Annotated in this window: 58 protein-coding genes (1 of these 58 cut by a window edge); 32 read left to right on the forward strand and 26 right to left on the reverse strand. The window is 61.7% G+C overall.

Annotated features, from left to right (window positions below; all coding sequences use genetic code 11):
• Positions 1–50: 50 nt before the first annotated feature.
• Positions 51–899 (reverse strand): PAS domain-containing protein, encoded by an 849-nt coding sequence (locus WG78_RS19710; RefSeq protein WP_053939550.1) that lies wholly within the window; start codon positions 897–899, stop codon positions 51–53.
• A gap of 118 nt (positions 900–1,017) precedes the next feature.
• A complete protein-coding gene (locus tag WG78_RS19715; RefSeq protein WP_053939551.1) occupies positions 1,018–1,848 on the reverse strand; it encodes an inositol monophosphatase family protein in 831 nt (276 codons plus the stop codon).
• Between the two features lie 148 nt (positions 1,849–1,996).
• Between WG78_RS19715 and WG78_RS19720 the strand changes: the two genes are divergently transcribed.
• Entirely contained in the window at positions 1,997–2,533 is a 537-nt protein-coding gene (locus WG78_RS19720; protein WP_161805164.1) for a TetR/AcrR family transcriptional regulator, read from the forward strand.
• On the opposite strand, the gene WG78_RS19725 is transcribed toward WG78_RS19720, so the two are convergent.
• Positions 2,530–2,904 carry a VOC family protein gene (locus WG78_RS19725; RefSeq protein ID WP_053939553.1) on the reverse strand — a complete coding sequence of 125 codons (375 nt, stop codon included), beginning with the start codon at positions 2,902–2,904 and terminating at the stop codon, positions 2,530–2,532. The two genes, WG78_RS19720 and WG78_RS19725, sit on opposite strands and share 4 nt — an antisense overlap.
• Before the next feature lie 235 nt (positions 2,905–3,139).
• A complete protein-coding gene (locus WG78_RS19730; RefSeq protein ID WP_053939554.1) occupies positions 3,140–3,937 on the reverse strand; it encodes a MipA/OmpV family protein in 798 nt (265 codons plus the stop codon).
• A 234-nt stretch (positions 3,938–4,171) separates the two neighbouring features.
• Here WG78_RS19730 and WG78_RS19735 point away from each other — a divergent pair, with 234 nt between their 5' ends.
• Positions 4,172–4,933: a response regulator gene (locus WG78_RS19735; protein ID WP_201782499.1), complete on the forward strand. Its 762-nt coding sequence runs from the start codon at positions 4,172–4,174 to the stop codon at positions 4,931–4,933.
• Positions 4,934–4,935: 2 nt separating this feature from the next.
• Complete coding sequence (locus WG78_RS19740; protein ID WP_201782500.1) at positions 4,936–6,237, forward strand: HAMP domain-containing sensor histidine kinase; 1,302 nt, start codon at positions 4,936–4,938, stop codon at positions 6,235–6,237.
• A gap of 12 nt (positions 6,238–6,249) precedes the next feature.
• On the opposite strand, the gene WG78_RS19745 is transcribed toward WG78_RS19740, so the two are convergent.
• A complete protein-coding gene (locus WG78_RS19745) occupies positions 6,250–7,467 on the reverse strand; it encodes a serine hydrolase domain-containing protein (protein WP_161805165.1) in 1,218 nt (405 codons plus the stop codon).
• Between the two features lie 401 nt (positions 7,468–7,868).
• On the opposite strand from WG78_RS19745, the gene WG78_RS19750 reads away from it, so the two are divergent.
• The gene (locus tag WG78_RS19750) at positions 7,869–8,072 is read left to right on the forward strand and encodes a hypothetical protein (RefSeq protein ID WP_053939557.1); all 204 of its coding nucleotides are present in this window, start codon (positions 7,869–7,871) and stop codon (positions 8,070–8,072) included.
• Between the two features lie 898 nt (positions 8,073–8,970).
• Here WG78_RS19750 and WG78_RS19755 read toward each other — a convergent pair.
• The 3 genes from WG78_RS19755 to WG78_RS19765 all read right to left on the reverse strand — a co-directional run bounded on the left by WG78_RS19755 (position 8,971) and on the right by WG78_RS19765 (position 10,832).
• Positions 8,971–9,519, reverse strand: a complete 549-nt coding sequence (locus WG78_RS19755) for a hypothetical protein (protein WP_152969319.1) — start codon at positions 9,517–9,519, stop codon at positions 8,971–8,973.
• Between the two features lie 141 nt (positions 9,520–9,660).
• Positions 9,661–10,170 carry a hypothetical protein gene (locus tag WG78_RS19760; RefSeq protein WP_053939559.1) on the reverse strand — a complete coding sequence of 170 codons (510 nt, stop codon included), beginning with the start codon at positions 10,168–10,170 and terminating at the stop codon, positions 9,661–9,663.
• 200 nt (positions 10,171–10,370) lie between these two features.
• Positions 10,371–10,832 (reverse strand): MarR family winged helix-turn-helix transcriptional regulator, encoded by a 462-nt coding sequence (locus WG78_RS19765; RefSeq protein WP_053939560.1) that lies wholly within the window; start codon positions 10,830–10,832, stop codon positions 10,371–10,373.
• A gap of 62 nt (positions 10,833–10,894) precedes the next feature.
• On the opposite strand from WG78_RS19765, the gene WG78_RS19770 reads away from it, so the two are divergent.
• Positions 10,895–11,971, forward strand: coding sequence for an FAD-dependent oxidoreductase (locus WG78_RS19770; protein ID WP_053939561.1), 1,077 nt, complete (start codon positions 10,895–10,897; stop codon positions 11,969–11,971).
• Here WG78_RS19770 and WG78_RS19775 read toward each other — a convergent pair.
• The gene (locus tag WG78_RS19775; RefSeq protein ID WP_053939562.1) at positions 11,946–12,665 is read right to left on the reverse strand and encodes a helix-turn-helix transcriptional regulator; all 720 of its coding nucleotides are present in this window, start codon (positions 12,663–12,665) and stop codon (positions 11,946–11,948) included. The genes WG78_RS19770 and WG78_RS19775 overlap by 26 nt on opposite strands.
• 116 nt (positions 12,666–12,781) lie before the next feature.
• Here WG78_RS19775 and WG78_RS19780 point away from each other — a divergent pair, with 116 nt between their 5' ends.
• Positions 12,782–13,198 carry a DUF1761 domain-containing protein gene (locus WG78_RS19780; protein WP_053939563.1) on the forward strand — a complete coding sequence of 139 codons (417 nt, stop codon included), beginning with the start codon at positions 12,782–12,784 and terminating at the stop codon, positions 13,196–13,198.
• A gap of 24 nt (positions 13,199–13,222) precedes the next feature.
• Here the strand turns inward: WG78_RS19780 and WG78_RS19785 are convergent, their stop codons facing one another.
• The 3 genes from WG78_RS19785 to WG78_RS19795 all read right to left on the reverse strand — a co-directional run bounded on the left by WG78_RS19785 (position 13,223) and on the right by WG78_RS19795 (position 18,660).
• Positions 13,223–16,696: a response regulator gene (locus WG78_RS19785; protein ID WP_053939564.1), complete on the reverse strand. Its 3,474-nt coding sequence runs from the start codon at positions 16,694–16,696 to the stop codon at positions 13,223–13,225.
• Between the two features lie 165 nt (positions 16,697–16,861).
• Positions 16,862–17,602, reverse strand: coding sequence for a fumarate/nitrate reduction transcriptional regulator Fnr (gene fnr, locus WG78_RS19790; protein ID WP_053939565.1), 741 nt, complete (start codon positions 17,600–17,602; stop codon positions 16,862–16,864).
• A 182-nt stretch (positions 17,603–17,784) separates the two neighbouring features.
• A complete protein-coding gene (locus WG78_RS19795) occupies positions 17,785–18,660 on the reverse strand; it encodes a manganese catalase family protein (RefSeq protein WP_053939566.1) in 876 nt (291 codons plus the stop codon).
• A 377-nt stretch (positions 18,661–19,037) separates the two neighbouring features.
• Here WG78_RS19795 and WG78_RS22770 point away from each other — a divergent pair, with 377 nt between their 5' ends.
• The 6 genes from WG78_RS22770 to WG78_RS19820 all read left to right on the forward strand — a co-directional run bounded on the left by WG78_RS22770 (position 19,038) and on the right by WG78_RS19820 (position 25,196).
• Positions 19,038–19,214, forward strand: a complete 177-nt coding sequence (locus WG78_RS22770) for a hypothetical protein (RefSeq protein ID WP_161805166.1) — start codon at positions 19,038–19,040, stop codon at positions 19,212–19,214.
• A gap of 916 nt (positions 19,215–20,130) precedes the next feature.
• On the forward strand, positions 20,131–20,643 hold the full coding sequence (locus WG78_RS19800) for a ferritin-like domain-containing protein (RefSeq protein WP_053939567.1): 513 nt from the start codon (positions 20,131–20,133) through the stop codon (positions 20,641–20,643).
• 117 nt (positions 20,644–20,760) lie between these two features.
• The gene (locus WG78_RS19805) at positions 20,761–21,339 is read left to right on the forward strand and encodes a (2Fe-2S)-binding protein (protein WP_152969321.1); all 579 of its coding nucleotides are present in this window, start codon (positions 20,761–20,763) and stop codon (positions 21,337–21,339) included.
• Complete coding sequence (locus tag WG78_RS19810; protein ID WP_053939568.1) at positions 21,336–22,391, forward strand: FAD binding domain-containing protein; 1,056 nt, start codon at positions 21,336–21,338, stop codon at positions 22,389–22,391. Before WG78_RS19805 ends, WG78_RS19810 begins: the two co-directional genes overlap by 4 nt.
• The gene (locus tag WG78_RS19815; RefSeq protein WP_053939569.1) at positions 22,388–24,670 is read left to right on the forward strand and encodes a xanthine dehydrogenase family protein molybdopterin-binding subunit; all 2,283 of its coding nucleotides are present in this window, start codon (positions 22,388–22,390) and stop codon (positions 24,668–24,670) included. The genes WG78_RS19810 and WG78_RS19815 overlap by 4 nt, the downstream gene beginning before the upstream one ends.
• A gap of 157 nt (positions 24,671–24,827) precedes the next feature.
• Positions 24,828–25,196: a VOC family protein gene (locus WG78_RS19820; protein ID WP_053939570.1), complete on the forward strand. Its 369-nt coding sequence runs from the start codon at positions 24,828–24,830 to the stop codon at positions 25,194–25,196.
• 39 nt (positions 25,197–25,235) lie between these two features.
• On the opposite strand, the gene WG78_RS19825 is transcribed toward WG78_RS19820, so the two are convergent.
• Positions 25,236–25,868 carry a LysE family translocator gene (locus tag WG78_RS19825; RefSeq protein ID WP_053939571.1) on the reverse strand — a complete coding sequence of 211 codons (633 nt, stop codon included), beginning with the start codon at positions 25,866–25,868 and terminating at the stop codon, positions 25,236–25,238.
• A 179-nt stretch (positions 25,869–26,047) separates the two neighbouring features.
• Between WG78_RS19825 and WG78_RS19830 the strand changes: the two genes are divergently transcribed.
• On the forward strand, positions 26,048–26,962 hold the full coding sequence (locus WG78_RS19830) for a pyridoxal-phosphate dependent enzyme (protein WP_053939572.1): 915 nt from the start codon (positions 26,048–26,050) through the stop codon (positions 26,960–26,962).
• Between the two features lie 26 nt (positions 26,963–26,988).
• Here WG78_RS19830 and WG78_RS19835 read toward each other — a convergent pair whose 3' ends face one another.
• Positions 26,989–27,705, reverse strand: coding sequence for an SDR family oxidoreductase (locus tag WG78_RS19835; RefSeq protein ID WP_053939573.1), 717 nt, complete (start codon positions 27,703–27,705; stop codon positions 26,989–26,991).
• A gap of 122 nt (positions 27,706–27,827) precedes the next feature.
• Here WG78_RS19835 and WG78_RS19840 point away from each other — a divergent pair, with 122 nt between their 5' ends.
• Both WG78_RS19840 and WG78_RS19845 read left to right on the forward strand, forming a co-directional pair.
• Complete coding sequence (locus WG78_RS19840) at positions 27,828–28,769, forward strand: LysR family transcriptional regulator (RefSeq protein WP_053939574.1); 942 nt, start codon at positions 27,828–27,830, stop codon at positions 28,767–28,769.
• A 21-nt stretch (positions 28,770–28,790) separates the two neighbouring features.
• Entirely contained in the window at positions 28,791–29,270 is a 480-nt protein-coding gene (locus WG78_RS19845) for an OsmC family protein (RefSeq protein WP_053939575.1), read from the forward strand.
• A gap of 219 nt (positions 29,271–29,489) precedes the next feature.
• On the opposite strand, the gene WG78_RS19850 is transcribed toward WG78_RS19845, so the two are convergent.
• The 4 genes from WG78_RS19850 to WG78_RS19865 form a co-directional block, all read right to left on the reverse strand.
• Positions 29,490–29,996 carry a PAAR domain-containing protein gene (locus WG78_RS19850; protein WP_053939576.1) on the reverse strand — a complete coding sequence of 169 codons (507 nt, stop codon included), beginning with the start codon at positions 29,994–29,996 and terminating at the stop codon, positions 29,490–29,492.
• A 31-nt stretch (positions 29,997–30,027) separates the two neighbouring features.
• Positions 30,028–30,444 (reverse strand): hypothetical protein, encoded by a 417-nt coding sequence (locus tag WG78_RS19855; RefSeq protein ID WP_053939577.1) that lies wholly within the window; start codon positions 30,442–30,444, stop codon positions 30,028–30,030.
• A complete protein-coding gene (locus WG78_RS19860) occupies positions 30,441–31,229 on the reverse strand; it encodes a polymorphic toxin type 44 domain-containing protein (RefSeq protein ID WP_152969322.1) in 789 nt (262 codons plus the stop codon). The genes WG78_RS19855 and WG78_RS19860 overlap by 4 nt, the downstream gene beginning before the upstream one ends.
• A 326-nt stretch (positions 31,230–31,555) precedes the next feature.
• A complete protein-coding gene (locus WG78_RS19865) occupies positions 31,556–32,719 on the reverse strand; it encodes an MFS transporter (protein ID WP_053939579.1) in 1,164 nt (387 codons plus the stop codon).
• A gap of 96 nt (positions 32,720–32,815) precedes the next feature.
• Here WG78_RS19865 and WG78_RS19870 point away from each other — a divergent pair, with 96 nt between their 5' ends.
• A complete protein-coding gene (locus tag WG78_RS19870) occupies positions 32,816–33,721 on the forward strand; it encodes a LysR family transcriptional regulator (RefSeq protein WP_083459434.1) in 906 nt (301 codons plus the stop codon).
• Between the two features lie 34 nt (positions 33,722–33,755).
• On the opposite strand, the gene WG78_RS19875 is transcribed toward WG78_RS19870, so the two are convergent.
• Complete coding sequence (locus WG78_RS19875) at positions 33,756–34,868, reverse strand: nickel/cobalt efflux transporter (RefSeq protein WP_053939581.1); 1,113 nt, start codon at positions 34,866–34,868, stop codon at positions 33,756–33,758.
• A gap of 119 nt (positions 34,869–34,987) precedes the next feature.
• Here WG78_RS19875 and WG78_RS19880 point away from each other — a divergent pair, with 119 nt between their 5' ends.
• From WG78_RS19880 to WG78_RS19900, 5 genes are all read left to right on the forward strand, one after another.
• Complete coding sequence (locus WG78_RS19880; protein WP_053939582.1) at positions 34,988–35,260, forward strand: metal/formaldehyde-sensitive transcriptional repressor; 273 nt, start codon at positions 34,988–34,990, stop codon at positions 35,258–35,260.
• 155 nt (positions 35,261–35,415) lie between these two features.
• Positions 35,416–36,117: a RibD family protein gene (locus WG78_RS19885; RefSeq protein WP_053939583.1), complete on the forward strand. Its 702-nt coding sequence runs from the start codon at positions 35,416–35,418 to the stop codon at positions 36,115–36,117.
• Positions 36,118–36,234: 117 nt separating this feature from the next.
• Positions 36,235–36,537 (forward strand): type II toxin-antitoxin system HigB family toxin, encoded by a 303-nt coding sequence (locus WG78_RS19890; RefSeq protein ID WP_053939584.1) that lies wholly within the window; start codon positions 36,235–36,237, stop codon positions 36,535–36,537.
• Between the two features lie 6 nt (positions 36,538–36,543).
• Entirely contained in the window at positions 36,544–36,987 is a 444-nt protein-coding gene (locus WG78_RS19895) for a helix-turn-helix domain-containing protein (RefSeq protein ID WP_201782501.1), read from the forward strand.
• A gap of 91 nt (positions 36,988–37,078) precedes the next feature.
• Entirely contained in the window at positions 37,079–39,007 is a 1,929-nt protein-coding gene (locus tag WG78_RS19900; RefSeq protein ID WP_053939585.1) for a hybrid sensor histidine kinase/response regulator, read from the forward strand.
• Here WG78_RS19900 and WG78_RS19905 read toward each other — a convergent pair.
• Both WG78_RS19905 and WG78_RS19910 read right to left on the reverse strand, forming a co-directional pair.
• Positions 38,950–39,573 (reverse strand): PEP-CTERM sorting domain-containing protein, encoded by a 624-nt coding sequence (locus tag WG78_RS19905; protein ID WP_053939586.1) that lies wholly within the window; start codon positions 39,571–39,573, stop codon positions 38,950–38,952. The genes WG78_RS19900 and WG78_RS19905 overlap by 58 nt on opposite strands.
• A 15-nt stretch (positions 39,574–39,588) precedes the next feature.
• Positions 39,589–40,179 (reverse strand): PEP-CTERM sorting domain-containing protein, encoded by a 591-nt coding sequence (locus tag WG78_RS19910; protein WP_053939587.1) that lies wholly within the window; start codon positions 40,177–40,179, stop codon positions 39,589–39,591.
• Positions 40,180–40,434: 255 nt separating this feature from the next.
• Here WG78_RS19910 and WG78_RS19915 point away from each other — a divergent pair, with 255 nt between their 5' ends.
• The 8 genes from WG78_RS19915 (at position 40,435) to WG78_RS19950 (ending at position 48,550) form a co-directional block, all read left to right on the forward strand.
• Positions 40,435–40,791, forward strand: coding sequence for a hypothetical protein (locus tag WG78_RS19915; protein ID WP_053939588.1), 357 nt, complete (start codon positions 40,435–40,437; stop codon positions 40,789–40,791).
• Between the two features lie 512 nt (positions 40,792–41,303).
• The gene (locus tag WG78_RS19920) at positions 41,304–42,206 is read left to right on the forward strand and encodes a ribokinase (protein ID WP_053939589.1); all 903 of its coding nucleotides are present in this window, start codon (positions 41,304–41,306) and stop codon (positions 42,204–42,206) included.
• Positions 42,206–42,604, forward strand: coding sequence for a D-ribose pyranase (rbsD, locus tag WG78_RS19925; RefSeq protein WP_053939590.1), 399 nt, complete (start codon positions 42,206–42,208; stop codon positions 42,602–42,604). The genes WG78_RS19920 and rbsD overlap by 1 nt, the downstream gene beginning before the upstream one ends.
• A gap of 10 nt (positions 42,605–42,614) precedes the next feature.
• Positions 42,615–44,144 (forward strand): sugar ABC transporter ATP-binding protein, encoded by a 1,530-nt coding sequence (locus WG78_RS19930; protein WP_053939591.1) that lies wholly within the window; start codon positions 42,615–42,617, stop codon positions 44,142–44,144.
• A 58-nt stretch (positions 44,145–44,202) separates the two neighbouring features.
• Positions 44,203–45,141 carry an ABC transporter permease gene (locus tag WG78_RS19935; protein ID WP_053939592.1) on the forward strand — a complete coding sequence of 313 codons (939 nt, stop codon included), beginning with the start codon at positions 44,203–44,205 and terminating at the stop codon, positions 45,139–45,141.
• A gap of 92 nt (positions 45,142–45,233) precedes the next feature.
• Positions 45,234–46,181: a ribose ABC transporter substrate-binding protein RbsB gene (gene rbsB, locus WG78_RS19940; RefSeq protein ID WP_053939639.1), complete on the forward strand. Its 948-nt coding sequence runs from the start codon at positions 45,234–45,236 to the stop codon at positions 46,179–46,181.
• A gap of 315 nt (positions 46,182–46,496) precedes the next feature.
• Positions 46,497–47,498, forward strand: coding sequence for a substrate-binding domain-containing protein (locus tag WG78_RS19945; protein WP_053939593.1), 1,002 nt, complete (start codon positions 46,497–46,499; stop codon positions 47,496–47,498).
• Between the two features lie 80 nt (positions 47,499–47,578).
• Positions 47,579–48,550: a gluconeogenesis factor YvcK family protein gene (locus WG78_RS19950; RefSeq protein WP_083459436.1), complete on the forward strand. Its 972-nt coding sequence runs from the start codon at positions 47,579–47,581 to the stop codon at positions 48,548–48,550.
• Between the two features lie 132 nt (positions 48,551–48,682).
• On the opposite strand, the gene WG78_RS19955 is transcribed toward WG78_RS19950, so the two are convergent.
• The gene (locus WG78_RS19955) at positions 48,683–49,219 is read right to left on the reverse strand and encodes a hypothetical protein (RefSeq protein WP_053939594.1); all 537 of its coding nucleotides are present in this window, start codon (positions 49,217–49,219) and stop codon (positions 48,683–48,685) included.
• Positions 49,220–49,426: 207 nt separating this feature from the next.
• Positions 49,427–50,944 (reverse strand): fumarate hydratase, encoded by a 1,518-nt coding sequence (locus tag WG78_RS19960; protein ID WP_053939595.1) that lies wholly within the window; start codon positions 50,942–50,944, stop codon positions 49,427–49,429.
• 263 nt (positions 50,945–51,207) lie between these two features.
• Here WG78_RS19960 and phnF point away from each other — a divergent pair, with 263 nt between their 5' ends.
• Together phnF and WG78_RS19970 are read left to right on the forward strand one after the other, a co-directional pair.
• Positions 51,208–51,939, forward strand: coding sequence for a phosphonate metabolism transcriptional regulator PhnF (gene phnF / locus WG78_RS19965; protein ID WP_053939596.1), 732 nt, complete (start codon positions 51,208–51,210; stop codon positions 51,937–51,939).
• Entirely contained in the window at positions 51,939–52,775 is an 837-nt protein-coding gene (locus WG78_RS19970; RefSeq protein ID WP_053939597.1) for an NUDIX hydrolase, read from the forward strand. Before phnF ends, WG78_RS19970 begins: the two co-directional genes overlap by 1 nt.
• Before the next feature lie 44 nt (positions 52,776–52,819).
• On the opposite strand, the gene WG78_RS19975 is transcribed toward WG78_RS19970, so the two are convergent.
• The gene (locus WG78_RS19975; protein WP_053939598.1) at positions 52,820–53,098 is read right to left on the reverse strand and encodes a hypothetical protein; all 279 of its coding nucleotides are present in this window, start codon (positions 53,096–53,098) and stop codon (positions 52,820–52,822) included.
• Between the two features lie 284 nt (positions 53,099–53,382).
• On the opposite strand from WG78_RS19975, the gene WG78_RS19980 reads away from it, so the two are divergent.
• Positions 53,383–53,634, forward strand: a complete 252-nt coding sequence (locus WG78_RS19980; protein ID WP_053939599.1) for a hypothetical protein — start codon at positions 53,383–53,385, stop codon at positions 53,632–53,634.
• A gap of 198 nt (positions 53,635–53,832) precedes the next feature.
• Here WG78_RS19980 and WG78_RS19985 read toward each other — a convergent pair whose 3' ends face one another.
• Both WG78_RS19985 and WG78_RS19990 read right to left on the reverse strand, forming a co-directional pair.
• Positions 53,833–54,345 (reverse strand): HhH-GDP family DNA glycosylase, encoded by a 513-nt coding sequence (locus WG78_RS19985; protein ID WP_053939600.1) that lies wholly within the window; start codon positions 54,343–54,345, stop codon positions 53,833–53,835.
• An 85-nt stretch (positions 54,346–54,430) separates the two neighbouring features.
• Positions 54,431–54,824: the 3' portion of a DUF4142 domain-containing protein gene (locus WG78_RS19990; RefSeq protein ID WP_053939601.1), read on the reverse strand. It continues 146 nt past the right edge of the window; only the last 394 of its 540 coding nucleotides appear in the window; its start codon lies beyond the right edge, outside the window; the stop codon is at positions 54,431–54,433.

A 54,824-nucleotide genomic window follows, 5' to 3' on the forward strand; every position in this document is an offset into this window, starting at 1 on the left:
CGATCTCAGAGGTACATCGGTGTACATGATCACGGTCGCGATGCTTGCGGCTAGACCTCCTCGCTTCCATCCTGCTTCAGCGCATACACCGCATGCACATCCGTCGAAGTGCCATACCACTTCACCGGATTGCCCTGTGCGTCCAGGGTGGCCATCGTGCGCGACAAAAACCAGCGGTAGCTGCCGTCATGGCCGCGGATCGGGAAGGTATCTTCCCAAGCCTTGCCGTTAGCCACTGCGTGCAGCAGGCCGGTGGTGGCGCGGTTGGTGTAGTCGGGGTGGATGGCGGCGGCCCAATAGTTGTTCAGGTTGCCGCGTTCGGGCTGGCCGGTGTAATGGCGCCAGCGGTCGTTAAGCCAGGTGATGTCGCCAGCGGCGTCCATCATCCACGCCATTTGCGGCATCACGTGCGCCATGGTGCGGTACAGCGTTTCGTCAAACGATTCTTCGACGTGGTCGCTCAGCCTTAGCGCGTGCGACAGCCGTTCTTCGTTATCGCGGTCGCGCAGCATTTTCAGGTAGCCGACGATCTGATCGCCGTCGCGCAGCGGCATGACCAGGCCGGTGCCCCAGAAGCGCGAGCCATCTTTGCGGATGTGCCAGCGTTCATCGTCGGCGCGGCCGTTTTTGCGCGCGGCGGCGGCTTCGCGTTCGGGGATGCCGGCGGCGCGGTCTTCCGGGGTAAAGATCACGTTGGCGGGCGTGCCGAGGATTTCGGCCTTGCTCCAGCCAAAGATGTGGACCGCCCCGGCGTTCCATTCCGTGACCGTGCCATCGATATCGGCCATGACAATGGCGTAGAAGGTGGCACTGTCGAGCATGGCATTCAGATGCAGTTCGGAACGCGCCAGGGCGCGGCGCAAGCGGTCGATTTCCGACGCCGGGTTTTGTTCAGCCATTGCGGAACACTCAGGAATAAAGGGAAAGGTGTGCAGGCGTCAGAGTGTGGTTATAGGTGGCGCGCTGCGCAGCGTCAGTATCCATATCGCCGATTCCCGAGTGGGACAAACGCGGGTGCTATGCCAGCGCGGCGCGGGTGGCGAGCGCCTGTAACGGGCCATGCAGCGCGGGGCTGGCGGCGATGATGCCGTCGGCGCTGGCGCTGAATGCGCGGCCGTGGATATCGCTGATGCGCCCGCCCGCTTCGGTCACCAGCAGGCTGGCGGCCAACCAGTCAGCGGCGTCCTGGCCCACTTCGACATAACCATCCAGCCGCCCCGCCGCCACATACGCCAATTGCAGCGACGCCGCAGCCATTTGCCGCATCACAAATACCTCGGGCGCGACGGACCCGAGTACGGCCAATGCGCGGGCATGTTCGGCCTTGCCGACCTGGGCAATCGGCGGAATGGCTGTGCCCAGCACGGAGGTGGGCAACTGCGTTTTATGCGAGACCGCCAGCGGCTGGCCGTTCAGCGTCGCGCCTTGGCCCGGCTGGGCGATAAACATCTCGTCCAGCGCCGGGTCGTACACCAGCGCCAGCTGCACCGCGCCGTCTTGCACCAGCGCCAACGAGGCGGACCACAGCGGCAGGCCTTGCAGAAAGTGGTAGGCGCCATCGATGGGGTCATACAGCCAGTACGGCTGGTCGCCGGCGCTGGCCACATCGTCCTCATCCGGCCATGCCACACCGGGGAACTGCGCACCCAACGTGGCGGCCCGCTTCTGCCGCGCATCAGCGCTGATCCGCTGCACCCACGCAATGGTTTGCACCAGCGGCTGGGCGGGATCGGGGCGCTGGGTGATAGCGGCGATGTCGCGGGTCAGGCTGCGTAACGCGTTGCTGCAGGTTTGGGGATCGACGGGCTGGGTGCTGGCTTGGTTGATGGCTTGGGCGAGGGCTTGCATGGGAAGGGTTCCACGGCGTTGAAAGGTGCAGATAAGATAAGCAGCCCCCACTGCCCGGCCAACTCGCTTTATGCCCACCGCCAAGCCGCCCCGCCCAGACCGCGTCAAGCCACGTAAACAGCCGGTTCAGGCGCGGGCGGCGTATACCATGGACGTGATCTTGCAAGCGGCGGCTCACATTCTGGATACGCAAGAGGCGGCGGCATACACCACCAATGCCATCGCCGAGCGCGCGGGCGTCAGCATTGGCTCGCTGTATCAATACTTTCCCAACAAGAACGCAATTACCCTGGCGCTGATCGACCAGGACACCAGCTTGCTGCTGGCCCGGCTGCAACAAGCGGCGGCAAAGACGCGGGGCATGGACCTGCTGCGCCACCTGGCCGAAGTGGCTGCGGCGTGGCAATTGCGCCGGCCGCGCCTGGCGCAGCGGCTGGATGAGCACGAAGCCACGCTGCCGCCGCATTATCGCGATGCCGAAGTGCAGGCGGCGGTGATGCCGTTGTTGCAACGCGCGCTGGCCGAAATCCTGCCCGCGCGCCAGGTCGATCACCCCGCCATGGCGCTTGATCTGATCGCCCTCACGCGCGCGCTGACCGATGCCGCGGGCGCGCGCGGCGAAACCGACCCCGAGGCGCTGACGCAACGCATCCTGCGCACGCTGCAAGGCTATCTGGCCGTCTAGCGCGCGGGCCGCGCAAACACATTGACCAGATTGCCATCCGGGTCGCGCAGCAACAGCGATCGATTGCCCCACGGCATGGTGGTCGGCGCCATCACGATGGGTGCGCCATAGGCGGCCATGCGGTCGAAGACGGTTTCGACGTCAGTCACTTCAAATTCCAGAATTGCCGATTGGTTGGCGGCGGCCGTGGCAGCGCTGGCGTTAAACAGCTCGATTAAACGCTGCGCTGAAATCGCCAGCGTAATGCCCTCCAGCCGGACCTCGGCAAAGCCATCGGCCAGATGCACAGCCTCAACGCCCGACAGACTGTTGTAAAAGCCCACCAGCCGCGCGACATCGCGGGTAACCAGACGAACTGATGCAAATTTCATGGCAACCGCCTCTTTGATGAAAGGCGCTCAGTGTAGAGATCGCTACTGTCAGTTTCCGGCAGTTGCCCGATGCCGCGTGCGATCTCGATGCACAAGGCTTTGGCTGGATGGCGGCCCGCGCTCCGGATGGCGCCTACCGGCGGGCAACGCACGCCGCCTGTGGACACCGTCGCACGCGGCGCGGAGCCGGGTTGTGCCGGGCGGCGTGGACGCCGCCCACGTCTGCGCTTTAACGCTAAAAATGATAAGCGGCAAAAGCGCCAAAACGAGTCTGATTGGTCTTTTCGGTAATCGGACTATCGGCAGCGCTGCCATGCAGTTTGCCAAAGCTGAAGCGCGCGCCCACGCCCCAATGCGCATCGATGCGGTAATCGGCGCCCACATCCAGCGTGGCTTCTTGCAGCCCGGCGCTCGCGTTATAGGCGGCCAGCCCGCTATCCAGCGCCTGCTGCGCCGTTACCCCGTAAAACGTCTGCATATAAGCGCTGTTCGCCCAAGCCAGTCGCGGGCCGGCGAAGAGCGTTAGCTGATCGTTGACGTCCCATTTGGCCCGCGCGTACAGCATGGCGCGTGCGCCTTCGTGCTTGCCCAGTATGTCTTGCGTCAGCGTGCCGCCCAGCTTTAACCAGTCCTGGCTGTATTGCGCCAACAGCAAAGCGCGCGCCGTGGTTTTGACATCGCCCAGGCCCTGCAGATGCGGGTCATCCGATTGTTGGCGCGGCGACAGATCGGCATACACGCCCGCGGCCAGCAGCCAGTTTTGGTCTTGCACAAAGTTATACCCGACGGCTGCGCCGGTATCTTCTCCGCCGATAAACCAGTGGCCATAGGTGACTTTGACGATGGGGATGAATTTGGCGTGATGATCGCTGGCGCCGCTATAGCGCGGCTCGGTGCCCACGCCGCCGCCAACGGTAATATCAAAATGTGCAGCGGATGGTGGGGTGGTGGGTTCGGCATGGCTGGCGGGCGCTTGCAGCAACAACGCAAGCGTGCTCCCTAATGCCGCAAAGCGGCGCGGATGCGGGTACATGGTGTTTTTTTCCTTTGCTGCGCGGGTCGGATGGCAAAAAAACGGCTGTGGCGCGTGGCGTGTCTGTACACGGCCACGCCCGTTCAGCGGCCCGGCTATTGCAGCAAAGGCATGTAAGGCGTTGATTTACGATGGGTAAAGTTATGTAAAGCCGCCCAAACCCGGGCGGCTTTACATAACTTTACGGCGTCAGGCATACCCGCTGGGCGCAAGGCTGGTTACGCTCTGGCTCTTGTGCAAACCCCGTTGGGCTCGTCCGTATTCATGTTGCTATCCGATAAAAAACCGGCTGCGCCGCGCTTGTTGATGATCGAAGACGATGTGCGTCTGGCGCGCATGGTCATCGGCTTTATGGCGCAGAACGGCATTCAGGTCGAACACGTCGAAGACGCCCAAAGTGGGCTGAACGCGCTGCGGCGTCATCATTACGATCTGATCTTGCTGGATTTGATGTTGCCCGATGCCGACGGCCTGGATGTCTGCCGGCGCATCCGCACCGACACGCCGCAACCGGTCTGCCCCGCCATCATCATGGTGACGGCGCGCGGCGATCCCACCGACCGTATCGTGGGGCTGGAACTGGGCGCGGATGACTATCTGCCCAAACCGTTTGAGCCGCGCGAACTGCTGGCCCGCGTGCGCGCCGTGTTGCGCCGCACCGCCAGCAGCCCGGCCGAAGTACCGCCGGCGCTGCGCTTTGGCCGGCTGGAGATTGATACCGGCGCGCGCACGGTCTTGCTGGATCGGCAGCCGCGCGCACTCACGTCATTCCAGTTTGATTTGCTGGTGGTGCTGGCCAGCAACGCGGGCCGCGTGCTGAGCCGCGACCAGTTGCGCCAGGCGGTGCGCGGCGAAGCGCTGGAAGCGTTTGACCGCTCGATTGATGTGCACGTGGGCCGCATCCGCAACGCCATCGAAGATGACCCGCGGTTTCCTGCCCGCATCATTACCGTGCGCGGCGTGGGTTATGTGTTCTCGCGCTTGCTGGAAAGCTGAGCATGGGCCGGTTTAGCCAACGCACGCAGCGCTTGCCGATGTACCAGCAAATCTATCGCGCCGTGGCGGGTGCGATGCTGATTGTGATTGCGTGCGCCATCGGCGTGTCGTGGCTGGCCGACGATGACCGGCGCCATCGGCCCGCGTTTTCGACGTTTGCGTCCATCGTTGAACAAAGCCTGCCGCCCGCCAGCGCCAGCGCGCAAGCGCAACGCCAGGCCGTGGAAGACTGGATGGCGCGCACGCGCATTGTGTTTGCGCTGTTTAGCGCCGACGGCCAACCGATTACGCGGCCCGATCCGCGTATCCCACCCCCGCGCCATGTGCAGCCCGGCGGCAATTTTGATGACTGGCTGGCCAGCCGCTTTGTCTGGCAGTTGGCCGATGGCCGCGTGCTGGTGGTGCGCTTTAGCGATAACCGCGCGCATCAACCGTGGATGTATTGCGTGTTGCTGTTGGCGGTGGCGTTGGCGGTGGCGGCCAGCACGTTTCCCATCGTGCGGCGGATAACGCGGCGGCTGGAAGATTTGCAACGCAGTGTCGAAGCGTTGGGCGAAGGCAATCTGCAAGCACGTGTCGACATCCAGGGCGACGATGAAGTGGGCCGCGTGGCGCGCAGCTTCAACCGCGCCGCGGCACGGATCGAAGCCCTGGTGCGTGCCCAGAAAACCTTGTTGGCCAACGCGTCGCATGAATTCAGATCGCCATTGGCGCGTATCCAGGTGGCGGCCAGTCTGGTGGGTGACGAGCACAACCCGGCTGCCGCCGAAATCGCGCAAAGCGTGCGTGAGCTGGATGATCTGGTCGGCGAAATCTTGCTGGCCAGCCGGCTGGAGATGGCCGACGCCACGCACATGCCCGTGTTTGAAACGGTCGACCTGACCGCATTGGTGGCCGAAGAATGCGCGCGCACCAAAGCGCAATTGCAGGCTGACCACATCGTCATGCAGGGCGACCCGCGCCTGCTGCGCCGCCTGGTGCGCAATCTGCTTGAAAACGCGTGGCGCCATGGTGGCATGTCGCCGGTCAGCGTGTACTTGCAGACACAGCCAGCGCAGCAATTCAGCCTGCGGGTGTGCGACAGCGGCCCCGGTGTACCCGAAGCCGAGCGCACGCGAGTGTTTGAGCCGTTTTACCGGCTGGCCGGTAGTCGTGAACGCGATGGCGGCGTGGGGCTGGGCCTGGCCCTGGTGCAAACCATTGCGCGCCATCACGGCGGCCAGGTGTGGTGCGAAGGCCGGGCCACTGGCGGCGCTTGTTTTGGTTTTAGCGGGCCTTGCCAGGCGCAGCCGCAACAGCCCTAGCCCTCGCGCAACTTAGTGAACTTGCGCCGCCACGGCCGCAAACATCGCGTCGCGCTGCGCCACCAGAGCGGCGTCGGTGGCGTGCGGCCACGCGCCCACTTGCACAATCACCAGGTCTTTCGCCGGGTCCAGATAGATGGCCTGGCCGAAGATGCCGCGTGCCGTGTAGGTGCCGTTGGGGCCGGTCCACCATTGGTAGCCGTAGCCATGGTCGGTGTTGGCGGTATCGGCCACCGACGTGGTGGCTTCACGCGTCCAGTCTTGCGGCAGGATTTGCGCGCCGTTGGCCGCCTTGCCGCCGTGCATGAAGAACTGGCCAAAGCGGCCGTAATCGCGCAGCGAACTACTCAGGCAACATCCGCTCATGGCCGTGCCGTGCGGGCCGTTTACCCAGAATGCGGGTTGTTCCATGCCGACCGGTTGCCAGACTTTTTGCGACAAATAATCGGCCAGCGGTTGATGCGTGGCGCGACTGACCAGCAGGCCGATCAGATCGCTTTCGCCGGTTTTGTAGACAAAGGCGGTGCCGGGTTCGGCTTCGCGTGGCAGTCTGGCCATGTAATCAAGCAGACCGGCGTCGCCTTTTTGCATCACCGCCGCGCCCAGTTTGTTAACGTCGGCGGCCGGGTCGCGATAGTCCTCGTTCCAGCGCACGCCCGAGGTCATGGTCAGCAACTGGCGTACCGTCACATCGCGATAACCGCTGCCAGCCAGTTCTGGCAAATAGGTGGTGACCGCGTCGTCCACGCTATGGATCGCGCCATCCTTGACCGCCGCGCCTACCAGCGTGGACGTCACCGATTTGGCCATCGACCACGAAGTCCAGCGGCCGCTTTGCGTCAGGCCCAACGCGTATTTTTCCAGCACGATCTGGCCATGCGACAGCACCAGCACGCCCGCCATGTTTTGTTGCTGCATATAGCCAGCGATATCGGTGGTTTTGCCTTGCCAGGTGATGGCCACGTCCAGCGGCTTGCTGGCGACGCGCAGGGTGCTGGGGGTGGCGGCGGCATCCACGCTGCGGCCGGGGAAGATGGCTTCCATGTGCTGATAGCCCACGCGCTGTTCTGCGGGCGTCCAGAACAGCAGCCGGGTGCGGTCGGGCAATGCGCCTTCAATCGCGGTAGCGGTGGCCGAGGCGGCAGCGGCAGTGGCTTGCGGCGCACTCCAGGCGGCGGGGTTCAAGGCAAACATGGCAAGCAGGCTGAGGGCGACGTAGGTGGGTTTCATGGGACAGGCTTCCGCGTTGAGATGAGCCATTCTCAGCAAAACCCGGCGCAGGCATGCACGCTTGCGACCAGTTGCGCCAAAGCGCGACGAAACGCCATCGGCGCGGATGAATGGATCGGCCAGGGCGTGGCCGCAGGCGATGGCGCGGCGCGCAGGCGCGCGCTGACAAGGCCATTGCGCCTCCGGCATCCCCGCGCGCCAGCGCCCTGGCCGCCCCTAAGCCTTTAGCTTACAAGGGGAAGTGCCAACAGCCGATAAAGCAAATTCTGTTACAGGGGCACAATGAAAGTGTCGAGATTCACGCTGACGACGCTTTTTGTAGCGATCTGCAAAACAACGCTCAACGCGTTACGGCAGGCGCTGTAGCGGTGGATTTCCGGTTCATCACAGGAGGCAGAATCATGACCGAAAAATCGATGAATGCGGGCCAGTTTGCTTTTATCAAAGGTGCGCTGGCCCATACCCTGAGCGAGCGCCCGGACCACGATCCCGATCGTGCCGCGCTGGTTAGCTTGAGCGAGCGGCTGTCCACATTCCCGGAACGCCGCAAGTACATCCGCCTGGCGTTCGGCGCCACCGCGCCCGACCATAGTACCGTTGGGTAACACGCGAACCGCCCCTCGATTTTTGGCAAAACATCAATCGGGGTGCGGTTCATCGATCCACGCATAAGGTGGGTCTCGACCCACCATACAGAGCCATGGCCACCTTCGGTGCACTTGGCACACCACTTTGATGGGTGGGTCCAGACCCACCCTATGCGAGCTCAAATCTCCATCGTGCCGCGCTGGTTAGCTTGGGCGAGTGGCGGTCCACATTCCCGGAACGCCGTAAGTACATCCGCCTGGCGTTCGGCGCCACAGCGCCCGACCACAGCACCGTTGGGTAATGCACAACTGCCCCCGATTGTTAACGCTCATCAATCGGGGGCCGTTCGTTGATCCACGCATAGGGTGGGTCTGGACCCACCATACAAAGCCATTGCTACCTTCGGAGTGCTTGGCGTACCACTTTGGTTGGTGGGTCTAGACCCACCCTATGCGAGCTCAAATCTCCATGGTACCGCGCTGGTTAGCTTGAGCGAGCGGCTGTCTACATTCCCGCAACGCCGCAAGTACATCCGCCTGGCGTTCGGCGCCACGGCGCACGACTGCAGCACCGTCGGTTCGTTGATCCACGCATAGGGTGGGTCGAGACCCCCATCAAAGCCATGACCATGTTCGTGCACTTGGCACACCACTTCGGTGGGTGGGGCTACACCCAGCCATCAAAGCCATGGCCACCCTCATTGCACTTGGCACGCCGCTTTGGCTGGTGGGTCCAGACCCACCCTATGCGAGCTCAAATCCCGGTCGCGCCGCGCTGGTTAGCTCAAGCGCGGGGCAGCGCACTTTTCGCTTATGCCGTGGATGCGGGATGTCCCCGTAGGGGCCGGGCCGGCGGTCCAAAGTGTGCGTTGCCCTTTGGGTAACGCACCCTACGGCGTTTGGGCTGGCAGAGCCGTCAAGCCGGGCACGCGCTTGTTACGCGCAAGTTCTTGAAGGGTCGTTCGCGCAAGTTGGCCACCAGATCCGGATAGTCGCGCGCCACAAATTTCTTCGCTGCGGCAAAGTCCTGCGCAAACGCCAGATTGAATGTGCCCTTGTCTTTGGTCAGATGCACATCGCCGACGTACACCACCTCACCTGCTTTCAGCGCCACCGCCGGCAAGGCGTCGCCTTTGCAATAGCGAAAATACGCTTTGCCATTCAGCGCGAACACATCGGGGCCGAAGCGCCCGGCTTCATCCACCGGCAGCTTCATCACGATAAAACTGTGCGCGGGCGGTAGTTTGATAAAGAACGCGCCATCACCCGGCTTTTTGCTGACCGTGCCGGTGGCTTTGGCGTAGTTCCAGAACCGCCACTCGCTGTCGGTCAAGGTATCCACCCCGATGACCACGGTGGCCACCAGCTTGCGATCCGTGGCCGCGGATGGATAAAAACTGGCTTTGGGCGTGCCACAACCCGCCAGACACAACAACGCCATGCCCGCCACACTCAATCTGCGCATAGCCCCTCCCCCAACTCGCTTGATCTGGTTAACCGGCCGAAATCCGGATATGCCAATGGCGCGACCTGCACGGTTGCGCCTTGCAAAGCACCAGGCCGAGCGACAAGCCCGGCCTGATTTCAACCTGGCACAACGTCGGGCTTAACGCTCAACGCGCTGCGCCACGATGCGATCCCACGAGGCGCGCGCGGCATCGCGCGAATCCGGCCAGTCCAGCGTCGATGCGCCGCGGTTGCGGGCGTAGTCGTTTTGCAGATCGGGTTCGACTTCATCAAACGTCTTGTCGGGATAGCGGTCCGCGCCTTCATAGCCGGTGCGATACGCGCCATGGAAATCATCAAACGGCCGGCCCGCAGTAAAAGTCTGCGTGGTGTGGTTGTTGCGCCAGTATTCGTCTTCGACAGTAGGGTCAACGCGCTCGGCGACGGCTTTGCCCGCCAGCCCGCCCGCTACTGCGCCCACCACCGCGCCTGCAGCCAGCCCGATCGGGCCTGCCGCCGCACCCATTGCCGCGCCAGCCGCAGCCGCCGCGCCGATACCCACTGCACCGCCGACGGCTGCGCCGCCTGCTGTGCCCGCCGGATGGAATTCGCCTTCACCCGTTACCGGATCATGATTCGCTTCGTGTTTCAGATCTTTGGAATCAGCCATGCTCGTTCTCCAATGCAGTCGTCGTTAATCCCGCTATGTGTTGGCGCGGGTGGAGACTGCAGTGTCCGCCGCCCGCCCTGTAAAAGCTGTCGGCGGCGGCGGCAATCGGTGCCAGGCGGGGCGCTTGTTGCGCGGCAGGCGCGCGCTGTAGTGGGGCGAGAAGCGCCTACAGCGCACGCGGCGGCAAGGCTGCGCTGCGGCTAATCATCGGCCCCCACCAACACGCGCAAGCGCGCTTCGACAGTACTCAAGCTATCCAGCAGCTGCCGCAGTTGCGCCTCATCGATGTCTGCGAAAGCCAACGCGTTGCCTTTGACCAGCGCCTGGCGGACGGCCTCTTGCTGCGCGCTGGCGCGGGCCGAGAGCGAGAACAAGGCCTTGCGGCCATCGGCGGGATCGGGCGCGCGCAGCAACAGGCCTTCTTTCACCATGCGCTCCAGCATTTGCGCCATGGCGGGCTGGCCAATCTGTGCTTGCTGCGCCAGTTCTTTTTGCGAAAGCGCATGGGCAGCACGCAGCGCGCCCAGCACAGGTAGATAAGCCACGCTGATGCCCTGTCCGGCCAGCTGGCGGTCGAAAAAACGGGTCAGCAGGCGTGCAACGCGGTTGATCTGAAACGCGGGGTTGGCGCTGGATGCGATGGGCGCTGGGCTATTTGGCATTTACATTGGTTCCGATGTAATTTACATTGGCACCAATGTATATCAAGCGGAGTCGCCGCACAATGTCGCAACCAGCAGAAATCGCCCTGATCGGCGCGGGCCCGGCCGGGCTGACCGCCGCCGTTATTCTGTGCCGCCACGGCCACAAGGTACGCGTGTACGAGGCCGCCGCCGCGCCCGCCCAGCGTGCGCAAGGTGGGTCACTGGATTTGCACGCCGACAAAGGCCAATTGGCGCTGCACCATGCCGGGCTGTTGCAGGCGTTTCGCGCCATCGCGCGGCATGAAGACCAGCAAGAACGCGCAGTCGATCCGATATCGGGCCAGGTGATTGCGGGCGCGGCCGGCCCGGATCGCCAGCTGGATCGCCCCGAGATCGACCGCGGCGTGCTGTTGCAGCTGCTGCTGGATGCGCTGCCCGCCAGCGTCGTGCAGTGGGGCAAAAAGCTGCAGCGCGTCGACGCCAGCGCCAGCGGTCCGCACCGGCTGATATTCAACGATGGCGCCGAGGCCAGCGCGGACGTGGTGATCGGTGCGGACGGCGCATGGTCGCGCGTGCGCACATTGTTGACGGCGGTACAGCCGCGCTACACCGGCATCACCTTCTTTGAAGGCTGGATTGCCCAACCCACGGCCGCGCAGGCCAGCCTGGTGGGGCGCGGCACGATGTTTGCCCTGGGCGGACCGCAAGCCTTGATCGCGCAGCGCAATGGCGCGGGCCGGCTGTGCGTTTACGCCGCGTTGCGCAACGTGCCAAAGCCATGGCACGAGGCCCGCTCAGGCGCTGCGCTCAAGCCGCTGCTGCGCGCGCGTTACGCGGGCTGGGCCGCGCCGCTGCTTGCGCTGTTCGACGCATGCGCCGACTTTAGCGCGCGCCCCATTTTTACTTTGCCCGCGCCGGTGCAATGGACACCGCGTCGCGGCATCAGTCTGATTGGCGATGCCGCGCACTTGATGCCACCGGTGGGCCTGGGCGTAAACCTGGCCATGCTGGATGCCGCCGAGATGGCGCTTGCCTTATGCGACGCGCCCGACCCGTACGCCGCGCTGCACGCGGTGGAAAGTCAGATCTGCCAACGCGCCAACTGCCACATGGCCGCTGGCATCGAAGGGTTTAGCCAGTGGTTTGGCCCGGCGTGATCGGGTTGGCCGCGCGCTGGCGCAGTTGCGCCAGGTAGTCGCGCAACAAGCCCACACGCCGCGGGCGGAAACTGGAGCCGGTATTCGCCACCGCCCGCATCCGGTCGAGCCGGAAAATGCGGAAGTCTTCGCGCAACGTGCAGTAGGCCAGCAGCACAAAGTGGCGGTCCACATACACGATGGACAGCGGCAGCACGATGCGCTCGCTGACCACGCCCGTCTGATCAACATACTGGATGTGCAGGCTGTCTTCGCGCCAGCAGGCCTGGCGGATGACATCGATCTCTGCGGGCGCGGCGGGCCGGGGTTCAAACTGGTGGACTTGCGACACCGCGTGCAGCAGATGTTGCTGGCCCAGCGAAGGCAGCGTCGCCGTCACTTTGGCCAGCACGGCGCGGGCGGCGTCGGCCAGCGCGGGGTCGCCCATCTGCTGCACTTCGGCCAGCCCCAGCAACAGCGCTTCGATCTCGATGCGGCTTAAGGTCTGCGGCGGCAAGGTGCCGTCTTCGATCAGCGTGTAGCCATAGCCGCGCTCGCCCTCAATCCGGGCACCCGAGGCGCGCAGGCTGTCGATATCGCGGTACACCGAGCGCAGCGACACGCCGGTTTCCGCCGCCAGTCGCGTTGCGGTAACCGGTGCATTCAGGCTGCGGATGGCCTGCAGCAGGCGTAGTAAACGTTCAGAGCGGGACATGGGGCTACTGACAAAAAATGGCAGTTGTCCATGTTAGATTATTTGCCGTTGTCACACCAAAGCGCGGGTGTCTCGCCGCCGCGCAAACCCCACGCTCACCGCACTGGAAAAACCACATGAACACATTGCTCTACCCCATCAATCTGCTGGCCGTATTGGCGGCGACAGTGGCTGTCACCATTCTGGGTGGCATCTGGTTTGCCGGTATTTTCGGGCGACAGTACGCCGCCGTGCTGGGGCGCGCCGATGAGCCACAAGGCAAAATGCCGCCGTTGTACATCGTCGGGCCCGCGCTCTGCATGCTGGTGACGACCTGCGGCTGCGCGCTGCTGATGCAGGCATTACAGATCAGCTCGCTGGCGCAGGCGCTGCGGTTTGGCGGCATCGTGGGCGTGTGTGGTCTGGCGGCTACCGCGATGAATATGGCCATCAACCCCAACATTCCGCGCCCGCTGGCCTATGGCGTGCTCAGCGCGGGCTATTTTTTGCTGTCCAGTTTGATCATCAGCGCCATCCTGTTCTGGCTGTCCTGACCCGACCGAGGCGGCGCAAGCCGCCTAGTGGCGCGGCATCCACACGCGCAACAGGCCCAGCAGCTTGTCCAGCTCGATCGGTTTGGCCAAATAGTCGCTGGCGCCTGCCGTCATGCAGCGTTCCTGGTCATCGCGCGTGGCGCGGGCGGTAATGGCGATGATGGGCAGACGTTTAAACGCGGGCTGTTCGCGCAGGCGGCGGATGGCCTCAAACCCATCCATCAGCGGCATCATGATGTCCATCAACACCAGATCGATGCCCGGCGCTTGCGCCATGCGGTCCAGCGCTTCCTGGCCGTTGCGACCGATTTCGACTTCAATACCCTTCTGTTCCAGCACGCTGGTCAGCGCAAAGATATTGCGCACGTCGTCGTCCACCACCAGCACCTTGCGGCCTTCGAAAATGTTTTCGCGGTTGCGCACCGCTTTCAGCATTTGCTGGCGATCGGCGGGCAGTTGGCTTTCCACCTGATGCAGAAACAGCGTTACTTCATCCAGCAGGCGCTCGGGTGAATGCGCGCCTTTGATGATGATGGAATGGGAATAGCGGCGCAGTTCGTGTTCTTCCTGGCGCGACAATTCGCGGCCGGTATACACGATGACGGGCGGAAACGCGTAGGTCTGGCTGGCGGCCATCTGTTCCAGCAACTGGCTGCCCTGCATATCGGGCAAGCCCAGATCGACAATCATGCAATCAAAGACCGTGTGTTCCAGCTGCTTCAGGGCTTCGGCGGCCGAGGGCACGGCGACGATATGCACGTCGGTGGCGCCGATCAATGCGCGGATGCTTTCGCGCTGGCCGGCATCGTCTTCCACCAGCAGCACTTCGCGCACCGTGCGCGTGAGTTGTTCTTCCAGCCGCGCGAACACGGCCAGCAGTTGCGCGTGGTTAACCGGCTTGAGTGCGTAGCCGATGGCGCCCAGTTGCAGCGCAGCCTCGGTGCGATCCTCGCCCGACATCATATGCACCGGTACATGGCGCAGCGCTGGCGTTTGCTTCAGTTGCTCCAGCAGCGCCAGCCCGGATTGATCCGGCAGTTTGACGTCCAGCAAGATTGCGTCAGGGCGATGCGCCAGCGCCAGGGCCAGCCCACTTTCGGCGGTCTGCGCCACCAGGCAGTCAAAGCCTTGGTCGGTACCCAGGAGCGTGAGCGTTTCGGCAAACACGGCGTCGTCTTCGATAATCAGCACCGTGCGCGCGCCGTCGCGCCGGGTGGGAAACACCGCGATGGCCGGGGCAGTGACGGGTTGGGCGATTTCGCTGGCGGGGGGCGTTGACGCATCCAGTGCCGTGCTCGCCGTCGGCTCCACGCCCACGCGCAGTTCGCGCAGCACCGACAGCGTAAACACGCTGCCCTCACCCTGCTTGCTTTCCACCGCAATATCGCCACCGAGCAAGCGCGCCAGATCGCGCGAAATACTCAGGCCCAGACCGGTGCCGCCGTATTGCCGATTGGTTGCGCCATCCGCCTGGCTGAACGCCTCAAACACATTGGGCAGATAAGCGGGCGCAATGCCGATGCCGCTGTCTTGCACTGCAAACGTCAGATGGTTGTCTGCGCCCGGCGCCACCGTCAGCACCACGCTGCCCTGCTCGGTAAATTTGATCGCGTTGGACAACAGGTTTTTAAGGATCTGCTGCAAGCGCGCGGCGTCGGTGTGCATCCACACCGGCACGCCTGGCGCTTTCTTGATGCCAAAGCCCAACTGACGTGATTCGGCCAGCGGGCGGAACAATTGCTCCAGGTTGTCCAGCATCGGATCGATGGCCAGGCTTTGCGGCCACACTTCCAGCTTGCCCGCTTCCACCTTGGATAAATCGAGCACGTCGTTGATCAGCGCCAGCAAATCCAGGCCCGCAGTGTGGATGGTGTTGGCAAAGCGCACCTGTTCTTCGTCCAGGTTGCCTTTGGCATTCGCCCCTAGCAACGACGCCAGAATCAGCGAGCTGTTCAGCGGCGTGCGCAGTTCATGCGACATATTGGCCAGAAATTCAGACTTGTACTGGCTGGCCTGGGCCAGTTCACGCGCGCGCTGTTCCAGTTGTTGTTGCGCCAGTTCGAGCGCGTCGTTGCGCTTGTCGGCCAGATCCTTTTGCACCTGCAAGGCAGCGCTGTGTACGCCCAGTTGCTCGTTGTTTTGTTCCAGCTCGGCTTGCTGGTTTTCCAGCTTGAGCTGGCTTTCGGCCAGCAAGCGGGATTGCTCGGTCAATTCTTCATTGGCCACGCGCAATTCTTCTTGCTGCGTTTGCAGTTCTTCATTCAGTTGCTGGGTTTCGTGCAACACCGATTGCAGGCGTTCGCGGTACTGCGCGGATTCGATGGCCATGCCGATATTGAACGACGCCAGCTGCGCAAATTCGACTGCCGCCGCCGGGGCCGGGCCGGTAAAACCCAGTTCGATCACCGCATTGACTTCACGCGCGCCGCGCGCGGGCATCAGCAATACTTGTTCGGGCGCGCTATCGCCCAGCAACGTGGACACCTGAACATGCCCGGCCGCCAGGCCCGGCAGCAGTTTCACTTCGTTGGACGCCACCACTTCGCCCGCCAGACTGTCGCCGCGATTAAACGCGGGCCGCAGCGCCAGCGCCGCATCGCGCCAGCCGTATTGCGCGCGTCGCACATAACTGGCGTTATCGGACGACACATACATCGCGCCCGTTGCTGCGCCAAAAAACTTCACCAGCTGGTTGAGGATGCTGTGCGAGAGCGCGGCCACCGATTGCTCGCCCAACACTTCGTGGCCCAGCGCGGCCAGGCCGCTGGCCAGGGCCGCTTGCGCTTCCAGCCGCTCGGTATTGGTTTCGTGCCGGGCCAGGGCGCTGTCATAGGTGGCGGCCAGCACCGCCATACGGCGGCGGCCTATCGAGCCCAGCAGCACGCCGATGCCCACGGCCGCCAGAATCGTCAGCACCACGATCACCGAAATCGCCGTGGATACATCGTGGCTGCGCGTGGCGCGCAAGGCTTCTTGCGCCGCCATCAACTGGTCGAAGGCGCCGCGCATCGCGTCCATGCGCTGCTTGCCTTCCTCGGCCAGCGCGCCTTGCACCAGCGCTTGTGCGTGCGGGTCGGTGCTTTGGCGCAGGGCCAACATGCGCTGCGCATATTGCCGCCACGACTGATAGCCGGACTGAATCTGCCCTAGCAGCGCGGCTTGCAAGGGATCGGCGGCAACCTGGTCTTTCAGTGCGGCAAAGGTAGCGGGCAGTTGTTCGTTGGAGGTATTGTACGGCTCCAGAAACAGCGTGCGACCGGTGCCCAGATAGCCGCGTAAACCGGTTTCGGCATCCACCAGTTCTTTCAGCGCGTGGTGGGTCTGGCTGGTGGTCTGGTCGGCGCGGTCGATCCAGCGATTGACCGACAGCAGATAAAACATCAGCGCCAGAAAGCACGTACACAAGCCCACGCTGACCAGCAAGGGCACGACGATGTGGCGGGATAACGCGGAGTGAAACGCCGGATTGGCGTTCAGCGGGGCGGCAGTACGGGTCACAGTGGTTTTCCGGGCAGGACAACAGGGTCGGGGCCACGCGAAAGGAGGCCGACATTCAGCGCCGAGGTTCCGGTGTGAAGTCTTGCGCGCGCACAGCATTGTAGGGCAAGGGGTGGCCGCGCACGGGGCGTTCTGCCCTGGCGCGGCCCGACGCGGGGGCGCGCCTTATTTGCAGGGGGCGCCGATCTGCGCCAGCGCGTCCATATCGAGAATGCTGACCAGGCGGCCTTGCACATCCAGCACGCCTTGCTGCTGCAGCCGCGCAAACATGCGGCTGACTGTTTCCAGGCTCAGCCCCAGATAGCTGCCGATTTCTTCGCGCGTCATGCGCAGATGAAACGCCGAGCCGGAATAACCGCGTTGCGCATGTCGCAACGACAGGTTGCGGATAAAACTAGCCACGCGTTCGTCCGCCTGCATTTTGCCCAGCAGCAACATCACGCCGTGGTCATTGCGGATTTCGCGGCTTAACACGCGGTACAGATGGCGGCGCAAAGCCGGGATACGCAAACCCAGCGCTTCCATCGCTGAAAACGGAAACGTGCACACCTCGCTGTCTTCCAGCGCCACCATATCGGACGCATAGACATTGCGTTCGATGCCGTCCATGCCCATCAGATCGCCCATCATGGCAAAGCCGGTAATCTGTTCCTGGCCGCCCACACCCAGCACGCTGGATTTGAACGACCCCAGCCGTACGGCATACAGGTTTTCAAACGGGCTATGGGCGCGGAACAGCACCTCGCCCCGATGCAGCTTGCGCCCGCGCGACACCAGGTCGGCCACGCTATCGAGCTCGTCGCTGGACAGGCCCACCGGCAGGCACAGCTCGCGCAACGAGCATGTGGAACAATGGCGCTGGCTGTGTTTGAGCGCGCTGGTTTCATGGCAAGTGCGTGAGTTCATGATGGCTCCGGGGAATGTGTGATGTGACAACGCTGGATACAGGTGTCGCCACACTAATTTGTCGTATAGCTTACCCCACGCTTTAGCGCGGCGCGCCCAGGAGTACTCCTGGTATTGGCCTGGCTGCGCAAAAAAAACGCCTCCCGACGGAGGCGCTTTTGTACTGCCAGGACCAATGGCGCTTATTCTTTCTGCGGCGTCTGGCCCAGCTCCGCGCCCGTCACCGGGTCGATATCCGGGTCGGACATGGTGCGGCGCGCCAGCGCCTTCAGCGTCGCGATCTGGTCTTTGGGCAGCTCCACCGTCGCGCCACCGCTGCCGCCATCGACGGCCGGTTGCGGGTCCAGTACCAGTTCGAGGCCCTTGCCCTGGTTCCACGGGCCCAGTTCCGGTTCCGCGCCTTGCGACATCTTGAAATACAGATCCGCATATTCCGGAATCGGCGGCATTTTGCCCGACGGAAAATTGGGCTGGATCGAATACAAGGCTTTCTCAAACGACTTTTGATGCGCCACTTCGCGCGTCATCAAAAAGCCCAACGCTTCCTGGATACCGGGGTCGTCAGTGACGTTGATCAAGCGTTCATACACGATCTTGGCGCGCGCTTCGGCGGCGATATTGGAGCGGAAATCGGCGGTGGGTTCGCCGATGGTGTCCACATACGCGGCAGTCCAGGGCACACCGGCCGAATTCACCAGTGCGGGACCGCCCCCAAACAGGACCTGAGTAACGTGACTGTCATTGCCGGCTCCATTAATGGCGCGATACAGATCGGCCTGGCTTTGCGTGGCTTCGGCCAGATCGCCTTTGGCGCCCTTGTTCAGCATCGCGATGATCGAACCGATAATTTCCAGATGGCTGAGTTCTTCGGTGGCGATATCCAGCAGCAAATCCTTGCGGCCGGGATCATCCTCGCCCACAGCCTGGGTGAAATAACGCATGGCTGCGGCAAGCTCGCCTTGCGGGCCGCCGAATTGCTCCAGCAGCAAATTGGCGAGCCCCGGATTGGGTTGCGCCACGCGTACGGTGTATTGCAGACGTTTATTGTGAATAAACATGGACAGGTCTCCTGCGGTTAGCTGGCCACCCTGTAACTGCAGGCGGTGCTTGCATGCTGGGAGAGCGCCGTTGTGCTCGCCATCAGACGCGACCTACCCCGCGTCATCCACAGCGGGTGCGCCTACAGCAGCGCGCCAGCGGCACTGCGGGTTGCGCCGGGCTGATCAAAAGCGGCAGCCGCATAGCGCCGACACAAATTTGAGCGTGGCGTAGACACGATGCATGTGCACAGACACGGCCAAACACCGTTGCGTTGTAATCCAGATCAATATCGCGCCCTGGCGGCTGACCTACCTGCATTTGGCGGCGCGGGCTATGGCGGCGCGGCGCCAGTCAGGCCAAGCTGAAGCCTGTATCCACATTCGTTTCAATATCCATGCCCCTCTCCCTCAGCCCCGAACAGCTCGGCCTGATCGTCCAGGCGCTTGAACTGGCTGCCGCCGTCACTCAGCATGATGACCCGGTCGGCGCGCTGCGCCGGCAGCAGCTGCTACTGCTGGCGCAGCGCTTTGCGCATTTGCAGCCCGACTATTACGTGCTGCAGACCGAATAAGCCTGCGCGCTCGCCACGTGACGCCCGCGGGGTCGGGTGTCGCATACGGTGGGTCTAGACCCACCATTCAAAGCCAATGCCACTGGCTGCGGTTTTGGCATGCCACTCTGGCTGGTGGGTCTCGACCCACTCTATGAAATCTGGATGGCGGAGCCAGACTCAGTCTCTCTCGCCACTCACCACCCGGCATCGTGGTCGCGGGTGTCGCATACGGTGGGTCGAGACCCACCATTCAAAGCCAATGCCACAAACAGCGGTCCTGGCATACCACTCTGGCTGGTGGGTCTCGACCCACCCTATGGAATCTGGATGGCGGATCCAGACTCAGTCTCTCTCGCCCCACCACTGGCGCCGTGGTCGCGGGTGTCGCATACGGTGGGTCGAGACCCACCCTTCAAAGCCAATGCCACTGGCTGCGGTTTTGGCCCGCCACTCTGTTTGGTGGGTCTCGACCCACCCTATGAAATCTGGATGGCGGAGCCGGACCCAGCCTCTCTTGCCACCAACAACTGGCGCCGTGGTCTCGGCTGCTGCATACGGTGGGTCGAGACCCACCATTCAAAGCCAAATGCCACAGACCGCGGTCCTGGCATACCACTCCGGATGGTGGATCAGCACGGGTCGATGCCGTGCGGCGCATTAGCTTGCGTGGGGCGCGGCGCGCTGTCCGGTGGCATCGTGCGCGCGTTGGCAAAGTAGCCGCCCCAGTGTGAATGCCGCCGACGTGGTGCGCGGATCTGCCCGCTTTCGCTATTTATCTGCGCACAACAAATATCTGCACCGGCCTACGCGTGGCGACAGCAGTGGCTGACTATCAACCGCCCGCATTGCGTTGATGATGGGTGCCACTCACAGCCGCCGCCCTTGCCGGGCACGGGCCGGCTGCGCTGACGCAACCCACATCTGGAGTATCAACATGACCACCGACCGTAAAGAAAACCTGCTGGACTGGCTGCGCGACGCCCATGCCATGGAGCAACAGGCCGAGCACATGCTGAAAGGCCAGTCCTCGCGCCTGGAAAACTATCCCGAGCTGAAAGCGCGCATCGATCAGCATTTGCAAGAAACCCTCGGCCAGCAAAAGCTGCTGGAAGAATGTATTGCGCGCCTGGGCGGTTCGCATTCGGTACTGAAAGACCTGGGTGGCACGCTGATGGCGTTTGGCCAGGCCGTTGGCGGCATGACCATGAGCGATGAAGTGATCAAGGGTTCGATCAGCGGCTATGTGTTCGAGAACCTGGAAATTGCCACCTACACGGTGCTGATCGAAGCCGCGCGCGCCACCGGCGATATCGAAACCCAACGCGCCTGCGAGCAGATCCTGCCGCAAGAGCAAGCGATGGCGAAATGGCTGCTGGAGCATCTGCCGGAAACCACCTACCAGTTTCTGGTGCGCTCCGAAACACCCGGCCTGACCGCTCGCCGCTAAGTCTGGCGCGGCTCACAGCCGGTGCGTACGCCTGCAGCGATGTAGGCGTGGCACCGGCTTTTTGCGATGGGGCCCTCTGCCAGAATCGGCTATCGCTTTTAACGCTGCGGGACTGCCATGCTGACCGAAAACCACGCCACCGCCACGCCGCCTTCGCCCGTGACCATGGCTGCGCCGCTGTATCCGATCGAACTGACCGTTAACGGCACACGCCACCAGTTTGAAATCGAAACCTGGGTAACCCTGCTGGATTTGTTGCGCGAACGCATGTTGCTGACCGGCAGCAAGAAAGGCTGTGACCACGGCCAGTGCGGCGCCTGTACGGTGTTAAGCAATGGCCGCCGCATCAACGCCTGTCTGGCCTTGGCCGTGAGCCAGAACGGTCATGAAATCACCACCATCGAAGGCCTGGCCGACGGCAACCAGTTACATCCGCTGCAACAAGCCTTTATCGACCACGATGCCTTGCAATGTGGCTATTGCACGCCGGGGCAGATTTGCTCGGCGGTGGGTTTGATGCGCGAAGGTGAGGCGCACACCACCGCGGGCGTGCGTGAATTGATGAGCGGCAATGTCTGTCGTTGCGGCGCCTATCCGCAGATTGTGCAAGCGGTCAGCCAGGTGATGGGCATCGCGCCCGCTGCCCAACCCGAAGCACCGGTGCGGCCCACTGTGGTCGGGACGGTGCTGTCATGAACCCGTTTGCCTACAGCGCGCCCACCGACACCGACGCGGCGCTCGTCGCCATCCAGACCGATTTTAACGACAGCATGCCCAACCGTTTTCTGGCGGGCGGCACCAATCTGGTCGACCTGATGAAGGCCGATGTGATGCACCCGGCACGGCTGGTGGATGTGAACGGCCTGCCGCTGGATGCCATTAGCGAAACCGCCGACGGCGGCTTGCAATTGGGTGCCTTGGCCCGCAATGCCGACACGGCGTATCACCCTTGGGTGCGTACCCGTTATCCGCTGCTGACGGCGGCGATCCTGGCGGGCGCATCGCCGCAGATCCGCAATATGGCCAGCAACGGCGGCAATCTACTGCAACGCACGCGCTGTCATTATTTTTACGACGTGGGCGTGCCCTGTAACAAACGGGATCCGGGCAGCGGCTGCTCCGCCATTGGTGGGGTGACGCGGCAACACGCCATCCTGGGCGCCAGCTCCCATTGCATCGCCACTCACCCGTCGGACCTGTGCGTGGCGCTGGCGGCCTTGGGGGCGCGCGTGCACGTGCAGTCGGCGCGCGGCGAGCGCGAAATCGAGTTTGCCGATTTCCATCGTTTGCCCGGCGACACGCCACAGCACGACACCACGCTGGCCGCCGATGAACTGATCACGCAAATCACCCTGCCCGCCGAGGCGGCCGCGTTTGCCGCGCATTCGGTCTATCTGAAACTGCGTGATCGCGCTTCGTACGCGTTTGCCTTGGTGTCGGTGGCCGCCGCGCTGCAGCTGGATGACGCGGGCCGCATTACCCAAGCGCGCATTGCCCTGGGCGGTGTGGCGCATAAACCCTGGCGCAAGCCCGACGCCGAAGCGCTACTGCACGGCGCACTGCCGCACGACGCACTCTTCGCCCGCGTAGCCGACGCCTTGCTGGAAGGCGCGCAAGGCCAGGGCCAGAACGATTTCAAAATCACGCTGGCCCATCGCGCCATCATTCGTGTGCTGCAAAGCGCCGTGGTTGGCACCCTGACCAATCGGGACGAAGGCGACGCTAGCGCCGAGGAGTCTCTGCAATGACCGAGCTGATCGAACCGCTAAAGACCCCCACCGCAGAACCGGGCACCGGCATGGTTCAGCCCGGCATGTCGGTGTCGCGCGTGGATGGCCGCGCCAAAGTCACCGGCGCGGCGCGTTATGCCGCCGAACACCCGGCCGCCGATCTGGCTTATGGCGTGGTGGTGAACAGCACCATCACCAAAGGCCGCATCCTGGGCTTTGATCTGGCCGATGCGCTGCGCGTACCGGGCGTGATCGACATCATTACGCACAGCAACCGTCCGCGGATGCGGCCTTTTAAATTGTCGTACAAAGATATGACGGCGCCTGGCGGTTTCCCTTTCCGGCCCTTGTACGACGATGTGGTGTTTTATAGCGGCCAGCCGATTGCGCTGGTGCTGGCCGAAACCTTTGAAGCCGCGCGCCACGCCGCCACGCTGGTGCGGCCCGATTATGCGGTGGAGCCGCACGAAACCGAGCTGGCCGCGCATCTGCACCGCGCGCATGATCCGCACGGCCTGAAAGCCGGCTTTGCGCCGCCGCCGAAAGAAAAAGGCCACGCGCAGGCCGCATTTGACGCCGCGCCGGTCAAGATCGAAGCCGAATTCCACAGCGGCGTAGAACATCACAACCCGATGGAGCTGTTTGCCTCGACGGTGATCCGCGAAGCCGATGGCCATCTGACCATCTATGACAAAACCCAGAGCTCGCAGAACAGCCGCTGGTATGTGTCGCACGTGTTTGGTTTATCCAGCCGCAAAGTCACCGTGCGCAACCCGTATGTGGGCGGCGCGTTTGGCTCGGGCTTGCGCCCGCAATACCAGTTGCCGTTGGCGGTGATGGCGGCGCTGAAGCTGAAGCGCTCGGTGCGCGTGGTGTTGACGCGGCAACAGATGTTTACCTTTGGCCATCGCCCGGAAACCCGCCAGGCCATCAAGCTGGCGGCAGAACGCGACGGCACGCTGGTGTCGATCCAGCACGATGCAGTGGCCGAGACTTCGCGGCGCGAGGATTACACCGAAGTGGTGGTCAACTGGTCGGGCCAGCTGTACGCCTGCGACAACATCCGCCTGAGCTATCACCTGGTCGACCTGGACAACTACACACCCATCGATATGCGCGCTCCGGGCGCGGCGCACGGCGTGCATGCGCTGGAAATTGCGATGGATGAATTGTCGTACGCGCTGCAGATGGACCCGCTGGCGCTGCGGCTTAAAAACTACGCCGAGATCGACCCGACCAAAAACCTGCCGTTTTCGACCAAGGCCTTGCGCGACTGCTACACCCAGGGCGCGGCGCGCTTTGGTTGGGACCAGCGCCCCGCTGCACCGCGTTCGATGCGCAAAGGCAATGAGTGGGTGGGCTGGGGCATGGCCACCGGCACGTGGGACGCCATGCAGATGTTTGCCCGCGCCAGCGCCGTGTTGCATGCCGATGGCCGGCTGGTGGTCAGCAGCGCCGCCACCGATATCGGCACCGGCACTTATACGGTGATGGCGATGATTGCGGCGGCCAGCATGGGCTTGCCGATGGAACGGGTGACGTTTCAACTGGGCGATTCGACGCTGCCGGTGGCCCCGATTGAGGGGGGATCAAGCCATGTCACCACGGTCGGTTCAGCCGTGGAAGGCGCGTGCGAGAAGCTGCAGAAACGCTTGCTGAAGCTGGCCAAGGCGCTGCCGGATTCACCGTTTGCCAAAGCAAAAATCGATGAGGTCGAGTTTGCGGACGGCACGTTGCGCTTGCGTGCGCGGCCCGAGGTCAGGATTGAATTGCCGCAACTGCTGCAGCACGCGGGCGAGGCGCGCGTTGAGGTTAAATATCTGATGCTGCCCGATGCGTTAAAGCAGCGAAAATACCAACGCGCTACGCATTCGGCCGTGTTCTGCGAAGTACACGTGGATGAGGATTTCGGCACCGTGCGCGTAACCCGCGTGGTGTCGGCGATTGCGGCAGGCAAGATCATCAGCGCCAAAACCGCGCATAGCCAGATTACCGGCGGCGTGGTCTGGGGCATTAGCCAGGCGCTGCATGAAGAGACCTTGCAGGACCATCGGCTGGGCCGCTTTATGAACGCCAATTTTGCGGAATACCATGTGGCGGTGAACGCAGATATCCACGATATTGAAGTGATTTTTGTGGAAGAGGACGACCGCGTGGTCAGCCGGCTGGGCGCCAAAGGCGTAGGCGAGATCGGCCTGGTGGGCGTGGCGGCAGCCGTCAGCAACGCCATCTATCACGCCACCGGCCGCCGCATCCGCGACACCCCCATCACCCCGGACAAGGTTATCGCCGCATAGGGTGGGTCTCGACCCACCATTCAAAGCCATGTTCTGAAGCGCTGTGACTGGAATACGGTTACGGCGGAAGGGTTTGTGTAATTTGCCTTGGCGTAGAGCTTGGCATATCACTTTGGATGGTGGGTCATGACCCACCCTATGCACTTTGGGAGCGTTTATGTTTGATCATGTGGTTTTTGGTGTGAGCGACTATGCCGCCAGCAAGGCGTTTTACTTGGCGGCGCTGGCCCCGCTCGGCATCAAGCTGGTGGCGGAAAATGAACTGGGCATAGAGATGTGCGGCGATGACGAATGCTCGCTGTGCCTGTTTCCCACCGACGAGAAACCCGCGCATCTGCACCTGGCGTTTCGCGCCGACAACCGCGCGCAAGTTGACGCCTTCTACCACGCCGCGCTGGCCGCAGGCGGCATCGACCACGGCGCGCCAGGCTTGCGGCCCAAGTACTCACCCAACTACTACGCCGCATTTGTCATCGCGCCCGATGGACATAATGTGGAAGTGGTTTGCCACAAGGCCGACGGCTGAAGCATCGACCACCGGGCTTCAAAGAAATCGAACCCGGTATCAGGCGCGTTTGGTAAGCAGCAGCTTGACGCCCAGCCCCACAAACAACAGCCCGCTGGCGCGTTTGACGATGCCATTCCAGCGCCTTGGCAAATGTCGGGCCGCCATGCCGCGCACGCCCAGCGAATAAACCGTGTGCACCGTGGCCACAGTCGCGGCGACGGTCAGGTACATGATCGCAAACTGCCCTGCCAAAGGCCGGTCATGCGAAATGAACTGCGGCATGAACGCCGACAAAAAGATCAAGGTTTTCGGGTTGCTGCCCGACACCAGCACCGCCTCGCGGAAAATCTTGCCGCGGTTTAACGCGGGCGCAGCGGGTGCTGTCGCGGCCGTAGCCGCGCTGCCCGCACCGCCGCGCAATTGCTTGATGCCCAGGTACATCAGGTAGGCTGCGCCCATCACTTTCATCAGCAAAAACAACGGTGGCATCGCCGCCAGCACCGCGCCCACGCCCAACGCCACCAGCACAACCACCACCAGTTGCGACAGCAGATTGCCGGCGATGGTTGGCGCGGTGCCGGCACGGCCGTAGCGCAACGTGTTGCGGATGACCAGCAGCACATTGGGGCCGGGCGAAATGGTGGTGATCAAATAGGCAGTCGCAAACAGCAACCAGGTATGCAGCGGCATGGTGATTTTCCAACGAGACGGCAGGTGGGGCCTTGATTGTGGCATGGAAGGCCGCCGCAGTCGCGCCGCCCGCGCGGGTTGACCGGATGGACACGCTACGGCAAGAATTGCGTACCCCCTCCCGCGCCGGTTTTATATCGGGGCGGGTGCTTTTTTTTACCTGACCTGGTCCCGCCGCCATGCCTTTGCACATTGCCACACCGCTGCTTGAATCCCGCCCGCTTAGCGTTAACGCCCACACCGCCATCTGGTTAAAGATGGATGCGCTGCAGCCGTGCGGCTCGTTTAAATTGCGCGGCGTGGGGCATGCCTGCGAAACGCATCACGGTCGCGGCGCGCAGCGCTTTATCTCGTCGTCGGGCGGCAATGCGGGCCTGGCGGTGGCCTATGCGGGGCGCAAGCTGGGCTTGCCTGTGACCGTGGTCGTACCGGCCACCACCACCGCGCGCGCGATCGAATTGTTGAAGCTGGAAGGCGCCGAAGTGATCGTGCATGGCGCGTCGTGGCAAGAAGCCAACCAACTGGCGCAAACGCTGGTGTCACCCACCGATGCGTTTATCCATCCGTTTGATGACCCGCTGCTATGGGCAGGCCACGCCTCGATGATCGATGAAGTGGCGCAAACCGCCTTCAAGCCTGATGCCGTGGTGTTGTCAGTGGGCGGTGGCGGTTTGCTGTGCGGCGTGGTGGAAGGGTTGCAACGCAATGGCTGGCACGACGTACCCGTGATCGCGGTCGAGACCCATGGCGCGGGATCGCTGCATGCGGCCATCAACGCGGGCAAGCCGGTGGAACTGGAACGCATTGATTCGATTGCCACCTCGTTGGGCGCCAAGCGCGTGTGCGATCAGGCGCTGGCGTATGCCCAGCAACATCCGGTCAGCAGCGTGCTGGTCTCCGATCTGGCCGCGCTGGACGCCTGCGAGCGCTTTTTGAATGACCACCGCGTGCTGGTGGAACCGGCTTGTGGTGCCGCGCTGGCCCTGGCCTATGACGGCGCAGCGCTGGCTGGCTACGCCCAGGTGATGATGGTGGTGTGTGGCGGCGCGACGGCGACCTTGCCGCAAATCCAGGAATGGAAACGCACGCGCTAGACAAGTGCGGCCGCGCCCCCTCGCGTTTACCACGGCACCGTGCGGCCATTGCGATCCAGATATTCCAGCCCCGGTCGCGTGCGTTTGGCCAGCAGCACGTCCACGATGGCGGGCATGGTTTCTTCCACGCCAAACGGGGCATCCGGGCCGCCCAGGTCGGTGCGGATCCAGCCCGGTGCCATCAGCACCAGCGCACGCGGTTCGCCGGCATGGCGCGCGGCATAGCTGCGCATGTACTGGTTAAGCGCTGCTTTGCTGCCGCGATAAACCTCGTGCCCGCCTTTTTCGTTATTGGCGATGCTGCCCTGCCCCGACGACATCACGCCGATCAAACCGTCCGGCTTTACCTGATGCTGCAAGGCCTCCACCACGCGCATCGGGCCCAGCGTGTTGGTGAGCATCACGCGGACAAATTCATCGGTTGAAATATCGGCAATGGTTTCGTCCTGCCGGGTATTGGCGGTGCCTGCGTTGACAAACAACATGTCGAACCGGCGCTCGGCCAGGCGCGTTCGCAGCGCGGCAATCTGCTCGGGCAGCGTGATATCCAGTTGCTCAATCTGCAGCGCGCCTGCGTGTTGCTCAGCCAGAGCATGCAAAGGCGTTTTGTGGTCGCCGCGCACGGTGGCGGTCACCTGCCAGTTGCGCTGTAAAAACTCGGCCGCCATGGCCAGGCCCAGGCCGCGCGATGCGCCGATCAATAACAAAGTGGGTGGCGAAGACTGTTGTGCGGAATCGCTCATGCGGCGTACCTCGGTGTGATGTGGGATGGCGTTTGATTCTGAGCGCCTCGCCGAGCTTGCACCAGACGCATCACATGCAATAATCGATTGCATACCATGCACAACTGGAAAGCCAATACGCCATGCCCTCTGTAGACCTGAATCTGCTGCCCGCGCTGGATGCGTTGCTGACAGAAATGAGCGTCACCCGCGCCGCGCGCCGCCTGGGTTTGAGCGCGTCCGCCATGAGTCGTACGCTGACGCGCTTGCGCAGCGTCACCGGCGACCCATTGCTGGTGCAAGCCGGCCGCAATCTGGTACTGACGCCCTACGCTGAACAACTGCGTGATCAGGTGCAGGGCCTGGCGCAAGCGGCCCAGCGCGTGCTGCAACCGGCCCGCAGCCACTTTGATCCGGCCACATTGCAACGCACGTTTACGCTGCGCGCCAACGATGGTTTTGTTGATCTGGTGGGCGCGACGCTGCTGACCGCGCTCGCCCGCACGGCACCCCGCGTGTGCCTGCGCTTTACGCCCAAATTTGACAAGGATGCGCAGCCGCTACGCGATGGCGCAATCGATCTGGAAATCGGCACGCTCGGCACGCTCGCCCCCGAAATCAAAACGCGTTTGCTGTTTGAAGACCGCTTTGTCGGCATCTGCCGCGTCGGGCATCCGCTGCTGTCGCATGCGGCGATGACCGCGGCCCATTACGCCAGCTATCCGCACGTGGTGGTGTCACGCAAGGCAGATTTTGCGGGGCCGGTGGATGAAGCGCTGGAGCAACGTGGTCTGCGCCGCAACGTCGCGCTGGTGGTGCCCAACTTTGCCAATGCCATGCAGATTGTGGGCAATTGCGATGCGCTGGGGTTGGTATCGTCGGCAAGCCTGGGCCACGCGCTGGCCAGCGCTGCAACGGGCGCGCCACGGTTGCAGCATTTCGAGTTGCCCGTCGCCACGCCCACCCTCAAAATCGCGGCCATCTGGCACCCACGCTTTGACGCCGACCCGGCACATCGCTGGTTGCGCGATATGATTACCGCCGCCGTGCAAACGGCATTGCCCACCCTTGGCGCACCACGCTAATCCAACCCGGGACCCCGTTCCATGCCCAACAAACAACATCACTACAGCGTAACCGTGACCTGGACCGGCAATGCAGGCAGCGGCACCGCTACACCGCGCGCGTATAGCCGTGCACATACGCTGTCAGTGGAGGGCAAAGCCGATATGGCGGGCTCATCCGACCCGAGCTTTCGCGGCGATGCCACGCGCTGGAATCCGGAAGACTTGCTGGTCGGCTCGCTGGCCGCCTGCCACAAGCTGTGGTACCTGGGCTTGTGCGCTGCGGCGGGCATTGTGGTGACCGCCTACGAAGACCACGCGGAAGGGGTGATGGAAGAAGCGGCAACGGGCGAAGGCCAGTTTGTGTCGGTAACGCTGCGCCCCGTGGTGACGCTGGCGGCAGGCGCGGATATCGAGGCGGCCCGCGCCTTGCACCATACGGCGCATGAAAAGTGCTTTATTGCACGCTCGGTTAATTTTCCGGTGGCACATGCGCCGACGTTTTTGGTGGTGGCGGATTGACGGAACACGGACCAGCAGCACACTCCCGCTTCCACGCAACAACGCCGGGCCATCCCATCAGATTGTCCGGCGTTATGATCAGCCAATTCGAATAGTCTGCGGCGCCAGCCAAAGCTGGCTGCGACCGTCTCCACATTTCGATCAGCAGCGGCGTGACGAGTCCGCATCACACCCCGTCGGTACGCCCTGCTCAAGGCGGCCTGGCACTGCGAACGCGGCTTAGCAATAGATCGCCAGCATTTCTGGCTTCTCGCGGTTAACCACAAGGTGCGTGCATCCAAGCGCGTCGGTCACGCCATACTCCAGCGCGCCGGTTGCTCTACGCACGGCATATTCAATACCCGGCAGCGGCTGGCCAGTCTGGCCACTCAATAGCCTGAAGCGGTCGTCAAACGTATTAGCCGGTGGCGCAGACACTGCCGCGATTGCCTCGAACGACGCAATGGCCGGCGCGGGGGTCTGATCGTAGTAACTGCTGGAATGCGCAATCACCCTGTTGTCGGCGCAGCGACACAATACGCGGTCGCCATCCTGCACCATCAAATTGCCGTTGTCCGCCCAATGCGTCGCTGTGCCGCTGACGGGAAACGCGCCGCGGCAGGCTTTGCACCATGCCTTGTCGCCGCTGACGCACAGTTGTTTACCGCCGTCGATATAGGTGGAAGAGGCGGAAATGATTTCGCCACCCGACGTTGTCCGATCCCCGATACCTGCCAATACGCCCATTGTGGCTGCTCCTGATTTGCCGATGGTCCCGCTATTTGCCCCACGCCGGATTGAATCGGGTCAGAAAATCCTGTTTGACCTCCACCCGTTTGATGTCGTGATTTGCGTCAATGTAGATATCGATCCGGCTAAATGCGAAGTCGATGTCGTAGTAGCCGGCACCATCAGGCACCGTCACCATGATGAAGCGCTGCGCGTCGCTAAACATGTCCTCGTGATAGGTAAGCGCGCTACCGGGCCTGACGTAATCGCGCCCCTTGAAGCGCCCGCTGTCATACAACACCAAAACCGGTGCTTTTGCATCGGCGGCGTAATGCATCACCACGACCGGGCTGGCCAGGCGCCAGGCGACCACCAGGCATACCAGTACCAGCGCAATGGCGAGCAACACCAGCGCAAGCCGCGTCGACACCTCGATAGCGCCCTGCAGGAAGGAAGGTGTTTTCATCGCATCCGGCCGCATTGATGCTCTTCTTTCGCATGCAGGCCTTCAGGTGGCAGGCCCCACGGCATTGGAACTGCAGATATTTGCTGAAGGATAAAATCGACAGTGAGCGCCTGAGGCTTCTTGACCAGGTACATATCAATACCGAGTTGAATGGAGGTGTGATCCTGTACGTCGTCGGCGCTTGCAGGCCAAGGACCGTTCTCAGCGTGGTGCTGCCCGCGTCTCAAATGGACGGCGTCATCGCCAATCTGTGCGAGACCGGCGCCAATGATCAACTCTGCGGCGGTGAAACCAATCGCAAGCCCCACATATCCGTAATGGATATTCGACCAGATATCGTAGAAGTACTCGTATTGAGCATACTTGTGCCAACCCTTATTGAAGAGGCCCTGGCGCTTCATCAACGCCGCAATATGCGGCTTGTGATCCCAGGGACGGCCCGGCCCCGCTCGCTCTGCCCAAAGGGTATACGCCGCCGATTTGGCTGCCCTCGCCTGAGACTGAAAATCGGGCATGCCGCCAAGCCGCGAATACCAAGGCAGCGCCCGCCAGCGCCGGACTTCTTCCTGCTGATCAAAGCGGTTGTATTCAGTGATACGTAGGCCCTCTGCGCAAAACGGGTTTGTTTTCATCTCCGCCACGATGAATTGCGCCACCTGGATGGCGCTGTCCGGATCGCTACATACCCGCACTGACTTTGGCATGGTGTCGGTGGATGGCGTGGTCTGCACCATGGCCGCCAGGCACATCGCCCTACCGTTTTTATCGAGAACGGGGCTGGACATTACCGCCCCCTCTTTCGCATGCAAGCCATGATGGTTTTCCGCGTCAGAAAAACCGCCAACATACGCAGCGCCAGAGTACGGATTCAATGCACTAGTCACGCCTGAAAAGATGGACTATGGCGATTCACCGAAAGCCGTTCTGCAAAAACAAATTACGCGATAGTCAGTGATCAAGCCGCTACACAATGCTTGATCGACTGCGCACCTCCTGGTGGGAAAACGGGCAGCGGCCAGGATCCTAGAGCCGAACTACTTCCCGCAAAAAGAAACGGGCGATCTGCTGGATCGCCCGCTGCTTGTTTGCGGTCCTCTAATCAACCCACCCCTCAAGCCGAAGCCAGCGGCGCGCGTCCCCACGTTTTGATCAGCAGCAGCGTCACCAGCGCACTCGCCGCCATCGCCGCGCCGGCCAGCGACACTGCCGGGTAGCCCAGCCCTGCATCGATGACCGCGCCGCCCAGCGCCGCGCCTATGGCGTTGCCCAGGTTGAACGCGCCGATATTGGTGGCGGATGCCAGATTGGGTGCGGCGGCGGCGGCGGTCATTACGCGCATTTGCAGCGGCGGCACGATGGCGAAGCTGGCGATGCCCCAGAACAGGATGGTGATGGCGGCGGGGACGGTCCAGCGCATGATCACGGCAAAGCCCAGCAGGATGACGGTGAGCGCCACCAGCGTGATGATCAGCGTGCGATCGGGTGCGCGGTCGGTAGCTTTGCCGCTCCACAGATTGCCGATGGTCATGCCCACGCCAAACAGCATCAACATGGCCGAAACAAAGCCAGTGGACGCATGCGTTTGCTCATGCAGGATGGGCGCGATGTAGGTAAACACGGTGAACATGGCGCTGGAACCCAGCACCGTCAGCGCCAGCGCCGACAGCACCGTGCGTTGGCCCAGCACGCGGATTTCGGCCATCACGTTGTCGCTATGGCCTGCTGCCACATCAGGTAGTGCGTAGCGCAACGCAGCCATGGCCATCACCCCCAGCGCGGCGATGCCCCAGAAGGCGCTGCGCCAGCCCAGCGTATCGCCCACCCACGTGGCCAGCGGCACGCCGCCGATGGTGGCGATGGTGAGGCCCATAAACATGGTGGCGACCGCACCGGCGCGTTTTTCGGGCGCGACCACTTGCGTGGCCACCACCGAACCCACACCAAAAAATGCGCCATGGCACAGCGAGGTGACTACGCGCGCGATCAGCAACGCGGTGTAACTGGTGGCCAACGCCGACATCAGATTGCCCAGCGTAAAGATCGCCATCAGCGCGATCAGCAAAGTGCGGCGCGGTACGCGCGTGGTGGTTAGCGTCATGAACGGCGCGCCGAGCAGCACGCCCATGGCATAGCCGCTGACCAGCAAGCCCGCCGTCGGGATCGACACGCCTAGATCCGACGCCATGCCTGGCAGCATGCCCATCGGGGCGAATTCGGTTACGCCAATGCCAAAAGCACCGATCGAAAGCGCGAGTAAAGGGGACATCGAACGCATTTTTGTTTCCTCGTTTGTGCGTCAACAAGAATAATGGCGATATCAAAGTGCCAGTAGTGGCAATCCGGGACTAATAGTTTTGCGTGGGAGTCACAAATGGATGTAAGCGGACGTTCGGGCGAGATGGAAGTGTTTATCGCCGTGGCAGAGCAGGGCAGCCTGTCGGCGGCGGCGCGGCAACTGGATTTAACGCCGTCGGCCATCAGCCGCATTATCGCGCGCATCGAAACCCGGCTGGGCGCGCGGCTGCTGGTGCGCACCACGCGGCATATTTCGTTAACGGTGGAAGGCGAGACCTATTTGCGCGCGGCCCGGCGCATTCTGGCCGATATCGCCGAAGTGGAAGACGCCATCACCGACCAGGGCGTGCCACGCGGGCGCATTCGCGTCAGCGCGTCGCTAACACACGGCCGCATCGCCATCGTGCCGCTGCTGGGCGAATTTTGCGCGCGCTATCCCAAGGTGGTGGTTGACCTGAGCCTGACCGACCATGTGGTGGATATCCTGGGTGGCCAGGCCGATATCGCGGTGCGCTTTGGCGCGCTGGCCGATAGTCCGCTGTCGGCGCGCAAGCTGGGCGAAACCGGCCATGTGATCGTCGCCGCTCCGGATTATCTGGCGCGCCACGGCACACCCAGAACACCGGAAGACCTGTTTGCGCATAACTGCCTGGGCTTTAATTTCCGTCGCGCCGAAGCAGGTTGGCCCTTCCGGCATGAAGGCCGTGATTTTCGCCTGCGCGTCACCGGCAGCATCGTTGCCAACAGCGGCGAAGCGCTGACGCATCTGGCGCGCCACGGCGTAGGCATTGCGCGCGAAGGCGCGTTTGCGGTGCAGGACGATCTGGCCAGCGGCAAGCTGGTGGCACTGCTGGAGGCATTTAATCCGCAAGATCGCGACGCGTTTCACGCCGTGTTTGTGGGCGGCCCGACCATGCCCGCGCGCGTGCGCGTGTTTGTGGATTTTCTGGTGGAGAAATTTGGCGCGGGGCCGCTGGCCTGAAGCGGGCCAAGCGCTGCGCGGGGGCCGTGTTTTTTTAGAGCAATGCCGCCAGCGCGTGATACGCCAGATACACGCCAACCAACAAAATCAGCACGCCCGACAGCAACGGCGCTTTGCGCGCCAGGTCGCCAAAACCGTGCCAGCGCTTAGCCACGTGATGCACAGAGAGCGCGGCCAGCGTGCCGCTCAACACCATGGTCAGCGCCAGACCAATGCTGAAACACAGCACCAGCGCCGCACCGAGGCTGAATTTTTTGAGCTGCAGACAGAGCAGCAACACCGTAATCGAAGCAGGACACGGCACCAGGCCCCCGGTTAGCCCGAACATCACAATCTGGCCTGTGCTGGCTTGGCCACCCGCAAAGCGACGCCGGATATCGTTGGCGTGGGCGCGTTCATGCGCATCCTGATATTCGCCGCTGGCGGCCTGTGCGGCCTCGTGATCGCTGCTGCCTGCTTCGCCAAAAGCAAGATCGTAATCGTGAGTATGGCCCGCGTGGCCCAATGACAATCGCGCGGTAAACGCATGTGGCAGGGCGATGTGTTCCGTTGATTCCAGATAGCCCATGCGCGACGCAAAACTGAACATGTGCTGGCTGCCATCAGCGCGCGTGGTCTGCAGTTGCACGTCGCGCGACAGCCAGTGATGCCCCATGCGCCCGGCCTGGTATAACCGGAACACCGCGCCATTTGCGGCGGGCGCAATCGCCAGTTTGATGACGCCGTGGCCGGTGTCGATCTGGCGGATGTCATCGCTGGCGGATTGCGCGTTGCGTGCGTTTTCAATCTGGTGCGCCTGCGCCGCTTGTTGCTCACGCCAGGTGCGCCACAACATCCACGCCGCCACCGCGATAATCAGCAGCGCCGAGATCAACTGAAACCACGGTTCGGAAGCCTCGACGTTCCAGTTGCGGCCAAAATACAAACCCGTCAGCGCCACTGCCCACACCACCGCGGTATGCGACAAGGTGGCCGACAAGCCCAGCAACACTGCCTGCCCCACCGTGCCGCGGATCGCCACAATAAACGCCGCCATCATCGTCTTGGAATGCCCCGGCTCCAGCCCATGCAAGGCGCCCAACAGAATGGCGCTGGGGATAAACAGCCATGCGTTACCGTGCTGCAACAGCGTGGAAAAATCGGTCATTGGATTACCAGAAACGGGCGATGGATCGATGGGGCCACATACTACCCCCGAGTATGGGTAGATACTACCCCCTGGTATTTGTGCATGTTACGCTGCGCGATTGCCCGCCGGAGCCGATCATGAGCCACACCATTCAAGACAAACCCAAGCTGATGGCGCGCGTGCGCCGTATTCAGGGCCAGGCCGCAGCGCTGGAAAAACAGCTGCAAAACGAAACCGATTGCGGCGCCATCCTGCAGCAGATTGCCGCCATCCGGGGCGCGGTGAACGGCTTGCTGGGCGCGGTGATTGAAGGGCATATCACGCACCATCTGGTGCTGGAGCCCGATGAGGCGCAACGCCGCGACGATCTGGACGTGGTGCTGCAGGTGATCCGCTCATACGTTAAATAAACCGGCGCGCCCTCCTGGCGGCCAGGACGACAGGCAAATCGGCGGCAGACCGGATGCGCTGTCTATGCCTGCGGGGTTCTCATAACGATTCGAAACTTGTGCTTGATGGCCCCACGCCGTCGACGGTTTGAACCACCCACGAATCTGGAGCAACGATGAAACCCCACGTAATTTGCCACATGATGAGCCCGCTGGATGGACGCCTGCTGGTTGACGAATGGGCGCCCGAAGGCTCGACGCTACAAGAGGCCATGCTGGCCGAATATCAACGCATTCACGACGGCTTTGCCGCCGACGCCTGGCTGGCGGGCACCAAAACCATGACGGAATTTGCCACCGGCAAAGCCGCGCCCGCAGCCAGCGGCGACAGCCAACCCGAACGACCGTGGCACGTGGCGGACCCCGCCGCAAAACGCTACGCCATCGCTATTGACCGCCACGCGAAACTGCATTGGGACACCCCCACCGCCGACAACGCCCACGTGGTGGTAGTGCTGACCGCATCAGTCGCCGACAGCCATCTGGCCGAGCTGACGGCCGCTGGGGTGTCCTATGTGGTGATGCCTGGCAACGACATCGATCTGGCCGAAGTGCTGAACGCGATCGGCGAGAAGCTCGGCATCAAGACCTTGCTGCTGGAAGGCGGCGCGACGGTTAATGGCGCGTTTTTGAAGGCCGGCCTGGTCGACGAAATCAGCCTGCTGCTGTGCCCCGCCATCGACGGCAAGTCCGGCAGCCCGGCCATTTTTGAAGCAGGCGACGAAGGGCTGGGGCAAAAACTGCAACTGAAGCTGGTCTCGGCCAAACCGGGCGCGCATGACACGGTGCATGTGCAGTATCAGGTGGTGGCGCGGTAAATCGTTTGGCGGGCGGCGCGCTGGCTACAACTTGCCAAGTCCGCCGCCCAGACCCCCGGAAGGGTTGCCTTGGTCCCAATTTGGGACTAGAGTCTGTCATCGCACGGTGATGACAATATGAGAATAATTTCCGTAACGCCGCTTCAAACCTTCTGGGCCCGACATCCCCAATCGGAGCACCCGCTGCGCGCCTGGGTTATGGAAACGAAGCGCGCAAGGTGGAAAAGCCCCCAAGACATCAAGGCGCGTTACGGCAGCGCCGATTTTGTCGCTAATAATCGCGTCATTTTCAATATCCACGGCAACCATTACCGCTTGATTGTCGCTGTGGTCTATCGGCTTCAAATCGTCTACGTCAAGTTTGTGGGTACTCATAAAGCGTATGACGATATCGACGCGGCAACAGTTGAACTGGAGTAGCCATTAATGGATATCCGCCCCATCAGAACAGAGGAAGACTATCGCGCGGCATTAAAGATGGTTTCTCCCTACTTTGATAACGAACCTGCACCGGGTTCGGCCGACGAAGATCGCTTTGAAATCCTCGTTACCCTGATTGAAGCTTATGAAGCGCAGCACCACCCGATTGCGCCGCCAGACCCGATCGAGGCCATCAAATTCCGCATGGAGCAACAAGGTTTGACGGCTAAAGATCTCGTTCCGATGATAGGCCGACTTAATCGGGTATATGAGGTACTGTCCCGCGCCAGGCCTCTCACCCTATCAATGATTTACCGGCTGCATACCGATCTTGGCATTCCGCTCGAATCGCTGGTGCAACCCGCCGCCGCAAAGAAAAAAAAGCAAGAAGGCGCCGCTCTGCCATCAGCGGCGAGTGCGCTATTTCTCCCCACATCCGGCACGGTATAACCACCCTGCTACCCCATTGCCAACACCTTCCGGGCCAAAGTAGCAAATCGCGTTAGAATCCCCCTTCACATACAACCCTGTCGGTTTTGCAATGACTACTGCCGCCCTGCTGCCGGACGATAGCGAACGCTATCGCATCCTTGTCGAAGCCGTGACTGACTACGCCATTTATATGCTGGACACCAACGGTTGTGTGGTCAGCTGGAATGCCGGGGCGCGGCGGTTCAAGGGGTATGAGAAGCATCAGATTCTGGGGCAGCATTTTTCCACGTTCTACACGCCCGAAGACCGTGACCGCGGCATGCCGGCGCATGCGCTGAAGACCGCGGCGGCGGTGGGTCGGTTTGAAGGCGAAGGCTGGCGCGTGCGCCAGGATGGCACGCGTTTCTGGGCCAATGCGGTCATCGACCCCATCCGCAATGAGGCGGGTGATCTGATCGGCTATGCCAAGGTCACGCGCGATCTGACCGAGCGCAAGCTGGCCGAAGAAGCCTTGCGCAGCAGCGAGCAGCGCTTTCGTTTGCTGGTGCAAAGCGTGATCGATTACGGCATTTACATGCTCGATATCGACGGCAATGTCACCAACTGGAATGCGGGCGCGGAGCGGATCAAGGGTTATTCCGAAGCCGAAATTCTGGGCAAGCATTTCTCCACCTTTTATACCGATGAAGACCGCGCTGCTGGCGAGCCCGCGCGCGGTTTGCGTCTGGCGCGCGAAGAAGGCCGGTTTGAGAAGGAAGGCTGGCGTGTGCGCAAGGATGGCACGCGCTTTCAGGCGCATGTGGTCATCGACCCGATCCGCGACGACAACGGCGATCTGGTCGGCTATGCCAAGGTAACCCGCGATGTCACCGAGCGCCGTGCCGCGCAAGAAGCGCTGGAGAAAGCGCGCGAAGCCTTGTTCCAGTCACAGAAACTGGAGGCGCTGGGCCAGCTGACCGGCGGGGTGGCGCATGACTTCAACAATCTGCTGATGGTGGTGCTCAGCTGCATGCAGCTGGTGCGCAAACGCGTGGTGGAAGACGCTGGGCTGGTCCGGCTGGTGGACAACGCCATCCACGGCGCGCGGCGCGGTATGGCACTGACCGAACGCATGTTGGCGTTTGCGCGCAAGCAGGATCTGGTGCGCCAACCGGTGGATTTGCCCGCGCTGGTGCGCGAGACCGGCGAGCTGTTGCAACGCGCGGTGGGCAATAAAATCAGCATCGAAACGCGCTTTGCCTTGCAAGTGCATCACGCCATGGCCGATGCCAATCAGCTGGAACTGGCGTTGATGAACCTGGTGACTAATGCGCGCGATGCGATGCTCGACGGCGGCGACATCGTGATTGCGCTGAAGAACCGCAGCGCGGCCGAATCGGTGGCCGCGGGTTTGCCGCCGCAGGAGTTTGTCACGCTGGCCGTCACCGACACGGGCACCGGCATGGACGCCGCCACGCTAAGCAAAGCGCTGGAGCCATTCTTTACTACCAAAGGCCTCGGCAAAGGCACCGGTCTGGGCTTGCCGATGGTGCATGGCGTGGCGCAACAGCTGGGTGGCACGCTTAAATTGCACAGCACCCCGGGCGCGGGGACGACCGCCGAAATCTGGTTGCCGATAGCCCAGGACACGGTGATCCCGGAAGCCATCGCGGCGGTGGAAGCCGCCCTGCCCGCGCACGGGCCTTTAGCCGTGCTGCTGGTGGACGACGACGAGCTGGTGCTGCTGGGCACTAGCGCCATGCTGGAAGATCAGAAACACAGCGTCAGCGCCGTCAGTAGTGGCGCGGCGGCGCTGGCGCTGCTGAACGAAGGCCATGTCTTCGATCTGGTCATTACCGATTACGCGATGCCCGATATGACGGGCCTGCAACTGGCCGAAACCATCGCCGCACGCTGGCCGCGCCTGCCCATCGTGCTGGCCACCGGTTATGCCGAACTGCCGCCCGACGCCATGCCGTTGCAGCGCCTGGGCAAGCCTTATCAGCAAGACGAACTGGCGCGCGTGGTGGCAGGCTGCATCGGGGCGCGCCGGGTCTGACGCGCTCGCCGCAAAACCAAACCGATTGCACCCACGCCCAGCAACGCCCAGGTTTCCGGCTCGGGAACGCCGGTAATGCGAAATGCGTTGGTGTCGTATTGATTCAGATGGCCGGGCCCGTCGCCGCCGATCACAAACCGATCGATCAGCCCGGTAAAGCCGGTATCAAACCAGCGAAACACGCCGTCGGTGATCTGGGGCTGAAACAACACGCTTTCGACCTCTACGCCATTCAAAAAACCGGTCACCGTGATATTGCGAACGGCATACGGGCCGTACGGATCGGTGTCGAGATTCTGAAACGTGGATAGCGTCAGCGCATTCAGCACAAACGGCCCGCGCTGAGAAGTAACCGGGATTGACCAGCCGTTATACCAGGTGCCGCTGGTGGCGCCGTCGCCAGGATTAAAGCGCGAGAACGCAAAGCCTTGGTACACATAATCCCAGGTCGCCGTGGCCGGACCCGGGTTGTGGTAATTGTCCAGCGAGATGATTTCGGCCTGCGCCAGCGCGGCGCCAAGCACCATCACGCTGGCCAGCAGGCTGGATTTGAGATGATGTGACATGCTGTGCCCTCCTGCCTAACTGACTGTATGGGCACGGACTTTGCGACCGTGCCGCGCCGCCAACGCCACTGCGCCCACGCCCAGCAACGCCCAGGTTTCGGGTTCGGGGATCGGCGAAATATCCAGCGCGTTCAGCGTATAGGTCTGCAGCAAATCCTGGCCATCGCCCACCAGCGAAATCCGGTCAACCAGCCAGTTGATATTGGCGCTGTACCAGCGGTAAACGCCGTCGGTTTGCGCCAGATGAAACGCCGTCGTACCCACCGCCTGATTGCCCAGATAGCCGGTCAGGGTGACGTCGGTAATGGCATAAGGCCCGGACGGATTGGTCTCGAAGTTCTGGAACGTGGCCAGCGCCACGGCGTTGATCTCAAACACGCCGCGATGCGAAACGATATTGATGGTGTAGTCGCTGTAATAGTCCGCGCTGGCGTAACCGGTGCCGGAGTTATACGGCGAAAATCCAAGGCCTTCATACAGATATTCCGGGCCGCCAAACGGACCGGGATTGTTGTAATGGTCTAGCGACAGCACGCCGGCTTGGGCCGCAGCGGCACTTATACCCAGCAGAGTCGTTAACAAAGTGCGTTTCAAGGTGTTCTTCATGGCGCATTCCTTCCAGCGATGAATCGAAGGACCGTCCCGGACGGAACGGCAGTGCGCGGGGTGATTGTTGTGGTTTGCCGCTAGCGTAGGCCTCTGGCGCTTTCATTAGAATGACAAACTACGATACATACGATGAAAGGCAGGCGGTCAGATCGACGGCGTGATGGGTTGCTTGCAATCAAAAACCCGGGTGGTCTATACCTTGATGCAGCGCCGCAGAGCGCCCTTGATCATCGCTTGAGGACGGAATGTCTTATGTTGGCGCCACTGCTTTCCGACCATATTCTTTCTGACATTGTGTTGCCGATTGCCATTTCGGGTAGCTTGGGCGGTCTGTTTGTGTACGTCGCGTTTTGCTCATGGGCGCACGGCATTCTCAGTGAAAACTATCCCGCTTTGCTGGGTGTTTCTTCGGGCGCGATGTCGTCAAATCTGGGCCAGGGTATCCGCGAGTTTTACGAAGTGCCGCCCGCATTGCGCTCCCGCGAAATCTGGCGCATCGCCAATCCGCTGCATAAGTGGTTTTTTGTTGCCACGCGAGTGGTGGGATGGCTGTGGACCCTAAGCCTGGTGTTGATGGTGCTGGATCTGGTGCTGATGCCTAAGCATTGAATTGCATAGGGTGGGTCTGGACCCACCCATCAAAGCCGTGTACTCAAGCCCCGTTTTCTGATTCGCCACTTTGCATGGTGGGTCTGGGCCCACTCACCAAAGCCGTTTACTCAAGCATCAGTCTCCTAATTCGCCACTTTACATGGTGGGTCTAGACCCACCCTATAGACGTAGAAATTTTACTACCTGATTTATTGATTAAATCTTGTAGTAAAATTCCAAATAGTCGCCTGCAGTTACATGAATGCCGAAAGCTAAGCGCTCAAGCAGACGAGCGGCAGCCCTGCCGAGGTTAAAATCGTCGGACTCATCAAGCCATTGAATTAAATAGATAGTCCGGCCTATATCGGGCAGTGGTCGCTCGCCTTGATCGACCCCTTTTGCCTATTTGCCGTAAGCAAATCCCCGTAGCCCCCTTCCCAGCCACTACATGCCAATGCTATAAATGCCGCCAATTGCTGATTACGTTTTAGCTAACGCTCAGCAGCACGATCAGTTAGCCGGAGAAGTGTATGGCCAAGGTGTTGGTGGTAGGCAGTATCAATATGGATCTGGTGGTGCAGACCACCACGTTTCCGCGGTTGGGCGAGACCCTGTTCGGGCAGACATTTGCCACTTTCCCCGGTGGCAAAGGCGCCAACCAGGCGGTGGCCGCAGCGCGGCTGGGTGCGCAGGTCAGCATGCTGGGCTGTGTCGGTCGCGATGCATTTGGCGCGCAACTGAAAGCTGGCCTGGCAGCGGAAGGCATCGATACGCAGTGGGTATTCGAGCGCGATGTGGCCAGCGGCGTTGCCGCCATCACGGTCACCGGCGGCGATAACGCGATTGTGGTGGTGCCGGGCGCCAACTATGCCCTGACCACGGATGATCTGGACGCCGCCGAAGCCGCCTTTGTGGCCGCCGATGTGATTCTGGCGCAACTGGAAATTCCGCTGCCCGTGGTGCAACACGCTGCGGCGCTTGCATTGCGCCATGGCAAAACCTTCTTCCTCAATCCGGCGCCGGCCACCGTGCTGCCGCAATCATTGATTGGCGCAGCTACCCTGCTCACCCCCAATGAATTTGAACTGGCCGCCGCACTGGGCGCGCCTGATAGCGATTGGTCCACTTTGCTGCCGCGTCTGCCGGGCAAGCTGGTGATGACTCATGGCAAGCATGGCGCTTATTACGCCGACCACGCGGGCAAGGCGGTGCATCAACCGGGCTTTCCGGTGACGGCGGTCGACAGCACGGGCGCGGGCGACACCTTTAATGGCGCGCTGGCGGCGTTCTGGCATCTGGGCGTCAGCGACGCGGTGCGACATGCCAATGCGGCGGGCGCATTGTCGGTGACCAAGGCAGGCGCGCAAAGCGGCATGCCCAAGCTGGCCGAATTGAACGCCTTTTTGTCCAGCCAAACCCAAGGTCAAAAATAATGAAAAAACTGGGACATTTAAATCGCGATATCGCGCGTGTATTGGCCAGCATGGGCCACACCGACAGCATCGTGATTGCCGATTGCGGTTTGCCCATTCCGCCCGGTGTGGAATGCATTGATGTGTCTTTGCAATTGGGCACGCCGGATTTCTTTGCGGTGCTGGATTCGGTCATGGGTGATTTCAAAACCGAACGCGCCGTTTTCGCCAGCGAATGCCTGACCGCCAATGCGCCGGTGGCTGCGCGCGCCAGCCAGTTTGCCGCGCAAGGCGTGGCCGTTGATTACGTGACCCACGAAGAATTCAAGCAACGTTGCCGCAATGCGCACGCCATTATCCGTACCGGCGAATGCAGTCCGTACGCCAATGTAATCCTGCATTCCGGCGTGATTTTTTAAGGATCGCGTCATGCATGTTTCTTTACGCGGTATCAGCAAATCGTTCGGGCCAGTGCATGTATTGCAGGACGTTGATTTCAATATCCTTGGCGGCGAAATCCACGCATTGATGGGTGAAAACGGCGCGGGCAAATCCACGCTGATGAAAATCCTCAGCGGCGTCTATCGCGCGGACAAAGGCGAGATTGTGATCGATGGCCAGGCCACGCCGATTACATCGACGCAAGACGCCGAGCGCCTGGGCATTGCCATCATCCATCAAGAGCTGAATCTGATTCCGCAATTGTCGGTGATGGAAAACCTGTTTCTGGGCCGCGAGCCACGCCGTTTTGGCGTGATTGACAGCAAGGCCATGCGCACCGCCGCCCGCACCTATCTGCAAGCGCTGGGCGCAGACCGTATCGACCCCGAAGCCGAAGCGGGCCTGTTGTCGATTGGCCAGCAGCAAATGGTGGAGATCGCCAAAGCGCTGGCGCTCAACGCCAAAGTGCTGGTGATGGATGAGCCCACCGCAGCGCTCACCGACCGCGAGATCGAAACGCTGTTCGGCATCATGCAGCAGCTTAAAGCGCAAGGCGTGGCCATCGTTTACGTATCGCATCGCATGGAAGAAATCTTCCGCATTTGCGACAAGATCAGCGTGTTGCGCGACGGCCATTTTGTGGGCGAGCGTGTGATTGCGCAGACCAGTTTTGATGAAGTGGTCAAGCTGATGGTGGGGCGCGAACTGGGCGACCGGTTTCCCAAGCGCGATGCAACGCCGGGCGCGGTGCGGCTGGTGGTTAAAGACCTGGCCGACGCGGGCAACATCAGCAAGATCAATTTTGAAGTGCGCGCCGGCGAAGTGCTGGGCGTGGCCGGTTTGATGGGCGCGGGCCGTAGCGAAATCCTCAAAACCTTGTTTGGCATTAACCCACGCACGGCCGGCACGGTAACGCTCGACGGCCAACCGCTGCACATCCGCGATGCGGTTGCCGCCATCGCGCACGGCCTGGCGTTTGTGACCGAAGACCGTAAAGGCCAGGGCCTGGTGCTGGGGATGTCGGTGCGCGAAAACGCGACGCTGGTGCACCTTAACCGTTACGCGCATCTGGGCGTGGTCAGCAGCAAGGCCGAGACCACGGCGGTGGCCAAACTGATCGAACAATTGCGCATCCGCACCCGCGATGCCGAGCTCGACGTCAAATCGTTGTCTGGCGGCAATCAGCAAAAAGTGGTGTTCGCCAAATGGCTGGCGTTGCCACCCAAGGTGCTGCTGCTGGATGAGCCCACGCGTGGCGTAGACGTCGGCGGCAAAGCCGAGATCTATCACATCATCAATCAACTGGCCGCGGCGGGGGTCGCCATTGTGATGGTGTCGTCCGAATTGCCCGAAGTGCTGGCGATGAGCGACCGCATTCTGGTGATGCATCAGGGCCATCAGGCCGGCATTTTTGATGCCAAAGACGCAACGCAAGAAACCATCATGACCGCCGCCACTGGCGGCCAGACCGCGGCATTTACTGCGGATGCGCCACCTGTGGAAAACGTCACCGCATAAAACGCAAACCTTTGTTTGTACTAACCCATTCGTACTGAACACAAGAACAGGCAACGCCATGACTCCTCAACAAAAAGCCACGCTGCAAAAGCTCGGCCCGTTTATTGCACTGCTGCTGGTGGCCACCGGTCTGGCCATCATGAGCCCCGATTTTTTAACCGTGGGCAATTTGCTGACGGTGATGCGCCAGGTGTCGATCAACGCGCTGATTGCGTTTGGCATGACGCTGGTGATATTGCTGGGCGGTATCGATTTGTCGGTCGGCTCTATCCTCGGCTTGTCCGCCATATCCAGCGCCAGCTTGATGGCAGCGGGCTTTAATCCGGTGTTTGCGACTGCCGCCGGTGTGGTCGCTGGTGCGGCCATGGGCCTGTTTAACGGTCTGGTCATCAGCAAAGGCAAAGTGGCGCCGTTTATTGCCACGCTGGCCACCATGACCGTGTTGCGCGGCCTGTGCATGGTGTTCTCGCACGGCAGCCCCATCGCCGGCTTTAGCAGCGACTTTTTCAGCATGCTGGGCGGCGGCTATGTGGCTGGACTGATCCCGGTGCCGGTGGTGGGCATGTTGGTGATGTTTGCCGTGTTCTGGTTTGTGCTCAAAAAGACGGTGTTTGGCCGTCACGTTTACGCGGTGGGCGGCAACGAGGAATCGGCCAGGCTGTCTGGCGTTAAAGTCGATCGCATCAAGCTGTGGGTGTACACGCTGTCGGGCGCGATGTCGGCGCTGGCGGGCGTGGTGCTGACTTCGCGGCTTAACTCGGCGCAACCCAATGCGGGCGCGGGTTATGAGCTGGACGCCATCGCGGCGGTGGTGCTGGGCGGCACCAGCCTGACCGGTGGCCGTGGCTGGATTTTTGGCACGCTGGTCGGCGCTTTGCTGATCGGTGTGTTGAACAACGGCTTGAATCTGCTGGAGGTATCGTCGTTCTACCAGCAGGTGATCAAGGGCGCGGTCATTCTGCTGGCCGTGCTGATCGACCGAGGCAATAAAAAGTAATCCCGTAAAGGCGCGCCAGCCGGTTCCCCATGACGGGCTGGCGCGCCGGTATGACTCTTCTAAAAAACACACGTATGACCAGGAGTTCGATGATGAAACGCATTATTTCCCCGCTGCTGGCCGGCTTGCTGTCGGTGGGCTTGATCGCATGTTCCAAACAAGGTCCGGATAGCGCCCCGGCCGAAGCCAGCGCACCGGCTTCTGCCGCCGCCGCAGCACCGGCGGGCGCGGCCACCGTAGGCCTGGCCATTTCGACACTGAACAATCCGTTCTTTGTTTCGCTGAAAAACGGCGCTGAAGCCGAAGCCAAAAAAGAAGGCATCACGCTGATTACCGTGGATGCGCAGGATGACCCGGCCAAGCAACAGGCCAGCGTGGAAGATCTGATCCAGAAAAAAGTCAGCGTCATCCTGATCAACCCGACCGATTCGGCCGCCGTGGCGCCAGTGGTGAAAGAAGCCACCGATAAGGGCATCAAGGTGATCTCGCTGGACCGTAGCGTAACCGGTGCGGAAGTCAGCGCGCATATCGCTTCGGACAACGTGGCCGGTGGCAAGATGGCGGCGGAGTTCCTGCTGGAAAAAATCGGCGGCAAAGGCAATGTGGTGGAGCTGGAAGGCATTGCGGGTTCGTCCGCCGCGCGTGAACGCGGTCAGGGCTTTCATAGCGTGATCGACGGCAAGGCCGATGTGAAACTGGCCGCGCGCCAACCGGCTGACTTTGATCGCGCCAAGGGCCTGTCGGTGATGGAAAACATTATCCAGGGCAACAAGCATATCGACGGCGTGTTTGCGCACAACGACGAAATGGCGTTGGGCGCGGTTAAAGCGCTGCAAGCCGCTGGCCTGAAGAAAGTGGTCGTGGTGGGTTTTGACGCCACCGCCGATGCTGTCGCCGCCGTCAAAGCGGGCGATCTTGCGGCAACCGTACAACAACAACCTGAATTGATCGGCCAATCTGGCGTGCAAGCTGCGAAGAAGTTGATTGATGGTCAGACCGTTGATAAATTCATCCCCGTACCGCTGAATCTGATCAAGTAAGTGTGACTGGATCAGCCTGGCGCCGTTGACGCACCGACTGCCAAAACGAGCCTTAGGCCCTCGCGATGATCGCGGGGGCTTTTTTCTAGGCAACAAGAAATGAATACGCCATAGGGTGGGTCTTGACCCACCACCCAAAGCCGTAACCAGCATCGCAGCGTTCTGTTCATCCACTTTGAAGGGTGGGTCTGGTCCCACCACTCAAAGGCCTAAGTCCGTACGCAGCGTTCTGCTCATACACTTTGAATGGTGGGTCATGACCCACCCTATGCGGCGTAGCCTTCAGAAATCGTATTGACCCCAACAGGCGTAAACGTGTCCAGCTTTGCAAGACTGACCATCGACGATATCGCGCGCCTGGCGCAGGTGTCGCGCACGACCGCCAGCATGGTGCTGAATGGCTATGCCGAGCGCTATCGCATTTCCAAAGCCACGGTGGAGCGCGTGCTCAAAGTGGCGGAGGAACATCATTTCAGCCCCAGCCAGTCGGCACGCGCCTTGCGCTCGCGCCGCAGCAACACCATCGGCCTGGTGATTCCCGATCTGACCAACTCGGCGCATTCGGCGCTGGCGCAAGCGCTGGAATCGCTGTGCCGCGCTGATGGCTATCAGATGGTGATGGTCACCAGCGACGAAGACCCGCAGCGCGAAACCGATGGCATTGCGCATCTGGTGGCGCGGCAGGTGGATGGCGTGGTGGTGGTGCCGTGTACGGCGGACGCATCCCGTTATCAGAAATGGACGCAGCGTTTGCCCTTCGTGTTTGTCGATCGCCGCATTGAAGACTCCGACATTCCCTCTGTGGTTAGCGATGCCACAGCCACAGTGGCGCAACTGGTGGAACGCGCCATCGAGCAAGGCGCTAGCGAAATCGTCTATTTCGGCGGCCAGCCCGCGTTGTCGGCCAGCCGTGATCGTCTGGCCGGCTATCGCAGCGCCCTCTCCCGCCACGGCATGACCGAACAGCCCGACTGGGTATTCGAACGTGATTTCCAGCGCGATTCGGGCTACGCGCTGATGCGCGACTGGGTGGCGCAGCACCAGCGCTATCCGCAAGCGTTATTTACCGCCTCGATTACGCTACTGGAAGGCGTGCTGGCGTTTATCAACGACAATGCCGCCATGACCGGCGCGCCAGCGCGCCTGATGACCTTCGATGATCATCGGCTGCTGGATTGTCTGCCCGTGCGCATCGATGCCATCGTGCAAGACAGTCAGGCGCTGGCCCAGCAAAGCCTGGATGCGGTGATGGCGCTGCTGCAGGGCCAGACGCCCGAATCGCGGCGCGTGCCTGCGCATATTCATCAGCGGACCTGATCTGGCGCAAAAACCGGCGTTGGCAGAATTATGCGAGCGGTTTACGCTACGCAGCTCTGGCCCCCAGTTACAGGAAACCCATGAATCTGCAATATCCCAAAGTGGTCGCACTGGGTGGCGGCACCGGATTATCGGCGCTGCTGCGTGGCCTTAAGCGGTTTCCGGTGGATATCACCGCGATTGTGACGGTGGCCGATGACGGCGGCAGTTCCGGAATTCTGCATCGCGAATTACGGGTGCCCCCGCCTGGCGACATCCGCAACGTATTGGTGGCGCTAAGCGAAGCCGAAGGCATTTTTAATGACTTGCTGCAATTTCGCTTCAAGTCAGTGGAAGGCGGCCATTATCTGGATGGCCATTCGATGGGCAATCTGCTGCTGACGGCGATGTTCTCGCTGACGCACGGCAACTTTGTCAAAGCCGTCGAGAACATGGGCGTGGTGCTTAACATCAAAGGCCGCGTCTATCCGGTCTGCCCCAACGCTACCGTATTGCACGCCGAACTGGCCGATGGCCGCATCGTGCATGGCGAATCGAAACTGGCCTCGCATGGTTCGGCCATCAAGCGGGTGTTTTTTGATTCGGATGTGCGCGCCGAGCCGTTGGCGATCAAAGCCATTGAAGACGCCGACGTCATCGTGATGGGCCCAGGCAGCCTGTATACCAGCGTGCTGCCCAATCTATTGCTGCCCGAGATTGCCGCCGCCATCAACGCCAACGACCACGCCGATCGCATCTATGTGTGCAATCTGATGACTGAAGCGGGTGAATCCGACCATCTGAGTGCAGCGGGGCACGTGCAAGCCATCCTCGACCACGGCATTACGCGCGTGGACAAGGTGATCATCAATGATGAGCACATTCCGGACGAGGTGGTGGCGCGCTACGCCGCCGAGAATGCCGAGCCGGTGATCAACGATTACGCGGCGCTGGATGCGCTGGGGGTGGAGGTGATCCGCACCCGCATCGCCAGCCTCGCCGACGGCGTGGTGCGGCACGACTCGATCAAAACCGCCGCCAGCGTGTACGCGATCGCGCTGGAAAAGGTCTGACCCCCAACGCAAAAAAGAATGGTGGCATAGGGTGGGTCAGGACCCACCGATCAAAGCCGGCGAGCCGCATGATGTCGTTAATCTCGCCACGGCTTTGCGTGGTGGGTCTTGCCCTACCCTATGCATATCAACTTACAAGCAAGGTTGCAGCACTTGCTTCAGCGCAGCGGCGTCGCTGGGCAGATTGAACTGCGCTACCAGCGGTTTGCCTTTGCCATCGGCGCTGGCCACTTCCACTTTCAGCGGTTTACCGGCGTTGCTCAGCCACGCGGCCAGTTCTTTTTTGGTGGGCTGCAGCGAAAACGCAAAGTTCGGCCCTTGCGCCGCGCCGCTGGCGTTGTATTTAGCCGCGGCCTTGGCGGTATCCACGCTGACCAGCTTTTCCTTGATACCCGCGCCCGCCGCGCCTTCAAACGGCGTGGTATTGAAATTGGCGGATTTGCCGATGCTCAGATACGCATACGGCTCGGCATTGGGCTGGCACGCTACCGACAAGCTGGCGGTATGCGCGCTGTCGCCATTAAGCGTGGTGCTGGGCAATGTCGCGGTTTGTAACGACTGGCCGGCCACGGGTTTGGCCACTTGCCATGTGGTGGGCTGGTTGGCTTGCGCCAGCGTAACGGCGGCCAGCAAGGCGATGGCGAGTGCGGATCGGTGACGGATGTTCATGGCAGGATGCTCCGTAGGCTGGACAAGAATTGAGATTCTTCCGAGCTTAAAGGCAGCAAGTCACACGATGTAACCGCATTTTTACCCAAAAAAGTTGCGGAACTTCGCTGACTACACGGTCAGCGCAAAACAGACACGGAGCATTGCTGCCCCGTGTCTGTGCATCCAGACCCACTCATCCTCGCGGGCGAGTGGGTTGAAGATGGATCAGGAAACGACCGGAATTTTGCCGATCTTCGCCTGCCACTGTTTTGGCGCAACGGCGTGTACCGAAATGCCAGTGCTATCCACCGCCACGGTCACCGGCATGTCGACCACATCAAACTCATAAATGGCTTCCATGCCCAGATCAGCAAACGCCACCACCTGGCTGCCCTTGATCGCCTTGGACACCAGATACGCCGCGCCGCCTACTGCCATCAGATACACCGCCTTGTTGTCGCGGATGGCCTCGACCGCCGCCGGGCCGCGTTCAGCCTTGCCCACCATGCCCAGCAAGCCGGTGGTTTCCAGCATCTGGCGAGTGAACTTGTCCATGCGCGTGGCCGTGGTCGGGCCAGCGGGCCCCACCACCTCGTCGCGGACCGGGTCGACCGGGCCCACGTAATAGATAAAGCGGTTGGTAAAGTCCACCGGCAGCGTCTCGCCCTTGTTGAGCATATCCACCATGCGTTTGTGCGCGGCATCGCGGCCGGTCAGCAGTTTGCCGTTTAACAACAGCGTCTGGCCGGGCTGCCAACTGGCAACTTCTTCGCGCGTAATGCGGTTCAGATCAACGCGCTTTGCGTCGGCGGCCGGGCTCCAGGTCACGTCAGGCCAGTCTTCCAGCTTGGGCGCTTCCAGGACGGCCGGGCCGCTGCCATCCAGCGTAAAGTGCACGTGGCGGGTGGCGGCGCAGTTGGGGATCATCGCCACCGGCAAGCTGGCGGCATGGGTGGGGCAATCCATAATCTTCACGTCCAGCACGGTGGCCAGGCCGCCCAGACCTTGCGCGCCGATGCCCAGCGCGTTCACCTTCTCGTAAAGCTCGATGCGCAATTCTTCCACGCGGTTTTGCGGGCCGCGCGCGATCAGGTCCTGAATATCGATTTCCTGCATCAACGATTCTTTGGCCATCAGCATGGCTTTTTCGGCGGTGCCGCCAATGCCGATGCCGAGCATGCCGGGCGGACACCAGCCTGCGCCCATCAGCGGCACGGTTTTCAGCACCCAGTCCACAATCGAATCGGACGGGTTCAGCATCACAAACTTGGATTTATTCTCAGAACCACCGCCCTTGGCAGCAATATCGATTTCGACGGTATCACCGGCCACAATCTCGTAATGGATGACGGCCGGGGTGTTGTCTTTGGTGTTTTTGCGCCCGCCCGCCGGGTCTTGCAGGATAGACGCGCGCAATTTGTTGTCGGGATGCAGATAAGCGCGGCGGACACCTTCGTTGATCATATCCGTCACGCTCATCGTCGCGTCGGCCCACTGCACATTCATGCCGACGCGCACAAAACAGGTGACGATGCCTGTGTCTTGGCAGATGGGGCGCTGGCCCTGCGCGCACAGGCGGCTGTTGGTCAGAATCTGTGCGATGGCGTCTTTGGCGGCCGGGCTTTCTTCGCGCTCGTAAGCGGCGCCCAGTGCTTTGATATAGTCGGCCGGATGGTAATAGCTGATGTACTGCAGACTGTCGGCAATGCTGTCGATCAAGTCGTCCTGGCGGATGACGGCCATGCGAAAACTCCAGTGGGATCGGATGTAAGCGGCAACAACGTGCTGCGGCGCGCAATTTTAGCAAAAGCCGCTGTAGTTGCGCGCTGCCGATTACACCAGGCGGGCTGTTTTGCCACGCCACCCGGTACGGCTGCAAGGCTTATCGGGTGTTGGATGTATGTTCGCGGCGGCACAATGATGCAATCATCTAGATGAAATCTAAGCCCCTTAAACTGTCAGCTACATCGCCCGACATGCGGGCGCATTACAGGAATCGAACAGCAATGACCATTACCGTAGAGCGCGGCTCCGGCGTGGCCCTGTGGCGGCAGATCGAAGAAACCCTGGCGGGCGAAATTGCGCGTAAACAGTTGCGCGACCGTCTGCCCAACGAAGCCACGCTGGCCGAACGTTTTGGCGTAAATCGCCACACCATCCGCCGCGCCGTGCAGGCGCTGGAGGCCCGTGGCATGGTGCGCATCGAGCAAGGCCGCGGCACCTTTGTGCAAGAAGAATTTATCGATTACAAGCTGGGCAAGCGCAGTCGCTTTTCGCATAGTCTGGAAAAACAACAACTTGCCGGCACCAGCCAGGTACAACGCAGCCGCACCGTGGTGCCGCGCGACGAGGTCTGCGCGATGTTGCAAGTGCCCAATGGCAGCAGCGTGATGCAGATTGATGCGCTGGATGTGGTGGATGGCCGCGTGATTGGCGTGTGTACCCAGTATTTTCCGCTGCCGCGTTTTACCGGCTTTGATGTGCTGTATCAGCAAGCCGGCTCCGCCGTGCGCGCCCTGCAGCAGCTGGATATCGAGGAATACAGCCGCAAGTTCAGCCGCGTCAGCACCCGCCTGCCCGAGGCCGATTGCGCGCAGCAACTAGGCCAGCCCAAAACGCAGCCCATCCTGTTTGTGGAAAGCGTGTATGTGGATGCCGCCGGCGTGCCGATCGAATACGGCATTACGCGTTTCGCTGGCGATGCGGTGCAACTGGTGTTTGAACCGGAGCATGCCTGATGGATTTGTCCGCCGAAGTCGTCGCCCAACTCAACGCGCACGTGGCCGCGTGGCGCGCCAGCGAACCGGTGTTTGATCGCACCGGGCTCACGCGCTTTGCCGTGCTGGGCCACGATCTTGGCTGGCTGCAGCCCGACACCGCAAGCTTTCTGACCGGGTTTGATCCGGCGTTTTTACTGACGCCAGAACGGCTGCGGCTCAACATCTCGGATGTCACCACCGCCGAAGTGCTGCTGCAGCAAGCGGCACAAAAGTTGTATGACGACGGCCGCATGCCCGGCTGGCGCAATGAACTGTACGACTTGCACGCCCCGGCCGCCGACGGCACGCCCGATCTGACGCAATCTTTATTAAAACTGGAGCGTGCCGCTTTCCGCACCTTTGGCTTCACCAGCCTGGCCGTACATATCAATGGTTATCGCGACGATGGCCAGATGTGGATTGCGCGGCGCGCCCTGACCAAGCAAGTCGACCCCGATTTGCTGGATAACCTGGCGGCGGGCGGCATCGCCAGCGGTGAACATACCGCGGCCTGCGCCATGCGCGAATTGTGGGAAGAAGCCGGGGTGCCCGCCGATATGGCGCAGCATGTGGTGCCTGTGGGGCAATTGCATCCATTGCGCAATGTCGCGGACGGCGTGCATGACGAGATCCTGTATTGCTACGACCTGCGCCTGCCCGAGGATTTTGTGCCGCATAACGCCGATGGCGAAGTGGCCAGCTTTGAATGCCTGAGCCTGCCCGACGTCGCGGCGCGGCTAGGCCAGATGACCTGGGATGCCGCAGCGGTAACCGCAGCGTTTATCCAACGCCGCCTGGCCACCGCCTCGATCTAAGCCTTGCCGGGGTGGGGTCTGAGCGCGGTCAGCCCCGTCGCCGATTATTGCAAACGCGGCGTGGCATAACCCTTGTGCGGACCGCTGCCCACCTGCGGCAAATTGCCCGCTTCGATCATCATGCGCGCCACGCGCAGCGCTTCCTGATTGGCCGCATCTTCGCTGCCAAATTCGCTCGGCGCTGAAACCCGATGCCATGGCACTACATATTGCGGGTCCACGCCATCGGTCGGCAGGCCGATGGTGAGCGTCGGATACCAGTCCTGGGTTTCAATATCCTGCTCGGCGCAGGTCTCGATGAAATAGCCTTTGTGCTGTTGCATGGCGCTGCTCCTTGCCTGAAAAACCAATGAAATCAATGTAGACGACGATATGCAATGCGGTCGACGCCAACCACGCGCCGTTGGTACCACTGTGCTTGCATGCTGCATTGCAACATATCGGCTGTGTGCCTATAAGTCTGTAAGTGAAAGCCTGTAACTACGTGTTTGACAGCGCGCCCTCACAGTCAGGTCAGAACGTGGCCTACAGCATCCGGCAGACGCGGTGCCAGACAATAGTTGCGACACTGTTTTTGCAATCTGCATAACCCTGACCGGAGAATCCCATGGCCTGGAGTGGCGGCACCGAACTGTTTGAAGACGTAATCACGGCAGCGCAAAAAGGCATCCCCGATAACGATTTGCGCCGCGATTTTTATCTGGAACTGATCGAAGCGTTTGAACGCGAAGGCTGGGATGAGCAAGCCGATTGCCGCGGGCTGGACGCCGCGTTTGACGAGGCGCTGGAATCGCTGCACCCCGAGCTGACCGAGGATGAGGATGACGACGACGATGCGGATGATGATGTGTACCACTGACCTGGCAGGCCGGCACTGACGCCGGAAAGATTTGCTGGCCTACACCCCCGTCGCAAACGTATAGGGTGGGTCATGACCCACCCATCAAAGCCATAGCCAGTGGCGGCGATATGGGCGTGTGGCTTTGGCGGGTGGGTCATGACCCACCCTATAAGATTCCCAACCTGGACAAGCCGCTGATTGGCTTGCGTCGCGGCACTATTCCCCAGGATGTTTGGGAAACAGATACGGCCCCGCCTCGCGCATGAAAATCTCGATCGTCTTCGGCCCAACGCCCTGCAATTCAGCCAGTTTTTCTTCAAATTCCTGGCGGCTGCGCGAGCGCGAATACATTTTGCGGATGCTGCCGCCGTATTGGTCGGTAAGCTGCTGGCACATTGTGTGCAGATTGCGCGCCGACGATTCATCCAGCCGCCGGTAATGCCCCTCGCCCAGTGCATCCACCAGTTGCTGCCAGCTGCGCTGCAAAATGGCGTGCGGGCTGGTCATGCGTTTTTCCATAAATACATGCCACGTGCGTTCGGCCACTTCGGCCTGTACCGGCTTGCCAAAAAACCAGCTGGCCAGCAGCCAGCGAAACAAGCCGCGTTCGCCCACCATATTGATGCCGAGATCGCTGGCGCTGCGTTGCCGCACGCTGTGATGAGCGGGGCTGCGGGCCGGGGTGGCGCTGCTGTGGCTGTCGGTATGTGTTGCGCTGTGCTGGGTCATGGCGACTCCTTGCCGCGCCGGAAGCCCGGCGCGGGTGGGGTTTATCAGATTATGGGATGACGGGATGCGAGGACGGATGCGGCGATCAGGCCGACGGATGCGTCAGCTGTTGCGCCATATCCAGGTGATGCCGGATCACCGGCAGCGTTTGCTCGGCAAAGCGGCGCAAATCGGCGTCGGTGCCATTGCTGGCTTCCTGGTTAAACAAGCGCTCCACCACACTGTGCGCATACACGCCCGCGTGCTGCAGATATTCATCATCAAATTCGGCGGCATCCAGATGGCGCAGCCGGTCCAGCAACTGGCCGTCTTCCGTGTCCGGCGCCAGCTCCAGTTCCACGCCTTTGTCGCGCGCCAGGCGCTGCAAAGCCTCGTTGTTCTTGCGGTGCTCGCGCACCATCTGTTCGGCAAATTGCTGCACTTCGGGCCGCGTGGCATGACTTTGCGCCAGCTCGCCCAAAGCCACTTCAGCCGCGCCC

The organism is Amantichitinum ursilacus (assembly GCF_001294205.1).
GTDB classification, from domain to species: domain Bacteria; phylum Pseudomonadota; class Gammaproteobacteria; order Burkholderiales; family Chitinibacteraceae; genus Amantichitinum; species Amantichitinum ursilacus.

Excerpts from the sequence above, each read along its gene's own strand:
- WG78_RS19755 (WP_152969319.1), bottom strand. The coding sequence starts at position 9,519 with ATGCGCAGATTGAGTGTGGCGGGCATGGCGTTGTTGTGTCTGGCGGGT.
- WG78_RS19765 (WP_053939560.1), bottom strand. The coding sequence starts at position 10,832 with ATGCCAAATAGCCCAGCGCCCATCGCATCCAGCGCCAACCCCGCGTTT.
- WG78_RS19710 (WP_053939550.1), bottom strand. The coding sequence starts at position 899 with ATGGCTGAACAAAACCCGGCGTCGGAAATCGACCGCTTGCGCCGCGCC.
- WG78_RS19915 (WP_053939588.1), top strand. The coding sequence starts at position 40,435 with ATGTTGGCGCCACTGCTTTCCGACCATATTCTTTCTGACATTGTGTTG.
- WG78_RS19830 (WP_053939572.1), top strand. The coding sequence starts at position 26,048 with ATGCCTTTGCACATTGCCACACCGCTGCTTGAATCCCGCCCGCTTAGC.
- WG78_RS19840 (WP_053939574.1), top strand. The coding sequence starts at position 27,828 with ATGCCCTCTGTAGACCTGAATCTGCTGCCCGCGCTGGATGCGTTGCTG.
- WG78_RS19780 (WP_053939563.1), top strand. The coding sequence starts at position 12,782 with ATGAACACATTGCTCTACCCCATCAATCTGCTGGCCGTATTGGCGGCG.
- WG78_RS19910 (WP_053939587.1), bottom strand. The coding sequence starts at position 40,179 with ATGAAGAACACCTTGAAACGCACTTTGTTAACGACTCTGCTGGGTATA.
- WG78_RS19975 (WP_053939598.1), bottom strand. The coding sequence starts at position 53,098 with ATGCAACAGCACAAAGGCTATTTCATCGAGACCTGCGCCGAGCAGGAT.
- WG78_RS19935 (WP_053939592.1), top strand. The coding sequence starts at position 44,203 with ATGACTCCTCAACAAAAAGCCACGCTGCAAAAGCTCGGCCCGTTTATT.
- WG78_RS19955 (WP_053939594.1), bottom strand. The coding sequence starts at position 49,219 with ATGAACATCCGTCACCGATCCGCACTCGCCATCGCCTTGCTGGCCGCC.
- WG78_RS19865 (WP_053939579.1), bottom strand. The coding sequence starts at position 32,719 with ATGCGTTCGATGTCCCCTTTACTCGCGCTTTCGATCGGTGCTTTTGGC.
- WG78_RS19775 (WP_053939562.1), bottom strand. The coding sequence starts at position 12,665 with ATGTCCCGCTCTGAACGTTTACTACGCCTGCTGCAGGCCATCCGCAGC.
- WG78_RS19720 (WP_161805164.1), top strand. The coding sequence starts at position 1,997 with ATGGACGTGATCTTGCAAGCGGCGGCTCACATTCTGGATACGCAAGAG.
- WG78_RS19845 (WP_053939575.1), top strand. The coding sequence starts at position 28,791 with ATGCCCAACAAACAACATCACTACAGCGTAACCGTGACCTGGACCGGC.
- WG78_RS19820 (WP_053939570.1), top strand. The coding sequence starts at position 24,828 with ATGTTTGATCATGTGGTTTTTGGTGTGAGCGACTATGCCGCCAGCAAG.
- WG78_RS19890 (WP_053939584.1), top strand. The coding sequence starts at position 36,235 with ATGAGAATAATTTCCGTAACGCCGCTTCAAACCTTCTGGGCCCGACAT.
- WG78_RS22770 (WP_161805166.1), top strand. The coding sequence starts at position 19,038 with ATGCCCCTCTCCCTCAGCCCCGAACAGCTCGGCCTGATCGTCCAGGCG.
- WG78_RS19880 (WP_053939582.1), top strand. The coding sequence starts at position 34,988 with ATGAGCCACACCATTCAAGACAAACCCAAGCTGATGGCGCGCGTGCGC.
- WG78_RS19850 (WP_053939576.1), bottom strand. The coding sequence starts at position 29,996 with ATGGGCGTATTGGCAGGTATCGGGGATCGGACAACGTCGGGTGGCGAA.
- WG78_RS19725 (WP_053939553.1), bottom strand. The coding sequence starts at position 2,904 with ATGAAATTTGCATCAGTTCGTCTGGTTACCCGCGATGTCGCGCGGCTG.
- WG78_RS19870 (WP_083459434.1), top strand. The coding sequence starts at position 32,816 with ATGGATGTAAGCGGACGTTCGGGCGAGATGGAAGTGTTTATCGCCGTG.
- WG78_RS19885 (WP_053939583.1), top strand. The coding sequence starts at position 35,416 with ATGAAACCCCACGTAATTTGCCACATGATGAGCCCGCTGGATGGACGC.
- rbsD (WP_053939590.1), top strand. The coding sequence starts at position 42,206 with ATGAAAAAACTGGGACATTTAAATCGCGATATCGCGCGTGTATTGGCC.
- WG78_RS19930 (WP_053939591.1), top strand. The coding sequence starts at position 42,615 with ATGCATGTTTCTTTACGCGGTATCAGCAAATCGTTCGGGCCAGTGCAT.
- WG78_RS19760 (WP_053939559.1), bottom strand. The coding sequence starts at position 10,170 with ATGGCTGATTCCAAAGATCTGAAACACGAAGCGAATCATGATCCGGTA.
- WG78_RS19730 (WP_053939554.1), bottom strand. The coding sequence starts at position 3,937 with ATGTACCCGCATCCGCGCCGCTTTGCGGCATTAGGGAGCACGCTTGCG.
- WG78_RS19835 (WP_053939573.1), bottom strand. The coding sequence starts at position 27,705 with ATGAGCGATTCCGCACAACAGTCTTCGCCACCCACTTTGTTATTGATC.
- WG78_RS19800 (WP_053939567.1), top strand. The coding sequence starts at position 20,131 with ATGACCACCGACCGTAAAGAAAACCTGCTGGACTGGCTGCGCGACGCC.
- WG78_RS19740 (WP_201782500.1), top strand. The coding sequence starts at position 4,936 with ATGGGCCGGTTTAGCCAACGCACGCAGCGCTTGCCGATGTACCAGCAA.
- WG78_RS19770 (WP_053939561.1), top strand. The coding sequence starts at position 10,895 with ATGTCGCAACCAGCAGAAATCGCCCTGATCGGCGCGGGCCCGGCCGGG.
- rbsB (WP_053939639.1), top strand. The coding sequence starts at position 45,234 with ATGAAACGCATTATTTCCCCGCTGCTGGCCGGCTTGCTGTCGGTGGGC.
- WG78_RS19905 (WP_053939586.1), bottom strand. The coding sequence starts at position 39,573 with ATGTCACATCATCTCAAATCCAGCCTGCTGGCCAGCGTGATGGTGCTT.
- WG78_RS19750 (WP_053939557.1), top strand. The coding sequence starts at position 7,869 with ATGACCGAAAAATCGATGAATGCGGGCCAGTTTGCTTTTATCAAAGGT.
- WG78_RS19810 (WP_053939568.1), top strand. The coding sequence starts at position 21,336 with ATGAACCCGTTTGCCTACAGCGCGCCCACCGACACCGACGCGGCGCTC.
- WG78_RS19875 (WP_053939581.1), bottom strand. The coding sequence starts at position 34,868 with ATGACCGATTTTTCCACGCTGTTGCAGCACGGTAACGCATGGCTGTTT.
- WG78_RS19980 (WP_053939599.1), top strand. The coding sequence starts at position 53,383 with ATGGCCTGGAGTGGCGGCACCGAACTGTTTGAAGACGTAATCACGGCA.
- WG78_RS19855 (WP_053939577.1), bottom strand. The coding sequence starts at position 30,444 with ATGAAAACACCTTCCTTCCTGCAGGGCGCTATCGAGGTGTCGACGCGG.
- WG78_RS19950 (WP_083459436.1), top strand. The coding sequence starts at position 47,579 with ATGAATCTGCAATATCCCAAAGTGGTCGCACTGGGTGGCGGCACCGGA.
- WG78_RS19900 (WP_053939585.1), top strand. The coding sequence starts at position 37,079 with ATGACTACTGCCGCCCTGCTGCCGGACGATAGCGAACGCTATCGCATC.
- WG78_RS19960 (WP_053939595.1), bottom strand. The coding sequence starts at position 50,944 with ATGGCCGTCATCCGCCAGGACGACTTGATCGACAGCATTGCCGACAGT.
- WG78_RS19825 (WP_053939571.1), bottom strand. The coding sequence starts at position 25,868 with ATGCCGCTGCATACCTGGTTGCTGTTTGCGACTGCCTATTTGATCACC.
- WG78_RS19860 (WP_152969322.1), bottom strand. The coding sequence starts at position 31,229 with ATGTCCAGCCCCGTTCTCGATAAAAACGGTAGGGCGATGTGCCTGGCG.
- WG78_RS19795 (WP_053939566.1), bottom strand. The coding sequence starts at position 18,660 with ATGTTTATTCACAATAAACGTCTGCAATACACCGTACGCGTGGCGCAA.
- WG78_RS19815 (WP_053939569.1), top strand. The coding sequence starts at position 22,388 with ATGACCGAGCTGATCGAACCGCTAAAGACCCCCACCGCAGAACCGGGC.
- WG78_RS19805 (WP_152969321.1), top strand. The coding sequence starts at position 20,761 with ATGCTGACCGAAAACCACGCCACCGCCACGCCGCCTTCGCCCGTGACC.
- fnr (WP_053939565.1), bottom strand. The coding sequence starts at position 17,602 with ATGAACTCACGCACTTGCCATGAAACCAGCGCGCTCAAACACAGCCAG.
- WG78_RS19895 (WP_201782501.1), top strand. The coding sequence starts at position 36,544 with ATGGATATCCGCCCCATCAGAACAGAGGAAGACTATCGCGCGGCATTA.
- WG78_RS19985 (WP_053939600.1), bottom strand. The coding sequence starts at position 54,345 with ATGACCCAGCACAGCGCAACACATACCGACAGCCACAGCAGCGCCACC.
- phnF (WP_053939596.1), top strand. The coding sequence starts at position 51,208 with ATGACCATTACCGTAGAGCGCGGCTCCGGCGTGGCCCTGTGGCGGCAG.
- WG78_RS19970 (WP_053939597.1), top strand. The coding sequence starts at position 51,939 with ATGGATTTGTCCGCCGAAGTCGTCGCCCAACTCAACGCGCACGTGGCC.
- WG78_RS19715 (WP_053939551.1), bottom strand. The coding sequence starts at position 1,848 with ATGCAAGCCCTCGCCCAAGCCATCAACCAAGCCAGCACCCAGCCCGTC.
- WG78_RS19920 (WP_053939589.1), top strand. The coding sequence starts at position 41,304 with ATGGCCAAGGTGTTGGTGGTAGGCAGTATCAATATGGATCTGGTGGTG.
- WG78_RS19745 (WP_161805165.1), bottom strand. The coding sequence starts at position 7,467 with ATGAAACCCACCTACGTCGCCCTCAGCCTGCTTGCCATGTTTGCCTTG.